This window comes from Halalkalibacillus halophilus DSM 18494, from assembly GCF_000423105.1.
Lineage (GTDB): Bacteria > Bacillota > Bacilli > Bacillales > Alkalibacillaceae > Halalkalibacillus > Halalkalibacillus halophilus.
Map to the genome: position 1 here is coordinate 1 of NZ_AUHI01000017.1, position 54,850 is coordinate 54,850.

A 54,850-nucleotide genomic window follows, 5' to 3' on the forward strand; every position below is an offset into this window, starting at 1 on the left:
CACTCAAGAACCAGGAGGTTCCTGATGTTATCCGGTATTAGCCCCGGTTTCCCGGGGTTATCCCAGTCTTACAGGCAGGTTGCCCACGTGTTACTCACCCGTCCGCCGCTCATTCCACAGACATCACCCCGAAGGGATCCGTCTGCTTCCTGCGCTCGACTTGCATGTATTAGGCACGCCGCCAGCGTTCGTCCTGAGCCAGGATCAAACTCTCCATATAAAGTGTTTGATTAGCTCTTTGCTAGCTTGTTTCTTTTTGTTGCCAATGTTTTCTCCTATTTAATAGAAAGAAAACGAATTGACGACAGGCTATTTTGTTTAGTTTTCAAGGTTCAAAATCATATGTCGTTTTTTCGCGACAAAGACTAATTTATCACAACTCTAAGAAGGTGTCAACTGCCATTTAAGGTGTTTTTTTATTCTTTTAAATGGTTGTGTTTTAACCGCCAATCTTTTGACGACAAAAATAAATATACCACATCCATTTTACACGTTCAATAACTTTTTTATATTTTTTATTTCACACTCAATAAATTTTGGTTTGGAGTATACCGAATGCAATCTGTACGATCCGCAAATCGTTTATATAGATTGAATAATAGTTGATAACGGACTTTAATCGCTTCTTTTACATGCGAATCATAATGGTGATTATGAAAATCATAAATTAATTCATCCATCTCTCTTCGCAACAAGTAATCTAACTCCATCTTTTCATCATCTGACACAAGCAAACCAATCATTACATCACTTCCAATTCATTTGATTAATTTAAGCATTTCCATAAAACCTCTTTATATGTATATTTTTCATTCTATTCATACTTGAACTAGACGAATCATACATTTTAATAAATGGCGTGTGGTTGGAGGGTTAAGTATGTTTGTCATTCTTAAATGGACAAGAGTCAAAGAAATTACTGCATTATTCCTTATTTTATTGTTACTATTTCTAGCAATGCCTTTGAAGCATGAATTTGCTATTATTCCTGCCCAGGACAACCATGCCTATCAAACATTTTCTAAAAAAGTAACAGAGAAAAAAGAAATTTCATTAACCTTTAATGTGATGTGGGGAGATGAAGTGATCCTCGATGTATTAGAGGAGTTGGAGCAGGCGAATCTTCATGCTAGCTTTTTTTTAAACGGAAAATGGATGTTGCGTAATGAGGATTTAGCTGAATTGATTATTGATCGTAATCACGAGATAGGATTACTTGGTTATGATGATCAAGCATACTCCACTTTGACGGAGACAGAAATAGTAGAAGATATTAAAAATGGTGAGGAGTTATTGGATTCCATTGGCTACGAGCCGCTGCTATTTGTAAGACCACCTGAATATGAATACAATAATTCCGTAGCAACAATAATTGAACAAGCAGGTTATCATCCGACTTACTGGAGTTTATTTGCACCTATCCAAGCATCTCAAGATTCAGAGAAAGCTTTAGAACATTTAAATAATCACGTTAGTCCAGGGGATGTAGTTCTGTTTCCCATTTCGGATGACTTAAAAGAAACTCCTAATGTTCTTCGGGATTTTATAAAAAGCAAAAAGCAAGACGATTTTGACTTTCCTACGCTCTCTCAGTTATTTTATCCAGCAGATGTAGAATTAAGGCAAATTCAATAAATTATAAATAAAGCCTAAACTATCTTCATAGTTTAGGCTTTTGCAACTCTTATTCCTTTTTCGCTGTATTCTCTGGATTATTAAAGCCTACAATACGATGTAGTTTTAATAATTGGTACGTATTACACGCTAACAAAGGTACGATCATTAACATGATCCATTCATTAGCCCCGGTTTGAAGGGCAGGAATCCATTCAACTACAGTAACAACCACCATAAAGAAAACTGCCGGCAAGAAAGCACGCTGATGAGTTTCTTGCGCTTTCACATAGGCCACACCTAGACCGTACACTAAAATCACTAAAGCAACGACTAGATATGGAATAATGTTTCCACCTGAATACCTTAAATATACTAATTCGAATAATACGAATACAATTAGAATTATTTGTGCATGCTTCCAAAAGTAGCCGAAAAATCCTTTTCCAAATTGATGGACGGTCAAATAAGCAAAGAAGCCCATTTGACTGATTACACTATATACTAACCCTAGTGCTGTAAACCATACTAATGCACCGAATATTTCCCACCAGTTGATTGGGTTTAAATATGGTTCATACGCATCGGGTTGTACAAAAAAGCTAGTCACAACTGTCGTGACAGCTCCTATAAATAATAAAGTGGTAAAAAACTTTAGCCACGCTCTAATCGTCACGTTTTTTCCTCCTCAATCCATGTTTCTCTTATCTTTTATATGAAATTAATCATTCCAACTCGTATTTTATCATGCTTTGGTTATTTTTGCTGTGTGTATTCGTGTATATTTTTTTACAACCGCTGGATATTATGACTATATGGACAAACGATGAGGAGCAGAATTATGGCTATAAGATTAATCATATTAATAATCACATTGCCGCTTCTGTTAATAGCATGTAACCAAGGCGAACAGGAAGCAAAAAGCCCTGATTATGAAACAACCAAGAAAATGGTTGTTGATATATTAAAGACAGATGATGGTAAAACAGCACTTCAAGAGGTGTTAACGGAAGAAGAATTGAAACAACAATTAGTCATGCAATCAGACGAAGTACAACAAGGAATCGAACGTGTCGTCGCTGGCGAAGAAGGTAAGGAGTTTTGGAAGACTTTATTTGAAGATCCTTCCTTTGTTCAGACTTTCATTACCGCAACGATGGACCAAGATAAGGAATTAATAAAAGGTTTAATGCATGATTCGGAATACCAAGATCAGTTAATAACTATTTTTCAAAATGAGCAGATGCAACAGATGGTGCTTTCTATTTTAAAAAGTCAGGACTTCAAAGCGCATTTAGAACAATCAATCCAGGAAACGCTAAACAGCCCAATGTTTAAGGCGCAAATGACAGAGGCTTTAATTAAAGCTGCCGAGGAAATGGAGCCATCAAGCGAGGAAGGTCAAGTTCAAGAAGATCAGCAACAAGGATCTGGATCTGAAAATGAAGGCGGTAGTGGCGAAAGTAGTGGTAATGGCGAAAGTGGTGGAAGCGAGGGTGAAGGAGAAGGTGGAGGCACGGAAGGCCCTTAATCCTTATGAACGTTGAAAGTTAGACCACAAAAATACTCCCTACAAAGTTTTCTGTCTACTTTGTAGGGAGCATTATTTTACTATTTCGCTCGTTTAATTACCTGATTTGCAATCGATAAGAACTTCTTACCTGTTGGGTGATCTTCTTGATATATGCCAGGTGCGAAAATTTCTTCTTCATCATAAGGTTGTCCGAGTGGCAAACGTCCGAGTACATCGGTATTTAGTACTTCTGCTAGCTTATCGCCGCCACCTTCACCAAAGACGTATTCTTTTTGTCCAGTAATCGCACTTTCGAAGTACGCCATGTTTTCTACAATTCCTAGGATGTCGTGATCTGCTTTAAGTGCCATCTGACCAGCACGGGCTGCAACAAATGCTGCAGTAGGGTGCGGTGTAGTAACAATTAATTGCTTAGAAGTTGGTAATAATTCTTGTACATCAAGGGCAATATCGCCTGTTCCTGGTGGTAGGTCTAATAATAGATAGTCCAGGTCGCCCCACTCTACTTCTTTAAAGAAGCTCGTTAGCATTTTTCCAAGCATTGGACCTCTCCAAATAATTGGAGAATTATCTTCTACAAAGAAGCCCATGGAAATGACTTGTACGTCGAATCGTTCCACTGGGATAATTCTTTTGCCTCTTACTTGTGGACGGTTTTCAATTCCCATCATGTCTGGAACACTGAAACCATAAATATCTGCATCGACAATCCCTACTTTTTTACCTAAACGCGCTAAGGCAATTGCCAAGTTAACTGTAACGGTTGATTTTCCTACTCCGCCTTTACCACTAGCAATCGAAATAAACTGCGTGCCAGTTTGGCCGATCAGGTTTGCTTCTTGTTCTTCATTTGCTTCACTCATATAAGCGTCACGTTTTTCTTCTGGTAATTCGGTGAAACGAAGGCCGACTGTTTTTGCGCCTTCTTTCTTAATCATGCCAACAATCTCTTGTTGTAGTTGCAGCTGTTCCCCTGAATTTGGATTAGCTAATGCAACTTTGACACTAACATGTTCCTTATCCGCCTTTACTTTCACGCTCTCCACCGCTCCGGTTTCTTCAAACGTTCTATGTATATGTGGATCCTTGATTGGATTCAATAGTTCAATAATACGTTCTTCTGTTAACACGTCAAACACCTTCCTCTATATCAAGTTCGATTTGTTGCCATGGCTAGTATAACATATATTAAAAGATCACTCAGCGTTAAGGCATTATTCGTTTTTAGAAGAAGTATATTCAACAATTCCCTCGTATAGTGATGATGCCAATAAACGTTGGTACTCCTCGGTAACAAGAAGCTCTCTTTCCTCCTGATTCGATAGAAAACCTAGTTCGACTAAGGCGCTTGTTACTTGTGAATGTTTTAATAAATAAATTTGTGTAATGGCTAGTGCCTGCCTGTTCGTATTTACCGTATCCACTAGTCTACGTTGGAGTTCTTCTGAGAAACGCTTATTTTCATCATTAGGGTAAAAGAAGGTTTGTGCTCCCTGCCAGGAACTATTCGGCACAGAGTTTAGATGTAAGCTTAAAAATAGATCAGGCTCATGCGTTTCGATTAATTCTTTCCGCATTCTTAGGTCATAAGCCTTCCGATTAGAATAACCTTTTAAATCTGTTGGCGCTAAGTCACGGTCGGCTTCTCTCGTCAAATACACTTGTGCTCCAGCCGCTTGTAAATAATCGCGTAAAAAGAAGGCCGTTGAAAGGGTAATTGTTTTTTCTTGTAGTTCTTCATAATCTGCTCCACCATCGACCCCACCATGACCAGGATCAATGACGATTTTCATTCCCGTTAAAGGCATGATTTTTTGAGCTGATTGTGCAGAAAAGCTAGTCGAATAAAGGACAATGGCAGCCAGCATGCAAATAGTTAAAACCCATATTCCAAGTAGTCCGAACTTTTTCATAAAACAAACCTCCTCGTCCAACTATATGAACAAAGAGGTTTTCACATGTATCTTTCAGTTAATTTTCATCCGAATTGTTCGGAATCGCTCGTTTTCTTAAAGAATACCAATCCGATAAATGATCGGCGTCTTCTAACTCAAACCCACTAACACTTTCATGCCTACCAGCAAAATTATTTAACATCGATATACGGACCGTTGCTAGATTTTGCTTTCGTTGTAAGAAGTGTTGGCGTTTCTCAAAGCTTTGAATTCGTTTATGCTTCACAAGAATCGTATCCTTACTAAAATCACGTGTCACAAAAGTGATTTGTTGCTCAGATATATGCGAACCATGTGTGCGGTGTTTTAAAATTGCAAACAACACTGCCGCGATCGCTAAAATAATCGGAAGATAGATAAAATCGGTCAAGAAAATCCCCACTGCAACCGTAATAATTGCCGGCAAGAACACCATACTAATGATGTAGTATGGAAGCGCCCGCGTTGGCAGTTTGGTAAACTCGGTTGGCACTTCTTGATACTCTGGTAATATTTCATGTAAAAATTGTTCTACGTTTGCCTTCTTAATAATTGGAAAAAGAAGTGTTCGACTCCCTGCTTTCACTTCGCCTCCCGCAATTTCCACATAAACCGATGCAAATCCGAGTGGCTGTCTGATCAAGCTTTCTTTAATCCCTACAGCTTGAATTCGTTTAAGCGGGATTGTCATTTGTTTCTTTTCAAGCAAGCCTCTCGTAATAAATAGCTCGTCTTCATAGCGCGTAATTGTAAACCTACCATATTTAATCACGGTACCTAAAATTCCAAGTCCCCAAAGGATAACTAAAAAGAAAATGACAAGTCCCAGAATTGCTTCAATAGCGAGAGCTAAAATCCATCGAGTCGCCTCATCATATGCTGATTCAGGTATAAACCTTTCTACTTCACTGAACCCAAGCAACATCAGTCCTAAGATTACCCCGATACTACCTGAGGTCGAACCAGCAATCACTAATTCTTTATTTGTCACGCTTTTTTTCGGGTAATCGGGTTCTTCTTGTTGCTCTTCTTCTGTTTCCACTACTGGACCTTTTGACTTCAATGCATCTTGGACAGCTTTTCCCTCTTCAAAAGTAACAGAAGATAAAGCTGCATCGACACCTTGATTACTTCCGGCAGTTTCAATAGAGACTTTTGTTAATTTAAAAATCCGGTGAAGCACTCCTTGGGTAAGATCAATCGACTGGATACGGTGTTTGGAAATCGACCGCTTATTTCGAATAAATATCCCTTGGTGAATCCGTAATTCATCGTCCACCACTGCATATGTAAATCGAAGCCAATCGACCACACTATAGAGCACAAACAATAAGAACAGCACGCCCACTCCGATAATTACCCAGAAGAAAAAGTCATTACCAAATGAAGCGATTAACGGTGGAATCGCTACATAAATGGCATTCTTTATCGAATACATTAATTTAAATATGATTGCGGTCGGGTGTAAACGTTTGCCATTAGACATCGTCCTCGTCCACCCTTGCTAAAACAGATATTTGATCACGCAACTCCTCTGCCTCCGCTTCTGGTAAAGCAGGTATTTCATGCGTGGTTGCGGCTGTTGATATGGTTAAACTCGCTAAGCGGTATTTTTTTAAAATCGGACCTTGTTTCGTATCGACGTGCTGTACTCTAATCATTGGTACAAGCACACGGGAAACGATTAAAATACCATGTTGTATATAGATTTCTTGATCAAACACTTCATAGCGCCAGCGTCTCCAGCGAATTTTTGGTATTAAAAAGACAGTTACATAAGTTAGGATCGCTACTCCAGCAGCGATAAAACTAATCACCCAATACGACCAATCCATAAAATACACAAGTACAAACCCTCCAATGGTAAGGGCCCAGAAGACTGACATTACAATGATCGCCGTTAATTTCCAAGCTTTTAATGCGTCTTTTGCAATTCTATTTTTAGGTGCTTCTCGCATCGTTTCCCCTCCAATCACCTATTCATGTATTACTCGCGTATCACCGATCATATCGTGTACGCCGCGTTTTTCATCGTCAAAAGCCACTACTAAATAAAGTGCATTCGTAATTCCCAACACACGATGAAGAAATCTACCGACTACTTCTCTAAATAGTAAATCACTCCACGTAAGAGGTAGGCCATCTTCTCGAATCACCTTCAATCCGAAGATTCTTTTACCGATCGTTTGTGAGAAATATTTCGTTAGTAAAACAAAATATCCATAAATGATAATCGTGTGAATAATTGCTGCTACCGTCCAAAATCCAATTTCGTACGTTGCTCCATCCGTTAAAATTCGATAAGGTGCGATTAATAAGCCATTAATGCTAAATACGATTATTAAATCAACGATATATGCCCAAAATCGCATCCAAAAACCGGCATATTTTACCGGAAGCGGTTTGGATATCGCTTGTTCTTGGTCAATCATTTGTTCAGTAGACATCCTCGCACCTCCTTATCTCGTATATAAATACATGGCACGCGGCGCATTAGCGTCACGTACTAAGTCTTGTAGTCCACTAAGTTGAAACTCTCTAGAGAACATTTTCTGAGCTGCGCCTCCGAATAACGAACCAAATCCTAATTCATATTCATACTCCACTACTTGCGCTCCGTCTAAATCATGATCGGACTTCATTGCCGAAATAACATCATTCAAGTCGCCAACTTCATCGACTAGTCCGTTTTCCTGAGCTTGTGTGCCTGTGTATACTCTACCGTCAGCAAGTTCACGGACTTGATTTTCATCCATATCTCTACCATTCACAATGACACTAACAAACTCATCGTACATTTCATCAATCATGGACTGCAAAATCGCTTCATCTTCTTCTGTCATTTCACCTGTTGCAGACATAATATCCTTGAACTCACCGCTCTTAATCGTGTTCACTTCAATCCCAAGGTTATCAGCAAGTTCAGCAACATTAATAGATTCCATAATTACACCAATCGAACCTGTAACTGTCGCTGCATGCGCATAAATCTTTTCAGCAGGTGCTGATACATAGTAACCACCAGAAGCAGCGGTGTTCCCCATGGATACGTAAACAGGTTTGCCCGCTTCCTCTTGAATCTCTAAAATCCGGTCATGGATCTCTTCACTCTCTACAACGCCACCACCAGGAGTATTTACTCTTACGACTACTCCTTCAACCTCATCATCATCCGCCGCATACTCCAACATCTCTAGTAATACGCGGTGATTATAGGAGCCTGTATTTAATACGCCCCCTACATCATCACTTGAAATCACACCGTTCAAATGAACAACTGCAATCTTCCCATCAAGAGATGCACCTTCTTCGACCGTCTCTTCTGAAAAACTTCGATCCGAGTCACTAAACATTTGCGTCCAATTAGTAGTTGCAACTGCCGTTGAGAACTGCGCTATTAAAGAAACGATAAACAATCCAACTGCAATCCCTAAAGCAATCCATCTTTTTTTATTCATCCGTAAACCTCCATTTGTTCACATTTATACATCACATACAAACTGTCCCGCCCTTAGGCGAGACAGACTTTACATACGATCATCCATTATTTTCTTGTTTTTCTCCCGGTACACAACACGCGTATTACAAATCATATCATGCAACGCTTTTTTCTCTTTATTCCAACCAGCCATCATAAAACCAATGAAGAAAATTACTGTTGAAATAGTTTGTGAGAAATATCTAGCTATAGAACGTAAAATACTTATCTTATTCATATCACGGTCTAGAACTTCAATTCTTAATAGTAATTTTCCTGGTGACCCTTTTAATTGACTGGCAGTGAATAAAATTATGAAAATAACAATATAAGTTATGCTACCTATTGCTTCTGCAGCAGAGGTGACTGTTTCAGTAGTTTGAAGATTTTGAAAATACTGTTCATCCCCTATTAGTACAGCAACTACCCAACTTAAAGTAAGAATTGCGATTCCATCAACAATAAGTGCTATAAATCGAATCCAAAACCCCGCTGGCTTTCGATCATTCATCAAACAACCCCCTAATTTTGACAAAATTTTATGTACAAATTAATAAGCTAATTATATCACTATTCTATTTATATCCAAATGGGTTCATGAAAAAACTACCCTCGAAATTTCGAAGGTAGTTTAAGTTTAAAATTATGCACTTTGTTTATGAATTCTTGTATTACGAGTTAGGAATTGGAAAGCAAACAATGCTGCCAATATCACAATTCCTGAAATATCTGTTATTACATCATTGTGAACTAACAATAATGCAGAAATTAACGCTATAATTCGCTCAATCCAATTATATTTACTAAATAACCAGCTTTGAATGAATGATGCGAATGCGATTATTCCGATCGTAGCAGTAATAATTGCAAAAATGACTTCTAACCAATTTGCATCTGTTAAGAACAAAATGGTTGGATTCAGAGTAAACACAAATGGTAATAATAGTGCCGCTGAATCATATTTGAAACCTTGGACTCCGGTTCGCACCGGCCCCGCATTCGCTATACCAGCTGTCGCGTATGCTGGTAAGTTAATCGGAGGTGTATCATCCGCAAGTACCCCGTAATAAAGTACGAATAAGTGAGCGACTAATACATGTACTCCAAAGTCCGTTAGAATTGGTGCGACAATTGCTGCTAGAACAACGTATGTTGCAGTTGTCGGCAAACCGAGTCCTAACAATAGACACGCAAATACGGTTAAAATTAACGCAAAGTATAACTCTGTATTATCCGTCGTTAGAATAGCAGGCATAAGCGCTGTTAGATCCTCTGAAAAACCTACTACAATCCGCGTGAATTTTGTTGATAATCCTGAAGTCGTAATTACTCCGATTAAGATACCAGCAGTCGCACAGGCTACGATAATCGATAACGCATTACGCGCTGCTGTTTCAAGGCCTGATACAAATTGCACAAACCCATATCTAACCGGTGCAGCTTCAACCTTCAACTTCTTCTGGCCCGCAGCAAATCCTAAGGCAATGATCACACCGAGTATAACCATCATTACAATCTCTGTTCTCCAACGAATGGTTTCAGAGCTAAAGAAACTTATATTAAATATGCCATTCAAGCTTTGAAGCCCAGAATTGATCGGACCAACTAAGAACTGCAAACTAAAAACAAGAGCAATTAATGCTGCTGCATACAATAACGTTCTTGCTAAACTTTCTTTAAATCGATGGGCAAACACAGCAATAACAATCAAAATAATGATCGAGTAGAATGCCGAGTTGTTTACCGAGACCCTTTCCCACACGAGGTAGTACAAGAGTACGGCGATTGGGATCAGTAGATAACCTTGTTGTAAAAGAAGCTTACGACCAGATTCCATCTCATCCTTCTTCATACCAGTAATTCCATGTTTTGATGCTTCAAAGTGCACCATAAATAAAATACCTACATAACAAAGTAAAGCAGGGATTATTGCACTTTGGATAATTTCATAATACGGAATTCCCGTGAACTCAACCATGATAAATGCTGCTGCACCCATAATCGGTGGTAAGAACTGACCACTAGAAGATGCAGCCACCTCAATCCCGCCGGCAATATGAGGTTTAAAGCCAACTTTTTTCATTAGCGGTATAGTGAATGTACCAGTCGTAACAGCATTTGCTGTGGAACTACCTGAGATACTTCCCATCATACCACTAGAGATTACACTCGCCTTCGCGGGTCCACCTTTATATTTACCGAAAGCTCTTAAGGCGAGGTCGATAAACATTTTGCCGGCCCCTGTAGACTCAAGGAGTGCCCCAAATAGGATAAAGATGAATACGAACTGCGCAGAAGCATAAATAGGAGTACCAAAGATCCCATTACTTCTCCATGATGTTTCATATACAAAACGTTCAAAATCACCACGAGAATGATAGAACTGACCTGGCATAAATTCCCCTAAGAAGAAATAGCCAATGAACACTAAAGCGATGATTACCAATGGGTAACCTACCACACGCCGAGTTGCTTCAAGGACTAAAATAATTAAAGCAAACCCTATGAAAATATCAAGGTCAGTAGGTCTAGCACCCATAATCGCAGATGAATTCTGATTGTCTATCAAATGATAACCAACATATGCCGTGAATAAAGCCAAAATGATGTCATACCAAGGAATCGTTGTTTGGCCTAACCCTTTTTTGATCGGAAATATTAAATAGACTAATATTAAACCTAATGTTAAGTGAAGAATTAGAAATGTACGTGAACCAATTCCTGGCAAACCAAAACCTGCTACGTACAAGTGAAATAGTGATAAAAAGATACAAACAAGCAGAACTGGAGCAGCCCATTTGTTTCTTAAATTTCGGTCACTACCTTCTAATTCTTGCACCATCTTTTTCTGTTGTTCATCCATAGTTCATTTCCTCTCTTAAAAAGATTGACTGGAACTTATCGATTTATCATTCGTTCCACCCAGTTTTGGTCTTGCACTTCTATTGTAATTACCTTTCCTACAAACGGAGGCTCTGATAGTGTAATCGTCTCCTCTTTAAAAGAAAACGTATGAAGACGTATGTCCGATGGTTTCATCTGCAACGATTCACCTCTTAAAGGACGATCTAAGTTTTTCATAACATAGTATCCATCCGTAATTTCAACATCGCCTTCAGCCGTATGAGGAAGCCCTGCTCCAAAAGATTTGGTCCAACTCTCTTGAGTATGAATTTCTCCATTCTCCATTAATTGAAATTTTTCAATTACGGGAGACTGCTCCACGGAATGTATGTATTCATGTTCAAACCAGTCACCTAATTCAATTGGTTCTTGCCAAAGGATATCATTATTTTCTGTTTCGCTAATCACTAACACCCTTGTAGTGGAAATATATAAGAATAAAAGTATGATTGCAATGATTATACTACAAATAAGTGTCCACTTCATAGCCGATTGGTGAAAAAAGGCATTGCTATTAAGCAATGCCTTTCCTTTTTCCAATCGATTCACAAAATTAGTTTTCGTCATAGTAACGCTCTGCACCTGGGTGTAAGTCAATAGACATACCATCTTGAGCAGAATCTAGTGTTAGATCTGAACCACGATCGTGAGCATTTTCCATATCATCTAAGTTATCAAAAATAGAAGCTACTAATTCATAAACTTGATCTTCTGGCATGTCATCACGAACGATGAACATCGCTTGAACTGCAACAGTAGAAGCTTCGCTGTCAAAGTTTTCGTAGTCATCATTGCTAATGTCTTGACGCGTGTAGTAAGGGTATTCCTCTTCTAACGCTTCAATCATATCATCAGAGATACTTACTAATTTTACATCTGCACTTGCACTTAGTTCCTGGATACTACCTGTAGGCGTACCAGAAGTTACAAATGCTGCATCGATGTTACCATCTTGCAAGTTAGATGAAGCATCACCGAAGTCCATATACTCTTCGTTAAGATCATCGTAAGTTAGGTCATGTACACCAAGAATCTGATTAGCATTTGCTTCCGTACCAGAACCAACGTCACCTACTGCAACACGCATACCTTCAAGATCTTCTACCGTTTCAATTCCACTGTCTGCTAGAGTTACAATTTGAATTGTTTCAGGATACATAGTAAATACACCACTGAAACCTTCTCTTGCACCCTCTTCTTCAAACATTTCTGTTCCTTCTTGTGCATAGTAAGCGATATCATTTTGTACTAAAGCAAATTCTGCTTCACCATCTGAAATATCGTTAATGTTTACAACAGAAGCACCAGTCGTTATACCCGTAGCGTTTACATCGTCAACATTTTCGCTCATTATTTCTCCCATTGCAAGACCTAATGGATAGTAAACACCCGCCTCTCCACCAGTAAGTATAGTGACGTTCTCAACCCATTCATCATCATTTTCTGATTCTTCATCGCCCCCGCCACAAGCAGCAAGAACAAGCATAGAAACTAAAATAACTGCTAATAACCAACTAAATTTTTTCAAAATTAAATCCCCCTACCTTTTTTAAATGAAGTATTCAGCGAGCACTTACCCAGAATACTTAATTCATATCATACACTAATATTACATTAAAAGGAATAGATATGTCATTCATGTTACAAATTTAATTTTTGTTTAAATTTGACGAAGAAGCTTGTTTATTCTATAGTAAAATTAATACAAGGGGAGTAGCGACCGCATAATGCGGTTGGTGAGTCGTCATGACGGCAGATTGAGTTTTGCCCGGTTCATCATCTTATACGCAAGACCTTGGCTCTATTAAACTATGGAGCCAGGGTCTTTTTTTGTTGACCCTGGCAGAAAAGGGGAATTAATCGATGGTCTACATCACATTTACACTCGCAGCAATTTTAGTCGTTTTAGCAGCAGTAAAGTTAAATAAATACGGAGATCTCATTAGCCAAAAATCTACCTTAAGCGGGGCAATGGTCGGTACCGTCTTAATCGCAGGGGCAACCTCCTTACCAGAATTAACTACAAGCATAACCGCCGTCTATATTGATAATGTCGATATAGCTGTTGGAAACATGCTAGGCAGTAATGTTTTTAATCTATTAATCTTAGCCGCAGTTGACTTTGTATATCGCCGGCGCCAAGCTTTCAATCTAGTCGTTTCCAAGCAGCATCTTCCCTCGATTTGGGCGGGCTTCATTTTAACCGGCCTAGTAATTGCCGCTTTATTTTGGGAAAACAATTGGGAACTATTCAACGTCGGTGTGGAAATGTTCGTACTCGTCGCAATATATATCGTCTTTGTAAAAACCTTTGACCGCTCGGAAGAAGTAGAAGATGAAGAAATTTTGGCAGAAAACAGTTCGTTAACACTTAAGAAATCCATCCAGCGATTCTCACTGGCATCGTTTGTCGTTTTAGTTGCTGGTACTGCCCTAGCAGTATCCGGAGATATGCTTGCTGAGATGACGGGCATGAATTCAAGCTTTGTAGGAAGCGTGTTGATCGCCGCATCGACTTCGTTACCTGAGTTGGTCGCAGTTGCCGCTGCTTACCAAGTAGCTAATTACGCAATTGCTGTTGGCTCTATCTTAGGAAGTAACTTATTTAATCTAATGCTACTAGCAATCACTGATGTGTTCTATCAAAAAGGAGCAATCTTACAAGTCGCAAGCAGCTCGAATATGTTGGTCGGGTTACTCAGCTTCGCAATGATGGCCGTTACGGTTTATATTTTGAAACGTGGTCGTACGGAACGTGTGTGGACTTATGCTTTGCCGTCCGTCGTCATAATAGTGATGTACTTTGTTGTTTCTTATATGTTGTTTTAGATGATATAGCTCCCGCCATGGTGCGGGAGCTTTTTAATTTATCTATGGAGATAAGGGCGGAAGCTGAAGTTTCGTTGATAAGGGAAGATTTTTGAACTAACCAAGGGACTTTCGAACATAATTTCAAGACTTTCGAGCTTAACTGCTTAAGTTTTGTCGTTATTATTAAATTTTCACACATAACTGGGGAAATCTGAGCATAAGATGGAAATTTAGTGCATATTTTATATAAATTTTTATTAGAAAGTTACTCCTTCAAGTAGAAATAATTTTAATTTTTTTCGAGTAATAAATTCGCGATATATATGCATAACAATCGCTACTTATCAAAAACTCAGAATTAATTGCTGTTTCTTTTTAAACTAAGATTTTCGAGAGGCTTTTCTCCCCTTACAATTCAGGGTATAATTTTAAAAAAACTAAAGAAGGTGAGTACTATTGACATTATACCACTTGTAAAACCTCCTGATCTTGTTGCACTTCAACTATTATTGCGCAGGCTCTCCACACAAAATCCACATCATTATGAACTAACAAATAAACTAAGACGTGAATTGGCCGGCCACTATGGGGAATCGACTTTAGGTTATTATTTAAAACTCGGCAACCATGATGATGTTCCTACCTTATATGGACTTCGACTTAGAGGACGACATAATTACTTTCAAATTGATACGCTTATGCTATTCCAGAACTTCATCCTTTTAATCGAAGTAAAGCATATCAAAGGACTAATTACACTTGGAAACCAGAAAGGAAAGATGGTCCGTTTTCATAAGGAACGAACAGAAACCTTCGACCACCCCTTATTGCAAGCAAAGATACAATCCAATCACTTAAAAGAGTGGCTGCTTCCCCAAAACTTGCATCAACTTCCGATACATTGTTTATCCGTTTTCACAAATCCACATAGTATTTTACAATTAGAAAACCCCAATGAGGACATATTAGTCAACATACAAATTCCTAGTAGAATTGAAGAGTTAAAAGAACTTTATCCCAAAAGTCACATGGATCAATCCATACTCATCAAAGCTGCTAAAGAATTAAAATCTGCCCACACACCTCGCCATATTCCATTCATAGAAAAGCTGGGTATACCTCAAGAGCACTTAGTGAAGGGGGTCTATTGTAGGCAATGCCTGGACGGAATTACAAGGAGAGAAAAAGGAACATGGATTTGTGGGAAATGCGGTCATCACGATAAGTCAGCCCATCTAACAGCCTTACAAGAGTATAGAATTTTATACGGAGAAAGGCTTACCATGGGAGAGGCGAAAAAATTCTTAAACATAAATAGCCGATCAACTCTTTACCACCTATTCAAAAAGATAGATTTTACTTTCCAAGGCACTAAGCGTGGAAGGGTATACATTATTCCGGAACAAAAACAGTTCGTACCACAAAAACTGTAATAATAACTTGATTGGGAGTTTCCGCAAACAATTGCGGAAACTTTTATTCGTTATAGCTTTTCTCCTTTAAAAAGATTCGTCGATAAAGATTGAATTTAGTTCTTCTTAGGTGATTTTCGAACATAACTTGTTGACTTTCGAGCTTAACTCATTAGGTTCTGTCGTTATTTTAAAATTTTCGAGCATAAATAAATAGATATGTGCATAACCCGTAAGTTTAGTCTTTATCACGCTTCTCAAACCATTACACTACTCTGATTCTCCTGTGTCGATACCGACGTAACCATTTCCCCTCGCAAAAAACATCTTCTCCACAAGGGAAAAGGTGTTTCCATAATAAATATTAACGTTTTGGTAATTGAGGAATCCTTTAAATAAAGGGTTTATTGAGTATTTTGTATATTACGTGTATATTATTTGTAAAAACTTATAGAATTTCATATGGCTGTAACGGAGTTTCGTGTTATTTCCTGAATAAATATTTTTCCATACGGTAGTCCAATGGAAGAATTTGTTCATTTGTATATTCAATGAAATTAACGAACTGTCAAAGCATTGATTTGACAACCTTTTAATGACTTGGAATAGTCATAGAAAATCTTTAAAGGTATCTAAAGTGACTAAAATATCATACGTTGGTCACTTTTTAGTCACTTTAGTCACCAATTTTAGCAGCTGAACCTTCCATTTCAAATTTGATTAAATCGCATTATCAGACTGTTTCAAAATATACAGAAAACCCTATATAATAGGAAGTTTCTATTTCTGTGTTGCAAAGTTTATTTAACTCTTTCATTCTTAATCGGCACAAAACCGGCACGTTATAAAATTAGTATTGGTTGTATTCCAAAGGTGAAATATTTCTAATTATAGAGAATGAAGGATTTCCCAAAAGTTCTCTTGAATAATGACTATACAACACTTTTGGGAGGGATTCAGTAACTTTTGTAGATTTATTTACTGGTATAGTGATCATTGCAGCTATTTATTATTTCTTCAAATTTAGAAAAAAAGCAAGCTAAAAAGGACGCTCAATCATTGCCAACCAATAAACCAGATTACTATCAACTTAGACGCTCTTCAAAACCATCCAAACCAGAATTCCCCTTTGAAAGAAATTGCTTTGTAAAAAAACTGGATGTGAAATCAACTTTACTCTAACATTGCCTACATGTAAATAAATAGCAAGAATATCATTTAATCCACTTCAATTTTTAGTAAAATGTCACTATTTAGTTATGAAACTTTCACTCTCAAATAGTATATTTCAGGATCTCTCAAGCCCTAGATTACACCCCTTTTTTTGCAATTTTTTCATGTTATACTAGCTAGGGCATGACTTGTTTTAACATATTACATATTTATAAAATAATAAGAATTTAATTCTGTATACATAGTTGACTCGTGTATTTTGCTGGGGGTTATTTTTATGAAAATTAAAGGGATGGTTTTAGTAATAATTGGGGCTGCCAGCTTTGGATTTACACCTATTTTCGTTAAAAAAGGGTTTGAGTACGGTTATTCACTTGGGCAAATAAACATCATTCAGATGTTAATAGCTTTTTTGTTACTATGGAGCGTTACTCTAGTTAAAAAAATAAAAATTTCAAGTACTTCAAAGTTAAGTGTTTTGAAAATACTTGCCACTGGAACAACTGTCGGATTGACAAGCATATTTTATTATGGAGCATTACAATACCTAACGGCTTCTCTTGCTATAATTCTATTGTTTCAATTCGTGTGGATTGGAATGATATATGAGAGGATTTTCAATGGAACTAAACCTAATAAGATTAATTTCATCTCATTACTGGTTACTTTTTCAGGGGTCTTCTTCGCCTCAGGTATCTTAGAAGGAGAAATATTAGATATATCTTCTACAGGATTGATTCTAGGTTTACTATCAGGGGTTTCTTATTCAGGTTTTATTTTTTTTAGTGGACAAATAGCTATTGGTCACCCCCCTCTTCTCAAAAGTACTTGGATGGTAACAGGATCATTCTTACTTGTTTGTTTAGTTTTCTTTGAAGATATTTTTTCCATCAATCCTACAGATAACCGTTTATGGTTAATAGGAGGAGGAGTTGCATTAGTTGGTGCTGTTATTCCATCTATATTTTTTGCAGGAGGCGCCCCTCTCATATCTGGTAGGCTTGCTAATGTTCTGAGCTCTATAGAATTACCTGTAGCCATTATTTCAGCCATGATTATACTTTCTGAGTCTGTTACTCTAATGCAATGGTTAGGTGTATTATTAATTGTTTTAGCTATTTTTATAAATGAACTTAAAAGTCCTGTAAGTCAGTAAAAATCAACATTTCAGATATTAGACATAAAAATTGTTGATATGTTTTTATTTACAGGATTTTGAGGCGCGAGTTGTGGGCTCTATAATTTTAGTCGACTTCCACAAAAACAAAAGCCTTTGAACCATTACGGCTCAAAGGGTCTAACTAATTAATAACTACTTAAATACTGTTCGCGCTCCCATGGGTGTACTTGTGTGCGGAACATGTTAAAGGTGAATCAACTCAAATCAAATGCATTCAGGTGACTGATATACCAGCATTTATAAAAATAGGTACATCAATTCGAATAAAATAAATTCAAAATGTGGGGGTGTTTTGGGGGATGAATTGGGGGTGAAATATTTCTAATTATAGAGAATGAAGGATTTCCCAAAAGTTCTGTCGAATGATGACTATACAATACTTTTGGGAGGGGTTCCTTGACTTTTGAAGATTTCTTTACAGGAATAGTGATCATTGCAGCCATTTATTATTTCATTAAGTTTAGAAAAAAGAAGAAAGACAAAAATGATACCCAATCAGACTCAAGTACCACCCAACCAGTATCAACCAATAAACCAGATTACTATCAACCTAGACGCTCATCAAAATTGTCCAAACCAGAGCACATGAAATATACGAAAGCGAAAAAGCTTTCGGAAGATTACACTGTTATCGATTTCGAAACTAAAGGATTTGATCCAGAGCGCAATAAAATCATTCAGATCGCTGCAGTCAAATATCGCAATCATGAAAAAGTTGAAGAGTTCACTACAAACGTCAATCCACAATCGCCACTATCACCAAAGATTAAACGAATCACTGGTCTTACTGATGAAGATGTGAAAAGCGCTCCATTAATTCAAGAGGCACTCCCAAACCTATTAGATTTTATCAAGAGTGATACACTTATAGCTCATAATGCTTCCTTTGATATGAAATTTTTATTACATAAAATGCATGAACAATCGGTCCACCAAAATCGAGTTTATCTAAGTCGCTCAAAGGACCTTCCTTAGCTGGGGAAAAAGGTAAGAAATTACGCACCTTATCTGCTAATCCTTTAACGGCTTCATTAGCTTTATCCGCAGCGCCCCGTATCCCTTTAACCATCTGATCAATGAGACCTCGACCAGCTGACAGAAATGAGCCTCCTAGACCTTTGGTGAAGTTGAGAATTCCTCGGAACTTACTGCGAATCGAAGTGACCATTCCAGATATTTTATTGATTGTTCCAGAACGTAATCGAGTGAAAATAGAAATAACGAAACTTTGCAAGCTGCTTACAATTGACTTGGCGTTGTTACCTATGCTTCTGAAGAAATTCACAATACTAGAACCAAAGTTTCTAATAAGTGAAATTCCCATTTTCGCAAAAGAACGAATAATGGCAACCACACGTCCCATAATCATGAGATTAAATAAGTTCCAAACGGCTTGTAGAGCGCCAGAAAAAATGCCCTTAATTCCTTCCATCAATTTGGACATATCGCCTGTAAAAATTCCTGCGAAAACTTGAATAATGCCCATAATGACCTTTAAAGCTCCATCAAAAACGCCTTTCAAAGAATTTAGGACCATCTTTACAATGGCAAGTACAGCAGGCATCACATATTTAATGACCGATTGTATGAACGAAAAAGCATTTTGAACGGCTTCCATAATTTGCGAGCCATTTTCGTCCCAAAACTTTTGAATTTGTTTAAGTTTTTCACGTACAAAAGGAACCAAAATACTCAATATTTCTTTAATGATTTCTAATGCTGCTTTCATTAAAGTTTGTACGGTTTCTTGAATACTGGTGAAAATTTCAGCAGCTGAAGTAAGTAAAGCTTGACCGTTTTCCCTCCAGAATGTCTTAATTCGGGTGAGTATTTGTTGAATGATCGTCCAAATCATCGTGAATCGTTCCTGGAAGATCTCTTTCAACCTTGTGAGTGTTTGTTCGTTATTGGTTACCCAAGATTGAATCGTGGAAACTATACCTTTGATTCCACCAATGAAGCTCGTGACTTTCTCACCAATGAAGGTGAATACGGAACGAAAAGTTTCTCTTATAACGGGTATGTATTCTTGAACCCAGCCAAAGAACACCTGTAGGATGGGAATCACTTTCATTCCCATTTCCATCATAAAGAAAGTAGCTCGTTCTTTGAGATCATCCCACATCATACGAAAATCATTGGCTTTTTTTAGATCTTCTTCACTGAATACGTTAGCCGATTTCTTAGCATTGTCCATCGCTTCTTGTCAACTTGGAGGAAGCGTTAGCTACAGCATCCACATCGGTTCCGGCTTGCTCCGTTACTTTTCGCCATTCTTGGATCGCATCTGTACTCATCCCAGTAGCTGCGGAAATATCTAAGGTTTCATCGGCTGTTCGTCCGACTTTTAACGCTAATTTTGTCATACCAGCCATAGCGATTCCTGCACCAGCTACAAGAGCAGCACCAAATTTAGCAGCCGTTTTAATTCCACCACGCAGACGGTCACCTAATGACTTGGTTTTCTTATCCGTTTTGGAAAGGCTGTTCTGGGCTTCCTTATCATCGATTAGAATCGACCCAAACAGTTTAAATACTTGCAAAGGTTCTCACCCTCTTCCTAAAAAAGGCATAAAAATAGCACCCGTTTAGGTGCTATTCATCTTCTATAAATCCTTTATCTCTTAAATAGTGCGTTTCGGCGACCAATACAGCTTGAACATTTTCATAAGTTAAATGTTGGCCAGTGGTGTTTCGCATGATATAGCCAATCAATTCATCCTCGTTTAATTCACCTGTCGGCTCTTCAGGTTCAGGGTCTCGCATGCCATCATGTTGAGTTGTTTTCATCCTTTGAACCTCCTCCTGCTTCTTTTTTAAACCGGTTGTATAAATCTTTGACGGTTTCACCTGTATGCTCACTCGTGACTTCTTTCTGTTGTTGAGCATCCGCTTTAAAATCATCAAAGCTAATGTAATTTTCTTCTGTCATATTAGGGAATCTCGCAATCCATACTTCCCAAGCAATTCGCTCTTCTTTTTTCGCGAAGGCATTGTGAAGTAACCTGTTTAAGTTAGCTGGTGATAGCGTACGAACATAGCTGAAATCATAGAAGCTATGCAATAGGTGAAGCGTTTCTTCATATCCACCTACTGCATAGCTTCTTTGAAAAAATCAACCAGATCAGGGTCAGAGAAAATTCTTTTAATGGAACGCATGGTTTTGATGTACGATTGCTTTTTAACTTCTTCGACTTTTCTCTCTTCAGCAATGGCAACAATATTAAAGAACTCATCTTTGACTTTGTTGGAATTCTTTAAGATAAATCTGACCGCATCAATTGCTGGGTCAAGACTATCAACATTCTTTTTTCCTTGGTATTTTTTACGAATTTCTTTTCGGTAAGAATCAAATCCGGATTTTTCATACAAATCCGCTACATACGGAAGCATATCAAATACTTGTTCACTGTTAATGGCTTGCTCTTGATCTTGCACTTGCTCTTTTTCCTTTGTCGACAATGGTCATCCCTCCATACAATAAAAAGAGGAGCATATAGCCCCACTTTATACTGATGTTTCTCCGTCATAATGAATGATGTAGGTTGGCACTTCATTCATGTTTGCAGGATCAAAGTGAGCTGTGAGTGTCGTCTCACTGACCACTTCTTCTTTATCCCCAAATGCTGCTGATAAAGCCCCATCAACTAACGCATTCTCAATGACGTAGGCTACCAGTGCTCCTGAATGAGTTCTCGTAATATACGCTAAGTTCATAAGGACGTAAACCAATTAGTAAAGGCGATCGATTTAATTTGATCGCTTTTTAATTTGTATATTATGTGTATATTACCGGTGTATCACCTACAAAATTTCAGATATTTTTGTAGCTTTTCGCACATTGAAAAACCCCCGAAACATAAGCGTTTCGAGGGTGAATGATAAGTGTCTTTTTCGTTTTGAGAACTGAGGGAGGTAGTAAAATCAAGGCTTGCAGGCACTTTTGTATGCTACTTGTATGTTACGTGGAATTATCCACTGGTTTTATAAAACGGTTAAATGGATAACTAATTATTGGATTCTCTCATTTATCATACATAACATCATTGGCCGGCGTCTTGTGTTGTCTTTTGTGCTTTTCTAAATTGCGAAATGGTGTTAATTCAATGGTGTTGTGGGTTCCTAATGGATTGTATATTTGTTAATTATTGTTACTTTCCTTAAATAGAATCTCTACATCTTCCTGAACCTCTCATCTAACCCTAGAGGGATAAAATACATATGCTTAACAAGCAGCTTAAATAGAAGTTTAAATTTATTTATATTTCTTTTTCAATTTAGAAACAATTTCTGGTAATTCTTTCGATAAGGCTATGTTGTGTTCGAGTAAGTTACTAGTCTTAGGATCCTCAATCGATGCAAAGTCGATACTATTTGTTAAATCATCAATATACGGAATCTCATCTGGTTTTGCAACAGAATATGCCTCAACTGCTTTTTCCAGTATGACATCATTAATACCCCACTCAGATGAAACTTGATAAATCTCATTGTGCAACTGTTTCTTTTTCCAGTTTTCAAAAGCCTCATCAAAGTTAATATTACTGGACACATTTCCTGGTTCTAATTCTTCTGAAACAAATCGTTTTAATAATTCAGCTTGTTCATAATCACCCAAATTACTCAATTCTTCAATGTTTTGATAGATTAAACGCAATGTTTCTGCATCTACTGTCTGTACCCCTTCTGTAGATGTTGCTTTTTCCCCCATTAATTGAATAATATAATATGCATCAATGGTTTGAGAGCCTGCTAGTTTTGCTTTTCCAAGTGGTAAAATAGGTATATCGTCTTCAGGATTATCTTTATCGTCTCTTGTTAAGTTACGAAATGCCCCGACATACTGCATCCACTCATGTTCCGTAACACCAAACGCTTCATCCACCCAGCTAAACTCATAATATTGCTGGATTTTATTTAATTGGCCATTTGCTTTTTTAAATACTTTCTCAAACGCCTTTTTAGCTTCTTCATTGGTTTCTAGTGCTTGCCAGTCAGTCGGATCGTTCAATATTTCCATTACTTCCTGGGAGTAATCAACGAATTCATCGACTGCTTCAGGATAGGGCTTGACAATCGCTTGACTGCTTTCTCCACCACTTCCATACAAAATCAGTGCTTCATTAACGGTTTCTTCGGTAATTCGTGGATACTGGAAATTTACAATGGAACCAAATTCTTTTTCCTTACCATAAATACGATTCGTTCGTGAATAAGCTTGAATTAATCCTTGTAATGCCAATGCACGATCAACATATAACGTATTAATAAATTTAGAATCATACCCTGTGAGTAGCTGATCTGCAACAATCACAAGGTCAATATTTTTAGGGTTTCGCCCACTGCCACCACGAGTTGCTCTTTCCACAACATCGTCATAATAAGCATCTTCCCCTCGACGGTTATCACCGTAAGCATATTCAATCCCTGTAAATGATGCATAATCTTTAAACATTGCTTGGATGATTTCTGGGTCTGTTGGATTTGTATCGGCATCTGTTCCAAAACTAAAGGTCATAGCTACATTAATTTCGATATCATCTCTTGCAGCTAACTGTTTTTGAAACTCTTCATAGTATTCTATTACACGATGTTTAAAAGCGACGGTTAAAATCGCATTGAATACCTTTTGTTGCGATTGCTCCTCCCAATTATTTAAGATTTCTTCAACTACTCTTGGGATGTGTGTTTCATCCTGATAAAAGAGCAATTTACTCTTCTTAGCTTCTTTTTCCACTTCTAAATCAGACATTTCCATGACTTGACGTTCGATTTTCCTTTTTGGTATATCAGGTTGTTCTTCTAATTTATAATCCGTAATATTTTCTCTTAGTGCGTCATAGCTTTCAAATTCTCCTGTATTGATATAATCGACGTGGAAACCTAAGACGTTTTTATCTGCAATGGCTTCATCGATTGTGTATTGATGTAATAATGGCCCAAACAGTTTCTCCGTTGTGTTAATCAGTTCACTTTTTTCATTGACCATACCTGAGATATTATTCTCATCGAATAGCGGGGTTCCTGTAAAACCATAAAACAACCCATTTTTGCGGAAATAGTCTCTAATTATGACCATCATCTCACCCATTGTTGTCCGGTGTGCTTCATCGATAATAAAGACAAACTTCTTATCAGCTAAGCTATCGTCTTTCCCGTCTTTTAAATCTTTGACAAGGTTATTTAATTTGAAAGTGGTTGTCACAACAATATTAGACATGGCAGATGTTAATAATTTACGCAGTTGATAAGTATGTGCCGTATCATCGACTTCTACCGATTCATATTCTGCGTAGGCTTTGAAATTATCACTTGTCCGACTATCTAACTCTTTACGGTCAACTAAAAATACGACTTTATCAAAACCTGCCCTTGTCGAGAGAAATAACGCCGTTTTAAAACTAGTGATGGTTTTCCCAGAACCTGTCGTATGCCAAACAAATCCGCCATGTGGAATTTTATCATCATTGTCCCAACCTAATGCAGACCCTTCAATAGATTGAAGTGCATGCACTTGATAAGGACGCAGTAGCATGTGCTTCTGATTTTCTGCATCTTTTGCTTCCTCAATCACTAAATAATCGCCAACCATTTGATGTGCCATGGGAATCATCAAAAATTGCCCAATGACATCTTCCCAGTGATTAATCGGTTTATTATTTTTATTTGCCCAATGGAATACAAAACTCGGATTAAAAGCTTGAATCGACTTTGGCGTTGCAAAATAACGTGTTGCGACTTCAGATGTCATCACCATCATTTGTGAAAATGCCATAAAATTATTTATATACTCGCCATCTGCGTAATATCGTTTAAACTGATTAAACGCTTCTTCTAGCGATTTATCTGTGCGTTTTTGTTCAATATTAATCAGCGGTAAACCATTAATAAGCAAAACAAGATCAAAACGATTCCCATTTGCAGATTCTACTTCACGTGCAACCTTATAACTTGAGTCTCCACCACGCACTTGTGCCTTTTTGAAAATCGTTAGCGTTATTTGTTCACGGGTGATATCTGGATGGCTATCTCGATAAATACCATCAATCTTTCCAGTGGACTGTTCCATCGCTAACAGCTTTGCAGCTTCATAGCTATTATCAATTTGCGAAACCTTTGCCATCACTTGAGCAAATTCATTATCTGTCAGTGGTATACCTTCTAAAACATCTGCGTTGATACGGTTGAGTTCACCACGCCAATGGTGAACGAGATCTTTTACGGTTACTTTTTGTTTATTCCCATCTAAAGAGGTTGGTGCTTTCCATTTATACTTTTGTAGTTCTTTTACAAAATTGTCTTGAAAGTTTTTCTCCGACACACTTTTAGTATGATTACTCATATGAATCCTCCTTCCTACACAAACATTTCTTCCAAATAAGCCTCTTTCATCTTTTGAAGCTTGTCTAATTTCTTTTCTTCCATTTCAATTTGATCATCGATATTTTTGAAAAACTGACCTATTTTTTGTTGTTCTGCATAGATAGGTATACTAGAAACTATAGCCATCATAGCATCAGAATTTAACTTTGCTCGTCCCCCACCTACCAAATAGGGGGTCATATCTATTGATTTCAATAAATAACTTAAAAATAAGTTATTTAATAAGTCACTTTTACCTTTTAATACATGAGCATGATTATTTACCCAAATCTGACCTTTACAATAATGCACTGGATAGTTCTTTAAATCATTAGCCCCATCTTCTGCAAGTAATATATTTTCACCTTCATGAGTATATCCTTCAACATAATCTTGTATCCCATTTGCCCCATAATATGGTGTATTGCCGCTTACTCGTTGTGATTCAGTTACAGGTATTCTAGCATTATCATGCCTATCAGCTATTTCATGTATTTGTTTAATTTGCCATTCCCCTTCAAACCCTTTAAATCTTCTTTTCGGGACGGTTTCGCCTTCTTGTGGGAACATTTCGGTTAAATAAGCAGCTTTTAAGGCTTTGACTTTAGCAATCTTCCGTTCTTGATTTGCTATGCGTTCATCTATAACCTTAAAAAACTCACCAATTTTTTGTTGTTCTTCTATATTTGGCATAAAAAGCTTAAAGGTAGAATATTCTTGAGCATTAATTCCTGGTTGACCAGAACGTTGAGATGTTATATAGACAAAATTTCTATAGTTTTTTGTTAGGGTATTTTGAAAGACAAATTCTGAGTCATATTCATTTTTGATTCTTGCTTTAATTAAAAAACCAGCATAATAAACTTTCCCATCTAACCTATCATATCTATATGTCTTACCCACACTCGCACCAGTTCGAGCAAATAATATGTCTCCTTCACATAAAATATAATCATTTGACACTTCATAGTCAATGTTAGGAGAAGTTAGATTACTTTTATCAAACATTCTCGTATCGTCATTAATATCAGTAATTCTAATGTATTTATTCTTTCCATCATATTCTTTAGATTCTGCATTCAACCCATACGAGAAAGATTCACTAAGTTCATTTAAACACATTTCTATCCATTCATTTTCGAAATCTTGAAACCTTCTCTTGGGCACCAAATCTTTTTCTCCCATCACTCTGTCACCACCAATTCTGAAAGCATATCTTCAAACTGTGCTTCAAGTGATTGATTTTCCCTCTCAATTGTTTCTAAAGTATCTGCATATCTTGCTTGTAACTCTTTCAAGGTGTCCAATTCATTTTTGAGTGGAATCTCTATGAGTTGTGTCATATTGTCTGTTAAACCACCAAACCACTTTTGATACGTCAAATGATCTATTTCTTCATTTGTTAAGTCTTCAATTTTATCTTCTACTTGTTCATTTAATACTTTTTCTTTTTGTTTAATATCTTTGTTTAACTCAGATCTTTCATCTAGCAATCTTTTCACTTTGTCCAATAGTTCATATTCACTTGATTCTTTTGTAACATTTTTCATTTCTGCTTTAACAGCCGTAAGAGTGAAATCATCTTCTCTTGCATTTAAAGTATCGCCTAATGCCAATTCTTCCTCGCTTTCTTCTACTTTTGCCGCTTCGACCAGTTCGTTGATTTCATCGGTAATGAATGTTAAAGATTCTTCTTTCCCTTCCACTTCCGCTAGTTCCTCCGCATAAAGTTCTTTTAAAATAATTTCATTCGGTACAATCGCGCCAATCCACCCATCTTGTTCTGTCCGCTTTGTTTTACCCGAACCTTTTATCACCATATTGGCTTCACGTGTTCTTCCAACGGTGTAAAAATCGCTGATAGCAATTTTCTCCGTATCTTCTGCAAGCATATCTTCCCATAACTCTGCAATGATCTGATAGCCAGCATATGTGCTTACGTGTTTGAATTGTTTTAACAACTGTTTTATTTCCGTTAACATTTCATCTTTCAGTGGCTCGATGTCATTAACATCATGTACTGTTTTTAATTTCTCCCAGTACGTATTCATGTAAATGTGTAAAGCTTCTTTTAAGGCTTGCGTTTGTTTCTGCACTGTTTTATCAGCCAGAACACCTTCAGTCAGAGTATCTATGGACGCTGTTAATTCTACATAACCTGGACGTACTTCATGGAGAGAATCATAAAGCACATCTTTTGTCATATTATGCAACACCGTTAATTGTTCAATTTGGTGTAGAGGTATTCCACCATATAAATGCGCATCGACATCTTGTGCAATTTCTTCATCTATAGCCTCAATATAACGCGGAATATTTAAATTATATTCGTTTTCTTTAATTTCTTTTTGTGATGCCTTGTGACTGTAGCCTTTTTCATTCGTTCGTTCGATATAGGTATCAACGATTTTAGCAATGTCTTTTTCTTGAAGCACATGTTGCTTTCCTTCTTTGACAAACGATTTTGAGGCATCAATCATCAAGACAGGTTCATTTAAGGCTCGGTTTTTCTTTAAAATAATGACTGTGACAGGAATTCCTGTATTCGTGAATAGCTTATCAGGTAAACCAATCACCGCATCAATATGGTTTTTATCTAATAAACGTTTACGAATTTCACCTTCAGCACCACCACGGAATAACACCCCATGTGGAAGAACAATCGCCATTGTTCCCTCTTGACCTAAGTGAAATAGTCCGTGCAGGAGAAAAGCATAATCTCCTTTTGAATCAGGTGGTAATACACCAGCAATTTCAAAACGAGGATCCGTCACTTTTAATCCTTCTTGATTCCAATTTTTAACAGAGTAAGGAGGATTCATGACGACTGCATCGAATTGAACACCTTCATTTGGACGCTCAGGATCTTCAGGCCAATCCTGCGCCAATGTATCTCCATTATTTACTGTCATTTTATCAGGACGAACCCCATGTAATAATAAGTTCATGCGTGTTAAATTGTAAGTTGCTGTGTTTTTCTCTTGTCCATAATAGTGAAGGCTTTTTTTTCCTTCTTCATTTAAATGTTTTCCTACTGTTAATAACAAAGAACCCGAACCAACGGCAGGGTCATAGATGGACTCAACCGGCGTTGTCTTAGCAACAATTTGTGCCATGACTTCACTCACTTGACGTGGAGTGTAGAACTCACCTGCTTTCTTTCCTGACTCCATCGCAAACTGACCAATTAAATATTCATATGCATCTCCAAGTACATCTCCTTTTTGAAGTGCAACCATATTTAAATCAGCAAATAATTCAATTAAGTGACGAATGTTCTTACTACGGGCATTTAAATTACTCCCTAATGCAGAGTCTGTTAAATCAATTGTTGAGCTTGAAAACAGGCCTTTGAAATCATCAATATCTCCAGTTGTTGCAACTGTTCTTTCAAAGCTTTGTAAGCTCTCTGTTACTTTTTCGAGTTCAAATGTACCTTCACGAATATCCTTTAACCATGTTTGATATAAGTGTTGCGGCAGAACGTAATAGCCAAGCACATTTTGAATCATTTTTATTAAACTATCGCCATAACTTTCATAAGCTTCTTCATAGGCTTGAACAACTTCTGCTTCCGTTCCCTTCGCACCACTCGTATTTACAAATGTTTCCAGTGTTTTATCGCTTAAGAATTTGTAGAACATTAATCCAAGCATATAGTCTTTGTATCGGCTTGCATCCATAGAACCTCTTAAATTATTTGCACCATCCCATAAACGTCTTTTTATCTCTTCTGATGTAATCATCACTTTTCCTCCATTTGTATGTTTGCTCGTTCGTCGAAATTTATATTAATTTCATTTTACCACTCTGTTGCTTTTATGCATTACTCCACTTTCATATTCCTGAATGTCGTTTTACCAACTAATCTATTAGACTCATTTTCGGAATAAATGCTTCATCACGACTGACTCCCCTTCCATAAACTCGAAGTTGGCAATTTTTCTTTTTCACTACACTTATATATGGATATTCGCCATTCCATCCATCCCCAATACATTTTAAAAATTCTTCTTCATTTAAAATAACTAGTTCTCCACCAATATTATTGGCATTTTTAGAAATTAAAGCAACATGTGACCTTTCGGAATCCTTCATATACCCTCTAACTTTATCAACCTCAGCATTTGTAAATGTATAAGACCATGTTGATGATTTATTCTTTCCCTTTGATGAAGGTCGCGATGAGTATTTGGAATATATGATAAATTCCTCGTAATATATTATATTCACAAAAAATGTGTATTATAAAAAAAGACGGGGGACTTGAGGACAACAACTTTCTATGACCGCTAAACTAAGCTGGACAGTTCCTGCTCGATAGAACTGAACACTTTATTATTACTAAACATTCAAAAACACACACGACGAAGGATCATGTGCGCGAAAAATAAATTTTTTTCTTACCTGTCCACTTGGCAGGGGCAGTTCAAAAATCTAAGAGTCTTTTTAAAAACTGACTTAATGGTTCAACAACTTCTAGAGTCATTGGGATTTTATTTTACCTGGATATTTTCGATGTAACAATGAAAGTACTCAGTTAAATAATTTATAACTGTTAAAAATTGAAATAAATTGTTCCGTAATTAATTCATGAGTATTTCCGAATATTTTCTATCAAGCAGGGAATAATGTAAAAACAATCAATTTAAAGGAGTGAATCAAATGTTCGATCTGACCGATAATATTGCAATGGTTACAGGTGGAGCCAAAGGGATCGGCAAAGGGATTGCACAAACGTTGACCAAATCCGGTGCAAAGGTCATGATCTGTGACATCGATGAAGAAGCGGGTCAGCAGACGGCAGATGAAGTGAATGGTGAGTTTTTCAAATTGGATGTCACAAATTCAGAAAAAGCTAATCAGGTGGTCCAGGAAATTCTCAGTAAACATGGACGTATTGACATTCTGGCAGCGAACACGGGAATATACCCTGAAGTGATGATTGAAGACATGACCGAAGCAGACTGGGATCAAATCCAGAATATCAACTTAAAAGGATTGTTCTTTACAGCTAAACCTGTATTAAAAGTGATGAAAGAACAGAACTATGGAAGATTGATTCTTACATCGTCTATTACGGGAGATATAACCGGATATCCGGGCGGATCGATATACGGGGCCACAAAGGCAGCCATATTAGGGTACATGAGAAATGCTGCAGTCGAATATGCGCAATATGGAATTACTGTCAATGCGATTCAGCCTGGTATGATTGGTACAGAGACTTTGAAAAAAGAACTCGGGGTCCTGTACGACAAAGGCGCTGAAGCGGTACCGATGAAGAGACTTGGAGAGCCTGAAGATATTGGTGCAGCAGTGAACTTTTTTTCATCAAAAGAAGCAGCCTACATCACTGCGCAGTCACTTGTAGTCGATGGCGGTCAGATTCTACCTGAAACACCGGATGTCATTCAATAACGAATTAAACACAGGAGACTATATGAATTTTCACCGTCTGAAAATCAGATTGGAAGACATATAATAGATTTATAGTTACAATGGGATACGATATATTTACAGAAGACCATGGCAAAACTGGATATTTTCAACGATTGATTTAAGTTCCACTGCTCCTGTAAAAGTTTAAACTTTTACAGGAGTTTTCTGATATTCTATATTAGTACTCTTTCAAATGACAACATGTGCTCAAAAAATATTATTACTCTGGGAGGAAGTATTGTGGTTGAACATCAAAAGCTGGAAAGAAAAAACCTGTCTATAATCGGTATATTGCTGATGGGGCATTTCTTGGGATTGCTCAGTGAAACGATTATGAATGTTGCCCTCCCGAATATCATGGGCGACTTCGGCGTCAATACCAATATCGCCCAGTGGCTGACGACCGGGTATATGCTTGTCATCGGTATTTCGATTCCGGTATCGGCATATCTGATGGAGAAGTTCACTGTCAGGCAACTCTACATTACGGCGTTGACCGTCTATGTCATCGGGTCGCTTCTTGCTTTCACAGCTCCGGAGTTTTATGTTCTGCTGATCGGCAGACTGGTACAGGCGACCGGAACCGGCATCATCATGCCCCTTGCCATGAATGTCATCATGACAGTGACACCGGTCCGTATCATGGGTACCATGATCGGTGTATATAATCTTGTCCTGCTGTTCGCACCATCCATTGGTCCTGTTTTTTCCGGACTGGTCATTGAATTTTACTCCTGGCGTATGATCTTTCTGATTATAGTGATACTGTCAGTGCTGGTGCTGATTCCGGCAGTTCTGTTTTTACGCAATGTCACTGAACAGACCAATCCGAAGATTGATGTCTGGTCAGTGGCACTCTCCACTGCCGGATTTGGGCTGACTGTTGTCGCATTCAGCGGATTTGGTGCAGAAGGTGGGCTGACAAACCCGTCAGTGTGGCTGATGTTGGCTATCGGACTTTCCAGTATCCTGATATTTGCCAGACGGCAGACCAGAATATCAAACCCTCTGCTCATCATGAAGCCTTTTAGATCATCGATATTTGCAAAATCGATGGTGATGATATTGCTTCTGATGATGTTACAGTTCTCGATGATGCTGATTCTGCCTGTATACTTTCAGACAGTCGCGGATTTGTCAGCACTTGAAACGGGAATACTCATGCTCCCGGGCGGCATAGTACTGGCGATTACAACGATGGCCGCTGGGCGGCTGTTCGATAAAATCGGGCACAAGCCGCTTCTTCTCACGGGGATTGTGATCATGCTGGGGGTACTCACCGTGTTCACGACGATCTCTCCGGAAACCGGGTTGTTGACGGCAATGATTATGTATGCTCTGTTTACGCTCGGTCTTGGGCTGAATCTGTCACCCGTCACTTCACTCGCACTCAATCAGGTGGAACGTTCAATCTCCGCACATGGTTCTGCCATTACGAATACCATCAATCAGATTTCAGGCGCGATTGGTCCGGCGCTGTTCACCAGCATCATGACGATGACCTCACAAATATATTCGAATAATAATGCCGGTGCTTCGGAAATGGATGCCATGACACAAGGTGTGCATATGGTGTATTATGTGGCGATCGGATTTGCATTGATAGCATTGGTGATAATATTGAGCATCAGGAAGACCCCTGTCAAAACTGACTAAACTGAACACTTTTATTACTAAAAATTAAAACACGCACACGACGAAGTGTCATGTGCGTGAAAAATACATTTTTTCTTATCTGTCCACTTGACAGGGGCAGTTCGAAAGTCTAAATGAAAATCCTCAGTTAAATAATTTATAACTGTTAAAAATTGAAATAAATTGTTCCTTGGATAAATCATTTTGTTGGTTACAATAAACTGATTTTCAAGAGTTCATCATAACCATTTATTTTAATCTGGTTGATAATGAACTTTTTCATCAAAAGAAGCAGCCTGCATGCCCTTCGGGTACCGCCCCATCTCTCCGCAGTCTGTCAACATCCGTTGTTTTCTGTAATCCTCGTGAATCGTTAACCTCCATTCTATACTTCGTAACACATTGTATTATACATTTTATGATAAAGATTATAGTATAACATCTCTTGCCAATAAATGAGTTGAACATTACCCGTGTTAAAGTTACCATTTAATTAATAAATTCTTATGCAGACGGGGGTAGTGTATGAGCAATTGGATGATATATCTACTCGGCATCATCTTATTCATCATTGGGGCTTATCTGCTTTTAGGCCGAATCAGCTGGTTCAGCCGTTCCGAGATCTACAAGACCATAAAGCCGAAGGATGCTGAAACAGAAAAAACACCCGGAGATTTGTTTGATTTTTATACTCAACACTCAAATACGGCAATCACCTATGAACCATGGAATACTCCAGAGGGTGATGCAAAAGTGAGTGCAGCATTTTTTGATACGGATCATGCAGATGCCCTTCCGGTATCAATCTTCAATGCAGATGCAGAATATTACAGACAAAAATCATTACGCAGCCTTACACAGAGTTTAAAATTTCTCGGTTTTACCGGAAGTATGAGTCACTCGAGTCGCCTGGTCAGCATTGCAAGACATGTTGTTTATAACGTACTTAAACCGCTAATGCTGTACTTGTTGGTGATTTTTATCATTTTATTCGGCTTTATATTCATTATTATAGATCGGGATATTGGGATTTTCATCGAATTTCTCCCCTTTTTCCTGCTCATCGGTATATTCTTGTACAGCTTCCACCTTATAAAGGAATTCATCGTCTATATTTTTCAAAACCTGCGCTCCCTTAGACTTGCCAAAGCATTTGGATTAGCCGGAGATAAATACAAAGCCGTATCCGGATATTTATGGAAATCATATCTTCTTTATATTATCTTTCAAGTGGTCAAGATTTTTCTCATCATAGTCTGTTCTTTTCTGATTCTCGGCATGACGCTGTAAATCATACTGAAACCAGAGGAACATGAGACGGCTATAGTTTATAAATATCTTTTCGATGTCCGATATTAATAATAGTGGGTCGAGAACTATAAAGACGATGGGACGGATGCATTCTTCGGCAGCGGCTACTTGAGTCCAGAGCATCAGAGAGAGCGGGACTTACAAAAGCAATTACGAGATCTGGAGGAAGAGAATAAGATATTAAAAAAGCAATGCACATCTTTACCAACGACCCGAAGTGATTTATAGCTTCATCGCAGACCACCGGCACAAATTTCGTGTATCAAAGATGTGCAGCACCCTCGCATCATCAAGAAAGAACTGATCCACCACAAAAATTATGCCACTTCAATAGACTCTGTCTCAGTATACCGAAAAGTGATTTCTAGTTTGTAAACTGTTGTGTCTTATTTGGAGAGAACTGTTGAGTCTTAATTGTGGAAAACTGTTGAGTTCTACTTGACGGTTACACGTTGCACTTTCATTTTGCCATACACAGGCTGCAGTCTAAAATAAAAAGTATATCACCTGAACTAATAAAGCAACCGGAATAATAAAAATCCATAAAAACTCCCTGGAAAATCCAGGGAGTTTTTTATATAAGCATATATTAACGTTTTGAGAACTACGATGATTTACGTGCTTTCTCAACCGGGTCAGTATAATGGCACAATAATATAAACACCACATGTATAAATAGTAATCAAAGTCACTAATATAACTATATATATGAATGATATTTTCATCTTATTTTCTTTATTGTCTCTCAGATAGAAACGCATCATTCCTAAAGAGCCTGCGAGATATACGACAAGAGATGATAAAAACAATAACACACCTGCAAAGGCAAATAATTCGTAATTATTTATTAATGCGTGACCATTCGTAAATGATGCAACACCAAGAAAAAATAAGATAAGGGACTGCGTGAACACATTCGTGTGGTCACTGAATACCTTGCTTAAACTATTCGGTACATTACTCGCTTTCTTATTGATTAAATAAATTAATAACATGTTGATCAGCAGTAATGGCAAAGCATACACTGATACATTCATAATGAATAAGAAAATAATTAGTCCAAGCACTGATGCGAGTCCTATTTCATCAGTCGAAGCTGAAAAATTGATTTGCAAAACAATCATAACAAATACTGGAACTGTAATCGCTGTAAATATCACATTCCACAACCAAAAGACATAGGTGTTACTTCTAATATTAGACGTCGGCTTTACTATTATATTCAATAAATAAGTGAAGAAATTTATCCGTTTTTCAGAATTTTTCGTCATATAATCCCCTTGAATTTTATGTCATCAAGTAATTACTCATATATCATCTATAACCACTATCCCCTACTTTTTTGTTTCATTATGAACCCAATAATAATCATGATCACCCCGGATGGAATGACCGCTACAGCACTGGATAGTGATACCAGAGCAATATCCTCTCTCAATACTGAACCTCTGGCAAAACCACCTGAAAACGAGATATTGATTGCTAAAATGAACAAGCCGCCCAGTATAAGTAAAGCGACACCGGAGTATATGATTTTCAACGGTTCAGATCGGTTGACGATTGCGTATATGATTGCAATAACCACAAGAAAGATTCCCAGTGCCATTATCGTCACCTCTTTTTAATTGATATGTTATGTATCATATTTTAGTCACTTCAAGTATTATTAATTCGATATTATTTACCCTAAATGTTCCAAAATTAAAGTATATCATCTGAACCAATAAACCAACCGGTAATAATAAAAAATCCATAAAAAAACACTCCCTGGATTTTCCAGGGAGTATTTCAATATATAAGCATTTATTAACGTTTTGAGAACTGTGGTGCACGACGAGCGCCTTTAAGACCGTATTTCTTACGTTCTTTTTCACGAGCGTCACGCGTTAGGTATCCAGCGCGTTTTAGTGTTGCGCGGTATTCTGGGTCCGCTTCTAGTAATGCACGTGCAACGCCAAGGCGAATTGCACCAGCTTGACCAGTGAATCCTCCACCGTTTACGTTTACTAGGATATCGTAGTTACCTACGTTTTCAGTTGCTTCTAATGGTTGATTGATTACAAGACGTAGTGTCTCGTGTGGGAAGTATTGCTCTCCATCCACGTCGTTTACAACGATTTTACCGTTACCAGGTACTAGTCGTACACGCGCTACAGAGCTTTTACGACGGCCTGTGCCGTAATATTGTACTTGTGCCATGTGATTACCCTCCTTTTTCGATTACCCGCGAAGTTCGTAAACTTCTGGTTGTTGTGCTTCATGCTTGTGGTCTGCACCGCGATAAACGTGAAGCTTCTTGCCCATTTTGTTTCCTAGACGGTTCTTAGGAAGCATACCTTTGATCGCTTGCTCTAGCATTTTTTCTGGGAATTTAGAACGCATTTCTTGTGCTGTACGCTCTTTTAGACCACCTGGGTGGTTTGTGTGACGGTAATAAATTTTATCAGTCATTTTCTTTCCAGTTAATTCAATTTTATCAGCGTTGATGATGATGACATTGTCTCCAGTGTCAACATGTGGTGTGTAGCTTGGCTTATGCTTTCCACGAAGTAAAGTTGCTACTTCTGTAGATAAACGACCAAGAGTTTGACCTGCTGCGTCTACTACATACCACTTACGCTCAACATTGCTTTCGTTTGCCATGAAAGTTGTGCGCATAGTGTTTCCCTCCTGTATTTTCCGAGTTCATTATAGTTTTATTTCTTCACGAATAACTTTCCGGGGCTATTGCGTGGGAATAATAAAATGCCATAGAATATATTATAATATCTATGGCATGGATGTCAAGCTTTATTGGTTGATTGCTGAAAAAACTTATACATATTTATGGGCTGGGTTTATTAGTTTCTCTTTCGCCGCATAAACCGTGTTTCGAAGGAGTGTCGCAATCGTTACGGGACCAATTCCGCCTGGTACCGGAGTGATCGCGGAAGCTACTGGTTCACATGATTCGAATTCACAATCGCCAATGTTCCCTTCATTATACCCTGCATCTATGACCACTGCACCTTTTTTCAGCCAATCTCCTTTAACAAAATTTGGACGACCGACTGCTGCTACGACGATGTCTGCTTGCTTCACAATCGCTTCTAAATTTTCTGTTTTAGAGTGGCTAATCGTTACTGTTGCATTACGATTCAAAAGCATCATCGAAACTGGCTTCCCTAGGATCGGACTTCTTCCGATAACAACAGCATGCTTCCCTTCTACGTCTATATTATAAAAGTCAATCACTTCTAGGATCGCAGCTGGTGTGCAACATGGATATGCCTGTAGCTGAAAGGCGGTCGAGCCAAATCCGTGACTTGTTACACCATCAACATCCTTTGCAAGTGAGATCGCATCAAAAGCTTTTCGTTCATCGATTTGTTTCGGTACTGGATGTTGAAGTAAAATTCCATGGACTTCCTCATCCTCATTTAATTTCTTGATTTGCGAAAGAAGTTCTTCCGTCGTCGTTTCTTCTGGCAAATATAACCGTTCTGATTCCATCCCTAACTTATGACACGCGTTTGCTTTCATTTTGACATACGTGTGCGAAGATGGATTATCTCCTACTAAAATTGTCGTTAGCTTAGGTGTAATACCTTTTGCTTTCAACTCTTTGATCGTACCTTCTAAAGCTTCTTTCATAGAGCGTGCTACCGCTTTTCCGTCTAAAAGTAATGTTTCATCCATTTACAGGACCTCCTATAGAATAAAGGAATTTTTCCCCTGCCCAGACGACCGACATGAATCGCATACAGCTCCACTGTGGTAATCTCCACTCTTGTCGTCAGTTACTGTATGCAAGTCTTTCTAATGATAATAACGAACAGCTTTTGATGCAATATCTTTACGATAAAATAAATGTTCTGTAGAAATTTTACTTACTTGATCATAGGCTTGTTTGATCGCATCCTCAAGTCTTTGTTCCTTCGAAGCTACTAAAAGCACTCTTCCCCCATTGGTAAGCCATTGATCCTTTTTACAAACCGTCCCGGCGTGAAAGACGAGCGCTTCCTCACTAACATTCTCTAGTCCGTGGATAGGCTTAAACTTCTCATACTCTCCAGGGTAGCCTTTCGACGCAAGTACTACTCCTACAACCGCCTCATCAGACCAAACTAAATCAACCGGTTCTTCGTGGAGGACATTCATGATCACTTCTACTAAATCACTTTCTAATCTTGGCAAAACAACCTGTGCTTCAGGGTCTCCGAAACGTGCATTAAATTCAATCACTTTCGGCCCTTCTTCTGTTGCGATCAACCCTGCATACAATATCCCTGAAAAAGATCGCCCTTCTTTTACAAGTGCTCGTGCTGTTGGTTTTAAAATATGGTGAAGTGCCTGATGGAAAATTCGTTTAGAAATCTGAGGCACAGGAGAATATGCACCCATTCCACCCGTATTCGGCCCAAAGTCATCATCAAACGCTCGCTTATGATCTTGAGAAAGGACCATTGGATAAACGGTATCCCCATGTACGAAGGCCATTAAGGAAAACTCTTCTCCTTCTAAAAACTCCTCAATCACAATTCGTTCTCCTGCTTTTCCAAACTGTTGGTCATCTAGCATATATTCGATTGCAGCAAAGGCTTCTTCTTTTGTTTCCGCTACTGTTACACCTTTCCCTGCTGCTAACCCGTCTGCTTTAATGACAATCGGGGCACCTTTTTCCATCACATATGCTTTCGCTTGTTCGACGTCTTCAAACACTTGAGCTTCAGCTGTTGGGATGTGGTAGTCCTTCATTAATTGCTTGGCATATTGCTTACTTCCTTCAATAATGGCAGCACTTTGATTTGGTCCAAAGACTCGAATGCCCTTATCTTCTAGTGCATCAACCAACCCATCCATCAACGGAGCTTCTGGGCCAACAATCACAAGATCAATTTGATTCGATTTGACGAAATTTACAATGGCTTGATGTTGGTCTTCTTTTATATCTACAAGGGTTGCTACTTTAGCCATGCCATCGTTTCCTGGTGCAACATACACACGATGTGCCCGCGGGCTTTCACTAACTTTCCAAGCGAGCACATGTTCTCGACCACCTCGTCCGACAATCAAAATGTTCATCCGTATCCCCACTTTCTCCCCAAATTAATGTTTAAAGTGACGCATGCCTGTGAAAACCATTGCTATTCCATATTCGTCACACTTTTTGATGGAATCTTCATCGCGGATCGAGCCACCAGGCTGAATAATCGCTTTGATACCTGCCTGATGCGCCGCTTCTACCGTATCATCCATCGGGAAGAAAGCATCTGATGCCATCACACCACCTTGAGCTTTCTCTCCAGCTTGCTCGATCGCAATTTTTGCTGCACCGACGCGATTCATCTGTCCTGCACCGACACCGATCGTCTTTTGATCTTTCGCAAGTAAAATCGCGTTTGATTTCACATGCTTCACTATTTGCCAAGCAAACTTCAAATCTTTCATTTCTTGAGTAGAAGGTTCACGAGTGGTAGCGACAGTTAACTCCACGTCTGATAGTGGAAACTGATCCTCGTCTTGGATTAATACACCACCGTTTACTGTGTGTAGTTTCTCTTCTTGATTCCCTTGATGAATAGGCACTTCTAATAACCGTATATTCTTTTTCTGCATTAATATTTCTTTTGCTTGCTCTGAAAAGCTCGGGGCGATAACGATTTCTAGAAAAATTTCACGAAGCTTTTCTGCTACATCTGTATCTATTTCTCGATTCACTGCTACAATACCACCAAAGATTGAAACGGGATCAGCTTCATACGCACGTTCATATGCCTCTAAAGCCGATTCACCAACCCCAACGCCACAAGGGTTCGTATGCTTCACTGCTACAGCTGCTGGCTGGTCAAATTCTTTCACAATCGCTAAAGCTGCATCGCCATCTTGAATATTATTATAAGATAAAGCCTTTCCATGTAACTGGTGTGCTTGCGCTAATGATGACTCATTTGCAAACGCTGAACGATAAAAGGCTGCACTTTGATGCGGATTCTCGCCATAGCGTAGCGTTTCTTGGTGTTCAAAAGTAAATGTTCTCGTTTCAGGGTATTTCTCTTCCGCTTGTTCTGTTAAGTAATTAGCTACTAAAGCGTCATAATGTGCTGTATGACGAAATACTTTTGCTGCTAAACGTTTCTGCAATTCTTTCGAGGACGCCCCGGACTTTAACGTATTCTTCAATTCATCGTAGTCTTTCGGGTCGACAACGACGGTTACATCGTTATGATTTTTCGCAGCTGCCCTTAACATTGCCGGGCCACCAATATCGATGTTTTCTATTGCATCATCAAAAGCTACATCAGGCTTTGAGATTGTTTCTTTAAAGGGATACAGATTAACAATTACATAATCAATCAAGTGGATGTCGTTTTCCTGAAGCGCCTCCATATGAGCTGACTCCTCTCGTTTCGCTAAAAGACCTGCATGCACATTCGGATGAAGTGTTTTCACACGTCCGTCTAGGATTTCAGGAAAATGAGTGACGTCAGAAACAGAAAGGACTTCGATTCCAGCTTCTTCGATTGCCTTTTTCGTCCCACCTGTTGAAATAATCTCGACTCCCGCTTCTTGAAATGCTTTAGCAAGTTCTACAATCCCTGTTTTATCTGAAACACTGATTAATGCTCGTTTATTGGTCATGCTGCTCACCCTTTCTAATCACATCTGCTAATGTCTGTGGATATAGTTGATGCTCGATTCGCTGAATTTTTTCTTGTAAGGAGGACACGGTTTCCCCAGGTACAATTTCTACACTTTCTTGTGTAATCACGGGCCCTGTATCCATCCCTTCATCAATAATATGTACCGTTGCGCCTGTCTGTTTCTCTCCTGCATCAAGGGCCTGCTCGATTGCGTTTTTCCCAGGGAATTTCGGTAGTAAGGAAGGGTGCAGATTTAACATGCGATTGGCATAGGCTTCTAATAATGTTGGCCCTACTAGTCGCATATAACCTGCAAGTGCCACCCAGTCCACTTCATACTCGGACAGGACGCTTTTTATAGCTAACTCATATTCCCGCTTCGATTCATAATCGCGAATGGAGAAGACGTGCACAGGTATGTTGAACGCTTCTGCTCGTTTAATCGCATAGGCATCTTGCCGATCACAAATTAACACGACTACTTGATATACTTGATAGCTTTCTTCTGCTTCTTTGATTGCTTGAAAATTGGAGCCTGACCCAGATGCAAACACTGCAACACGTTTCATTTATTCTTCTCCTTTAATAAGCGATAACTCTCCAGATTGATTGACTTCTCCAATCAAGACAGCCGCTTCTCCTAGCTCTTCTAACGTTTTGACCGCTAACTCTGCTTCTTGAGGCGATACGGCAATTACCATACCAATTCCCATATTAAATACTTGATACATATCTTCATCTGTTAGTTGTCCATGTTCATGAATGAAGTCAAAAATAGCTGGTGTCTCGATTAAACTTACATTAACAGTCGCACCCAATCCATTCGTTAGCATACGAGGGATATTTTCATAGAATCCTCCGCCTGTTATATGGGCAATGCTTTTCATCTTAACGACTTGCTTTAAAGCAGTAATTTGTTTGGCGTAAATGCGAGTAGGTGTTAAGAGAATTTCTCCAAGTGGCAGTTGAAAAGGTTCATAGACTTTTGCCAAATCTAATTGGTGATCGTCTAATAAAACTTTTCTAACAAGTGAGAAACCATTGCTGTGAATACCACTAGAAGGAAGTCCGATTAAGACATCTCCGTTTGCTAGATCTGCTCCGGTAATGAGATCTGCTTTTTCACTTGCTCCGACTGAAAATCCTGCCAAATCATACTCGTCCGCGTCATAGATACCAGGCATCTCAGCTGTTTCTCCCCCGATTAGCGCACAGCCCGCTTGTTCACAACCATCTGCTACACCTTTGACAATTGCTTCAATCTTTTCAGGGTCTGCTTTCCCTACCGCTAGATAATCAAGGAAATATAGCGGGTCTGCACCTTGTGCAACAATATCATTCACACACATCGCCACCGCGTCTATTCCGATCGTATCATGTTTGTTCATAGAGAAGGCTAGTTTAATCTTTGTACCAACCCCATCTGTCCCGCTTACAAGCACGGGCTGATGGTAGTTTAACTCAGATAAATCAAACATGCCGCCAAACCCACCAAGTGCACCCATCACTCCGGTACGTTCGGTGCGTTTCACATGAGATTTCATCCGCTCTACTGCATCATAACCGGCTTCTATATTTACACCCGCTTGCTTATACGCTTTTGACATTATAAGTTCGCTCCTTGCTTCTCCGCTTCTAGTTTCCCCTCATCTTTTTCGTGAGGAAGAACAGAATCATCATAGATCTCTGTAGGATATTTCCCTGTAAAACATGCTAAGCAGTGTCCACAATTCGGGCTGTTGTCTTTTCGATCCACTGCTTCTACCATCGCGACAATCGGTAAAAAGGTTAGCGAGTCCGCTCCAATTTGCTGACGAATTTCCTCGACAGAATAATTCGATGCAATTAGTTCTGACGAAGTGGACGTATCAATACCGTAAAAACATGGATGTTTGATCGGAGGGGAACTAATTCGTACATGCACTTCTTTTGCACCTGCATCTTTTAACATTGACACAATGCGTCTACACGTTGTTCCTCTTACGATGGAATCATCCACCATCACAACACGCTTGCCTTCTACGATTTTTCTCACTGGTGACAATTTCATCCTCACACCACGTTCACGTAATTCTTGCGAAGGCTGGATAAAGGTCCGACCTACATATCTATTTTTTATTAAACCGAGTTCATAAGGAATACCAGATTGTTCGGCATAACCAATTGCAGCAGAAATACTAGAGTCTGGCACCCCTGTCACGACATCCGCATCAACTGGAGCTGTTTTTGCTAGTTGTTTACCAAGACGTTTTCTCACACTATGAATATTATCGCCATCCACATTGCTATCTGGACGAGCAAAATATACATATTCCATCGTACAAATTTTACGGTCTTCTTCTGTAGTAAAGGTGCTTGAATGAAGACCATCATCATTAATTACTAAAAATTCTCCCGGTTGGATTTCTCTTACGTATTCCGCTCCAACCACATCAAATGCACATGTCTCTGAAGCTACGACATATGCGTCCCCAACTTTTCCAAGGGATAATGGACGCATCCCACGTGGGTCTAATGCTGCAACAAGTTCATTTTCTAGTAACATCACAATTGCAAACGCACCTTCTAATTGTCTTAACGCTTCTTTCATGCGGTCGTGCGCCGGTGACTCGCCACCTTTACGGATGAGATGCGCAATCACTTCTGTATCAGATGTCGTTTGAAAGATACTTCCTTGATCCTCTAATTTCGCTCGTAACCTAGTGGCATTAGTGAGATTCCCATTATGTGCAACGGATAAAGACCCTCTATGAGAATGAAAAAGTAACGGCTGGATATTTTCATATGATTTCTCCCCAGCTGTAGAATAACGCACATGCCCAATCGAGCTGTTTCCGATCATCTCTACTAAATCACTTTCATCAAATACTTCCGTTACTAGTCCATGGCCCTTCTTCTGTTGAAGAAATTCTCCATTTGATACGGTAACGCCTGCTCCTTCTTGGCCACGATGTTGTAAACTGTGCAACCCATAATAAGTCATATGAGCTGCTTGGCTATGTCCATAGACGCCAAAGATGCCACATTCTTCATTTAAGCCTTTGATTTCAGCAAGCATGGAATTGCTCCTTTCCAGGCAGATGTCAATTCTTCTACCTTTTCATGGATCAGTTCTTGATCATTCCATTCAATTACGAATAGTTGATCCGACGTTACTTCCCCAATATGATTAGCTTCTGGTACATGTTTTTCAAAAGCTTCTTGATTTTCTTTTCGAACAGTAAAAATGTAACGTGATTGTGTTTCGCTGAACACTTGCGCTGGATTGTCCCCAGTTACATTCACATGAAGACCTAAATCAGTACCCATCACTTTTTCAGCTAACCCTACTGCTAGCCCCCCTTCTGCTAAGTCGTGAGCAGATGAAATGGTACCAGCTTGAATCGCTTTTAGGACTGTTTGCTGTCTTGCTTGTTCGGTTTGTAAGTCGAATGTAGGTGCCTTTCCTTCATACGAACCGTTTAATAATTTTTGTAGTTCACTTCCACCGAAGTCTTCGTGCGTTTCTCCTAGTACATAGACAAAGTCCCCTGCTTGTTTCGCTTGTTGCGTGGTAATATGGTTTAAATCATGAATTAAGCCGACCATACCGATTACAGGTGTAGGGAAAATACTTTCTCCGTTTGTGTCGTTATATAAAGAGACGTTTCCACTTACTACCGGTGTATTTAAAAGCTCACCTGCCTCTGCCATCCCATCTGTTGCTTGTTCCATCTCCCAGAAATTCTCTTCTTTTTCAGGGTTCCCGAAGTTTAAGCAATCGGTTAATGCTAACGGTTCGCCACCTGAACAAATGATATTTCGAGCCGCTTCTGCAACAGCAATCTGACCACCCGTTTTCGGGTCTAATCGAATATAACGAGAGTTACAGTCGGCTGATAAGGCAATCGCTTTATTGTGATTGCGAATGCGAATAACTGCCGCATCTGAGCCAGGAGTTACTGCTGTATTTGTTTGGACCATGTAATCATATTGCTGGTAGACCCATTCTTTACTTGCGATCGTTGGTGCTTGTAAAAGTTGTTTCAATACTTTTCCGAAATCTTCTATGAGCGGAAGTTGGACGGATAACTCTTGATTCTTGATAAATGATTCTGGCATTTTTGAAGGTAAATGATAAACAGGCGCATCTTCAGCTAGTGCATCTACTGGCATATCGGCTACAACTTCTCCTCCAAACAATAAGCGCAATTGCTTTTCTTCGATTACAGAACCAACTGCAACAGCATCGAGATCATATTTTTCAACGATCTGTTCTATCTCTTGTTCGCGACCTTTTTCCACAACGATTAACATACGCTCCTGTGATTCTGACAACATCATTTCGTAAGGAGTCATGTTTGGTTCACGTTGCGGTACTAAATCAAGGTTCATCTCGATTCCTGTTCCTGCTTTACTCGCCATTTCACTCGCAGAAGACGTTAATCCGGCTGCTCCCATGTCTTGAATGCCAACTAAAGCATCACACTTTGTAATTTCTAAACACGCTTCAATTAATAATTTTTCCATAAACGGATCGCCTACTTGGACAGCTGGACGGTCTTCTGATGATTCATCCGTTAATTCTTCCGAAGCAAACGTTGCACCATGGATCCCGTCTTTCCCCGTTTTCGAACCGATATACATCACCGTATTGCCGATTCCTTTTGCTTGCCCGACTTGAAGGTCATCATGGTCGATTAAACCGACACACATGGCATTCACTAACGGATTCCCTTTATAACAATCATCTACTTGGATTTCCCCTCCAACTGTTGGAACACCTACACAGTTACCGTAACCAGCAATGCCAGCTACTACTTCTTCAAACAAATACTTCGTTCGTGGCGTCGTCAATTCTCCAAATCGTAGCGAGTTTAATAAAGCTACTGGACGCGCCCCCATCGAAAAGATATCACGAATAATTCCACCAACACCGGTCGCCGCTCCTTGATAAGGTTCAATAGCTGACGGGTGGTTATGGCTTTCCATTTTAAAAACAACAGCCTGACCATCACCAATATCTACAACACCAGCTCCTTCTCCTGGTCCTTGTAGAACATGTTCGCCTGATGTTGGGAACTTCTTCAAGAGTGGTCGAGATTTCTTATAACTACAATGTTCACTCCACATAACCGAAAAAATCCCGGTCTCCGTGTAATTCGGAGTGCGATCTAAGATCTTTTCAATTAATTGAAACTCTTCGTCCGTTAATCCCATTTCTTGATATAGTTTCTTCGTTTTAATCTCGTTTGTATTTGGTTCAAGAACTAACTGCATGCTGTTCCCTCCAGTTTGCTAGTATCGATTGAAACAGTCGTAATCCGTCGGTAGACCCTAATAATCTGTCTACTGCCCGTTCTGGATGGGGCATCATGCCAAGTACGTTCCCTGTTTCATTCACAATTCCAGCGATGTTGTTTTTCGATCCATTAATCGAATCAAGATAACGAAAGACGACTTGATTATTTTTCTCTAATTGCTCTAAAGTCACGTCATCACATTCGTAATTTCCTTCTGCATGAGCGACGGGAACCTGAATGATTTCTCCCTGATCATACTGTGAAGTGAAGCTTGTTTCCGGATTAACAACTTCTAATCCTGTTGTTTGGCATATAAACTTTAACTCTTCATTTCGTTTCATTGCACCCGGTAATAATCCCGCTTCTAAAAGCACTTGAAATCCGTTGCAAACACCTAAGACTGGTTTACCTTGGCTTGCGAAATCCTTTACCGCTTTCATAATTTTCGAGTAGCTTGCAATCGATCCTGAACGTAAATAATCTCCGTAAGAAAACCCACCTGGTAAAAGAACAGCATCATATCCTACTAACGTCGTCTCGTAGTGAGGGACCATTTCGACCTCTTCGCCCAAACCTTCTTGGATGGCATGAAACATATCTGTATCACAATTAGAACCTGGAAACACGATCACCGCGAATTTCATGAAGGAACGACCTCCTCCGTTTCATAACTATAATCCTCAATAACAGGATTCGATAACAGCTTTTCACACATCATTTCAATTTGACCTTGGTCTGGATTTTTTTCCTCCATGTAAAACTCCATGTACTTCCCAACACGCATGCCACTTACATTATGAATCTCCATCGCACCTAAAGCATGTTCAATCGCTTTTCCCTGTGGGTCTAAAACTCCTGATTTTAACGTTATATACACTTTTACTTTAACCACGGTTTCCAACTCCTTTTTGATCGGCTTCTTTTAACCTGTGAAGAATAGTTTCATACGCTGTTTCTACGTCGCCTATGGACTGACGAAAGACATCTTTATCAAACTTTTCTTTAGAATAGGCATCCCATAACCTGCACGTATCTGGAGAAACTTCATCCGCTAATAAAATCTCCCCTTGCTCGTCTAGACCGAACTCTAACTTGAAATCTATCAATAACACATCACAAATTCTAAATTGTTTTTGCAAGACTTCATTAACTTCTAATGCGATTTCTCTCATCGCTTTTAGTTGTTCCTTTGTTGCAAGTTCTAATAAAGCGATATGATCTTCGTTAATGAGAGGATCCCCTAGCGCATCGTCCTTGAAATAAAACTCAACAACGGTTCGATTTAGTGGCTCCCCTTCCGGAAGACCAACACGTTTCGCCAAACTACCTGCCGCAACGTTCCTGACGACAACTTCAATCGGAACAATTGTAGTTGCCTTTACCAGCTGTTCGGTTTCGGAAAGGCGCTTCAAGAAATGATTCGCAATTCCAGCTTCCGTAAGCTTTTGGAATAATAGACTTGAAATCTCGTTGTTAAGTCTACCTTTTCCTATTTTCTCTTCCTTCTTCTCTCCATTGAAGGCAGTCAAAGCATCTTTATATTCCACCCACAATTGGTCTTGCCCATCCGTTTTGTAAAGCCTCTTTGCTTTCCCCTCATACAATAACTCTTGTTTTTCCATTGCGCCTTCCTCCTCCCATGCCTTTGAATTAACTTAATCCAACACGTTCAAAAATCATATCTACATTCTTTAAATGGTGTTTCGGGTCAAAACAGGCGTTTAACTGTTGGTCAGATAGAGTCGATTTAATCTTCTCCTCTTGTCTAACTAACTCTTCAAATGAACGTCCTTCTTCCCATGCCTGCATGGCTAAAGGTTGAACTAAATCATACGCTTCTTCTCTAACAAAACCTTCATCGATTAAAGTCAGTAACACGCGCTGGGAATAAATCAACCCGTATGTACGGTCCATATTCGCTGCCATATTATCTTCAAACACCGTTAGTTTTTCGACGATTCCACTAAAGCGATTTAGCATATAATTAAGTGCAATTGTTGCATCCGGTAAAATCACACGCTCTGCACTAGAGTGAGAGATATCACGTTCATGCCATAAGGCTACATTTTCGTATGCTGTACTCATATAACCACGTACAAGTCGAGCTAAGCCGGTCATATTTTCAGATCCGATAGGGTTTCGTTTATGTGGCATAGCAGAGGAACCCTTTTGACCTTTTGCAAAGAACTCTTCCACTTCACGCGTTTCACTCTTTTGAAGTCCTCTAATTTCAACAGCCATCTTCTCAATGGACGTTGCGATTAATGCTAAAGAAGCCATATACTCTGCATGTCGGTCTCGCTGCAGCGTTTGTGTGGAAATCGGTGCTGGAGATAATCCTAACTTCTGACACACATACTGCTCAACGAATGGATCAATATTTGCGTACGTTCCAACTGCACCAGATAATTTCCCGAATGCAATTTGGTCCGTCGCAGCTTCAAAACGTTTCACATTACGTTTCATTTCTTCGTACCAAAGGGCAAGTTTCAACCCAAAAGTCGTCGGCTCTGCATGAACCCCGTGCGTCCGGCCCATCATAATTGTGTATTTATGTTCTTGAGCTTTGTGTTTAAGTACATTCATAAATCGTGTTAAATCATCTAATAAGATTTCATTAGCTTGTTTGATTAAGTAGGATAGAGCTGTATCGACAACGTCCGTTGAAGTGAGTCCGTAATGCACCCATTTCTTCTCATCTCCAAGCGTTTCCGACACCGCTCGCGTGAACGCCACAACATCATGACGGGTTTCCGCCTCGATTTCCTTAATTCGATCAACATCAAAACCGGCATTTGCTCGAATTTTCTCTACATCTTCTTTCGGAATTTCTCCTAGTTCAGCCCACGCTTCACATGCTAAAATCTCTACTTCTAACCAAGCTTTAAATCGATTTTCCTCTGTCCATATTGCTCCCATTTCCTCACGCGTATATCTTTCGATCATGTGATTACCCCCAAATATTCATTTTCTCTATTTCTTTATTAATAGTGGAGAAATTATTTCCCAGGAAATTAACATGCCCCATTTTTCGGTTCTGTTTCGCTTCTGCTTTCCCATACAAATGAACTTTTGCTTTCGGCGAATCGGCAATTCCATTCAATAATGGGTCTATATGTTGACCTAAAATATTCACCATAACTACTTCTGAATACAATTTGGTTTCTCCTAAAGAAAAGCCAGTAATTGCTCGAATATGCTGTTCAAACTGATCAGTTACGCACGCATTTTGCGTAAAATGACCAGAATTGTGTGGTCTTGGCGCCACTTCATTAACATATAATTCGTCCGCTTCGGTTAAAAACATTTCCACACCTAGTGTCCCAACGACATCTAAATGTTCTGCTATACTAACTGCTAGCTTTCTAGCACGTGCTTCTACTATTTCATGAACCTGAGCAGGTACTACAGATTGATGCAAAATATGATTACGGTGGATGTTCCAAGCAACAGGAAATGTCTTCACTTCCCCTAGAACACTTCTTGTAACAATTACGGAGATTTCTTTTGCAAAATTCACCATTTGCTCTATAATACATGGTCCTTGTTGTAGAATCGTTGCTGCTTCATCCAAGTCACGGTCATCTGTTAACGTCAGTTGTCCTTTTCCGTCATAACCGAATCTTCTTGTCTTAATAATGCACGGATACCCTATATGTTTAACTGCCTTTTTCAAATCTTCTAGTTCATATACAAGCTCATAGGTAGCAACTCTCGCTCCACTTTCTTCAAGCGCCTTTTTTTCTGTCGCTCTATCTTGAGTCGTTGGAATCACTTTACTTCCTTGTGGGACGTATGCGTTTCTCACAAGCCATTCGAGTGTTTCCGCGTCAATATTTTCAAACTCATAGGTAATCACATCAGAAATTTCTTGTAGTCGTTGCGCAGCTTGTAGATCATCATAAGAAGCTACTATTTCCGTATCTGCCACCTGCCCAGTTGGTGAGTTTTCCGTAGGATCTAATACAGCGATTTTATATCCCATTTCTTTTGCTTTTAATGCGAGCATGCGCCCAAGTTGTCCGCCACCCACAATACCAATTGTTGAACCTGGTAGAATTCTTTTTACCATGTTTGAAGCTCCTCATTACTTTTTTCTACTTTTTCTTGTAGATTGTTTCGATAATCTACTAATTGTTCCGCAAGTTGATGATCAAACATTGCCAGTTGTTGCGCTGCTAATAATCCTGCATTGGTAGCTCCAGCCTTGCCGATCGCAACTGTTGCGACAGGGACACCACCTGGCATTTGAACGATTGATAATAACGAATCCATTCCGTTCAGCGCCTTTGATTGAACTGGTACACCTATGACAGGGACAATGGTTTTTGCAGCTACCATGCCAGGTAAATGGGCCGCCCCACCTGCTCCTGCAATAATGACTTTAATCCCTCGTTCCACCGCTTTTTCTGCGTATTGAAACATTTTTTCAGGTGTTCGATGGGCAGATACTACCTGCTTCTCGTAACTAATTTTTAGTTCATCAAGCACCTCACAACTATGCTTCATTGTCTCCCAGTCAGATGTGCTTCCCATGATTACACCAACTTGCATGTTCATCCCTCTATTCATCTATGTTCACCCTCTATACCATTGATTTACATAAAAAAAGGCAGATAACTACCTCTAGACTGGAGGAAAGTTATCTGCACATGTATGCATAGAAAATCAGAATCACCATGATTCGAGAACTTCCCCCATAGTCCGGTCGTTTACGGTGACCAGGTAGAGACTTTTGGGCCTTATTCCCAAGGTTATATGAGGGTATTCGATTTTAATCTTCGTAATTACATTTCAATTATAACATTTTAAATCAACGAATCAAGAATTTCTTCGATAAATACGAAACTTAACTTCCTTAAATTAGATTAATGTTCGGTTTTTAGTAAATAACACGTTCTAATCGTAATCCATGCCCAGGTGCCGTCATCCCTAAGTGGTTCCGGTTATTCGTTTCAAAAGCCTTTAAAATGTGATGCTGTGTTTTCCGCCCGCGCCCTATTTCAATTAGGGTTCCGACGATTATTCGTACCATATACGTCAGAAACCCATTCCCTTGTACGGAAAAAATGATTCGATTGCCATCTTGTTTTACTTTACAGTGTCTAATTGTTCGCGTTTTGTTACCTTTGACATTCGACTTAGAGGCTGCAAATGCAGTAAAGTCATGTGTTCCCTCAATTAGTTTAGCGGCTTCCTGCATCGCCTGTACATCTAGATTCCCTTTCACATGCCATTCTAAATGTCTTGTAAAAACATCAAATTGTTCTTGGTTTAATACCTGATATTTATACTCTTTTTCCTTTGCATCTTTACGCGCATCGAAGGCTTTATCGACAAATAATACCTCTTTAATTAACATATCATCTGGGACAAGTGTTTGAATTGCACGGATCCACTGCCACGCTTCAATCTCAAGCGCTGTATCGAAATGGACAACTTGTTGATTGGCATGGACATTAGAATCCGTGCGCCCCGAAGCATGAACGCCCACGGGGTACTTATGAATTTTCTCTAAAGCATGTTCAAGTTTAGATTGAACGGTGCGTTTTCCTGGTTGCACCTGATAACCTGCAAAGTTTGTTCCATCATAAGCTATATCTAATCTAATTCTCTTCATTTCTTAACCCCTTACGTCCGCGTTACAAAAAATAATGTCATTACCACTACAAATACTAATGCCACTATTAAATCAAGCGGCTGAAAAGTAAGTGCCCGGTATTTTGTTCGTCCTTCTCCCCCTTGATAGCCTCTTGCTTCCATCGCAAGCGCTAAATCTTCTGCCCGTTTAAACGCCCCAACAAATAATGGGATTAGCAGGGGGATGATTGCTTTCAATCTATCTTTAATTGGTCCAGTCGTAAAATCTAAGCCTCTGGAGGACTGCGCTTTGGCAATTTTATCTGTTTCTTGCATGATCGTTGGAATGAACCGAAGCGAAATGGACATCATCAACGCAAGTTCATGCACTGGAAACCTTACATATTTTAAAGGTTTTAAGAGAGCCTCTACCGCATCTGTAATCGAAATCGGTGTAGTCGTTAATGTAAGTAAAGTGGTCATTAAAATTAGTAATAATAATCTAGCAGAAATGTTTAAGCCTTGCAACAACGCTTGATCATATAAGGAAAAACCCCAAACCGTTATCAGTGGCTCCCCTTCTCTAGTTAAAAGAATATGAAGTAGAAAAGTAAGAGCAATAATAAACCAAACTGGCTTTAGCCCCTTTATGATAAAAGTGGCAGGAACTCTAGATAAAACAGCTGTACTAATTGCAATCGCAAATAAAATCCCATAACTTAATAACGTTTCAGCAGAAAAAATAACTAATACATAAATAAAGATAATTACCAATTTTAAACGAGGGTCAATTCGGTGGATGAGTGACTCCCCCGGGACAAACTGACCAATGATTAGGGATTGATTCATTGGGTGTCACCGCCCTTGAGTTGGTTGCTTAGCAAACCAGCAATAGTTTCAGCAGAAAGTGTAGGCTCATCAAATGTGACACCAAGCTGCCTCTCTATATAATCCATACAATGAAACTGCTCTGGTAAATCAAGACCTAACTTTTGAAGATGTTCCTTTTTTGTATATAATGCTTTGGGATGGTCAATTAAATTCACTTTACCATCTTCTAACACCATAATTTGGTCGGCATATTTAAAGGCATCTTCCATATCATGGGTTACAAGCACGGTCGTTTGATCCCGCTTTTGATGTAAATGGCTGAATAGTTCCATTACTTGCCTTTTGCCATATGGATCTAAACCTGCCGTTGGTTCATCCAATACCAATAGCTCTGGTTCCATCAGCATGACTCCAGCAATTGCAGTCCGGCGCATTTGTCCCCCACTTAATTCAAAAGGAGAACGCTCTAATAAACTTTCATCTAACCCCACATCTTCTAAGATTTTAGGCAGTTTTTTCTCCACCTCGTCCATCTTAAATCCGAAATTTTTCGGACCAAATAGGATGTCTTTTTTTACAGTTTCTTCAAACAGTTGATGCTCCGGATATTGAAACACCATACCTACCTTTTTTCTCAGCTCTTTAATTTGGTTATTTTTCTCATTGGAAAGTGTGAATTCCCCAATTTTGGCTGTACCCTTTGTTGGGCGCAGTAATCCATTGAACTGCTGAATTAAAGTTGATTTTCCTGATCCCGTGTGACCGATTATTGCAGTAAAAGAACCTTTTGGGATATGAAAAGATACCCCTTTCAAAGCTTTATGCTCAAAGGGCGTGTTTGGTTGATATGTATAGTCTACTTCTTTAAATGTAATTTCCATAATTCATCCACCAGCTCTTTATAGTGCAACGGTTCGTGTGTAATCGTAAGTCCGTGCTTTTTAATTTGTTGATGAAGTTCCGTAACAAAAGGTGCCTCTAGACCAATTAGAGGGAGCATCTCATGTTGCTCTAACAGCTTTCTAGGAGTTCCTTCAAAATGAACTTCACCTTGATTCAAAACGATCACTCGATCAGAATAGCTTGCCTCGTTAAGGTCATGCGTAATCGTCACAATCGTTAAATTGCGTTCTTTTCTAAGCTCTTGAATCGTATCGAGTAAATCCTTTTTTCCCCGAGGGTCTAACATCGTGGTTGCTTCATCAAATACAATCACTTCTGGTTGCATGGCTAAAATACCCGCAATCGCAATCCTCTGTTTCTGACCACCAGATAATCGGTGAGGCTCCTGATCCTCATACCCTTTCATGCGAACAGCTTCCAAGCTCTGCTTAAGACGCACTTCCATCTCTGAACGTTCCACCCCGAGGTTTTCCATTCCAAAAGCTACATCATCCGCAACCGTGGTTCCTACAAACTGATTTTCCGGATTTTGAAAAACCATACCAAGTTTCCTACGTATCTCATAAATCGTTTCCTCCGACACGGCCCGCTCGTCTACTACCACTTCACCTTCAGTCGCTATAGCTAATCCATTCATTAACTTAGCCGCTGTCGACTTCCCAGATCCATTATGACCAACAATTGAGACCCATTCTCCTTGTTCTATCTCAAGATTAATATTTTTGAGAACGTAAGGATCCGACTCTTTATATTGAAAGGATACATCCTGAAAACTAATCAAAATATTGCCACCTCTACTGTTATTCATCACTTAAAGTTTTCCTTATTGTATCATACCATAGGCTTTCGACCTCTTTCATAAATAAATTAATATATGGTAGGGAAGGTATGTGAGGTGGTTCGTGGTATCACTGGGAAGCTGATATATTTTCGTGGGTGCTGATATCCTCGCGGGAGGGCTGATATATCGTGGCGGGCGCTGATATATCCTCGCGAGCGATGATATCCTCCCTGGAGTGCTGATATATCCCCGCTGAAGTACTGATATATTCTCGCGAACGCTGATACCCTCCCTGGAGGGCTGATATATCGTCGCGGACGCTGATATCCTCCCTGGAGTGCTGATATATCCTCGCGAGTGCTGATATCCTCCCTGGAGTGCTGATATATCCTCGCGAGTGCTGATATCACCCCTGGAAGGTTGATATATTCTCGCGAACGCTGATATCCTCCCTACAGTACTGATATATTATCAATATACTAGTTTCCTTCCTGTAAAACTCACAAAAAAAGGGCGCAGCATCCATACGTAATGGAACTGAGCACCCTTTTCTACTAATATTCAATTAGTCAACTAATTCAATAATCACTGATTTCGCTCCGTCACCTTTACGCTCACCTAATTTAAGAATGCGCGTGTAACCACCTTGACGTTCTTCATAACGTGGAGCAACATCACTGAATAATTTTTGTACTGCTGTTTGCGTACCTTCTTCATCCGCATCTACTTTGCGCAAGTAAGAAGCTGCTTGTCTGCGGGCATGTAGATCGCCACGCTTACCAAGTGTAATCATTTTTTCAACTACGGGGCGTAATGCTTTTGCCTTCGCTTCTGTTGTCTCAATGCGCTCATGAACAATAAGGTCTGTCGCTAAATTGCGTAGCAAATGCTCACGCTGATCGCTTGGGCGACCTAATTTTGCTTTAGCCATCTTAGAACCTCCTTTTTCTAGGAATTTATCCGATGCATTCTATTATTAATCGTCTTTACGTAAGCCTAAGTTTAAAGCTTCCAACTTATAGCGAACTTCATCCAACGATTTACGTCCTAAGTTACGAAC

At 39.1% G+C, this 54,850-nt stretch carries 54 protein-coding genes, 1 rRNA gene, 2 pseudogenes and 2 riboswitches; of the genes and pseudogenes, 10 read left to right on the forward strand and 47 right to left on the reverse strand.

The features are described 5' to 3' along the window. Both G532_RS0110130 and G532_RS0110135 read right to left on the reverse strand, forming a co-directional pair. Positions 1 to 220: ribosomal RNA gene (locus G532_RS0110130) — 16S ribosomal RNA — on the reverse strand; the annotation flags it as partial. A 295-nt stretch (positions 221 to 515) separates the two neighbouring features. Then, positions 516 to 743 carry a hypothetical protein gene (locus G532_RS0110135; protein ID WP_027964712.1) on the reverse strand — a complete coding sequence of 76 codons (228 nt, stop codon included), beginning with the start codon at positions 741 to 743 and terminating at the stop codon, positions 516 to 518. Positions 744 to 879: 136 nt separating this feature from the next. Between G532_RS0110135 and G532_RS0110140 the strand changes: the two genes are divergently transcribed. Next, on the forward strand, positions 880 to 1,635 hold the full coding sequence (locus tag G532_RS0110140) for a polysaccharide deacetylase family protein (protein ID WP_027964713.1): 756 nt from the start codon (positions 880 to 882) through the stop codon (positions 1,633 to 1,635). A 49-nt stretch (positions 1,636 to 1,684) separates the two neighbouring features. Here the strand turns inward: G532_RS0110140 and G532_RS15155 are convergent, their stop codons facing one another. Next, positions 1,685 to 2,290, reverse strand: coding sequence for a KinB-signaling pathway activation protein (locus G532_RS15155; RefSeq protein ID WP_035512904.1), 606 nt, complete (start codon positions 2,288 to 2,290; stop codon positions 1,685 to 1,687). A 165-nt stretch (positions 2,291 to 2,455) separates the two neighbouring features. Here G532_RS15155 and gerD point away from each other — a divergent pair, with 165 nt between their 5' ends. After that, positions 2,456 to 3,145 (forward strand): spore germination lipoprotein GerD, encoded by a 690-nt coding sequence (gene gerD / locus G532_RS15160; protein WP_051189144.1) that lies wholly within the window; start codon positions 2,456 to 2,458, stop codon positions 3,143 to 3,145. 80 nt (positions 3,146 to 3,225) lie between these two features. Here the strand turns inward: gerD and G532_RS0110155 are convergent, their stop codons facing one another. From G532_RS0110155 to G532_RS0110200, 10 genes are all read right to left on the reverse strand, one after another. Then, a complete protein-coding gene (locus tag G532_RS0110155; RefSeq protein ID WP_027964715.1) occupies positions 3,226 to 4,278 on the reverse strand; it encodes an Mrp/NBP35 family ATP-binding protein in 1,053 nt (350 codons plus the stop codon). Positions 4,279 to 4,362: 84 nt separating this feature from the next. Then, on the reverse strand, positions 4,363 to 5,061 hold the full coding sequence (locus G532_RS0110160; RefSeq protein ID WP_027964716.1) for an N-acetylmuramoyl-L-alanine amidase: 699 nt from the start codon (positions 5,059 to 5,061) through the stop codon (positions 4,363 to 4,365). A 58-nt stretch (positions 5,062 to 5,119) separates the two neighbouring features. Beyond that, on the reverse strand, positions 5,120 to 6,568 hold the full coding sequence (locus G532_RS0110165) for a PH domain-containing protein (protein WP_027964717.1): 1,449 nt from the start codon (positions 6,566 to 6,568) through the stop codon (positions 5,120 to 5,122). Then, entirely contained in the window at positions 6,561 to 7,040 is a 480-nt protein-coding gene (locus G532_RS0110170) for a PH domain-containing protein (protein ID WP_027964718.1), read from the reverse strand. Before G532_RS0110170 ends, G532_RS0110165 begins: the two co-directional genes overlap by 8 nt. A gap of 18 nt (positions 7,041 to 7,058) precedes the next feature. Further along, positions 7,059 to 7,529 (reverse strand): RDD family protein, encoded by a 471-nt coding sequence (locus tag G532_RS0110175; protein ID WP_027964719.1) that lies wholly within the window; start codon positions 7,527 to 7,529, stop codon positions 7,059 to 7,061. Positions 7,530 to 7,541: 12 nt separating this feature from the next. Further along, entirely contained in the window at positions 7,542 to 8,540 is a 999-nt protein-coding gene (gene sppA, locus G532_RS0110180) for a signal peptide peptidase SppA (RefSeq protein ID WP_027964720.1), read from the reverse strand. Positions 8,541 to 8,609: 69 nt separating this feature from the next. Beyond that, positions 8,610 to 9,071 carry an RDD family protein gene (locus G532_RS0110185; protein ID WP_027964721.1) on the reverse strand — a complete coding sequence of 154 codons (462 nt, stop codon included), beginning with the start codon at positions 9,069 to 9,071 and terminating at the stop codon, positions 8,610 to 8,612. Positions 9,072 to 9,203: 132 nt separating this feature from the next. Continuing rightward, the gene (locus tag G532_RS0110190) at positions 9,204 to 11,423 is read right to left on the reverse strand and encodes a TRAP transporter permease (protein WP_027964722.1); all 2,220 of its coding nucleotides are present in this window, start codon (positions 11,421 to 11,423) and stop codon (positions 9,204 to 9,206) included. 35 nt (positions 11,424 to 11,458) lie between these two features. Beyond that, on the reverse strand, positions 11,459 to 12,031 hold the full coding sequence (locus G532_RS0110195; protein WP_027964723.1) for a DUF1850 domain-containing protein: 573 nt from the start codon (positions 12,029 to 12,031) through the stop codon (positions 11,459 to 11,461). Further along, positions 12,018 to 12,992: a TAXI family TRAP transporter solute-binding subunit gene (locus G532_RS0110200; protein WP_027964724.1), complete on the reverse strand. Its 975-nt coding sequence runs from the start codon at positions 12,990 to 12,992 to the stop codon at positions 12,018 to 12,020. Before G532_RS0110200 ends, G532_RS0110195 begins: the two co-directional genes overlap by 14 nt. Positions 12,993 to 13,327: 335 nt before the next feature. On the opposite strand from G532_RS0110200, the gene G532_RS0110205 reads away from it, so the two are divergent. From G532_RS0110205 to G532_RS15885, 4 genes are all read left to right on the forward strand, one after another. Continuing rightward, a complete protein-coding gene (locus G532_RS0110205; RefSeq protein ID WP_027964725.1) occupies positions 13,328 to 14,293 on the forward strand; it encodes a sodium:calcium antiporter in 966 nt (321 codons plus the stop codon). Between the two features lie 428 nt (positions 14,294 to 14,721). Next, positions 14,722 to 15,708, forward strand: coding sequence for a nuclease-related domain-containing protein (locus G532_RS0110210; RefSeq protein WP_027964726.1), 987 nt, complete (start codon positions 14,722 to 14,724; stop codon positions 15,706 to 15,708). Between the two features lie 1,429 nt (positions 15,709 to 17,137). Then, entirely contained in the window at positions 17,138 to 18,016 is an 879-nt protein-coding gene (locus tag G532_RS0110215; RefSeq protein ID WP_027964727.1) for an EamA family transporter, read from the forward strand. 420 nt (positions 18,017 to 18,436) lie between these two features. Next, entirely contained in the window at positions 18,437 to 19,015 is a 579-nt protein-coding gene (locus G532_RS15885; RefSeq protein ID WP_245570136.1) for a 3'-5' exonuclease, read from the forward strand. Here the strand turns inward: G532_RS15885 and G532_RS16075 are convergent. From G532_RS16075 to G532_RS0110275, 10 genes are all read right to left on the reverse strand, one after another. Beyond that, positions 18,906 to 20,237 carry a phage tail protein gene (locus tag G532_RS16075; protein ID WP_035512907.1) on the reverse strand — a complete coding sequence of 444 codons (1,332 nt, stop codon included), beginning with the start codon at positions 20,235 to 20,237 and terminating at the stop codon, positions 18,906 to 18,908. The two genes, G532_RS15885 and G532_RS16075, sit on opposite strands and share 110 nt — an antisense overlap. Next, a complete protein-coding gene (locus G532_RS0110235; protein ID WP_027964730.1) occupies positions 20,224 to 20,583 on the reverse strand; it encodes a hypothetical protein in 360 nt (119 codons plus the stop codon). The genes G532_RS16075 and G532_RS0110235 overlap by 14 nt, the downstream gene beginning before the upstream one ends. A 52-nt stretch (positions 20,584 to 20,635) precedes the next feature. Further along, complete coding sequence (locus G532_RS0110240) at positions 20,636 to 20,830, reverse strand: hypothetical protein (protein ID WP_027964731.1); 195 nt, start codon at positions 20,828 to 20,830, stop codon at positions 20,636 to 20,638. Continuing rightward, entirely contained in the window at positions 20,811 to 21,104 is a 294-nt protein-coding gene (locus G532_RS0110245; RefSeq protein ID WP_027964732.1) for a hypothetical protein, read from the reverse strand. Before G532_RS0110245 ends, G532_RS0110240 begins: the two co-directional genes overlap by 20 nt. Positions 21,105 to 21,130: 26 nt before the next feature. Beyond that, positions 21,131 to 21,502 carry a hypothetical protein gene (locus G532_RS0110250; RefSeq protein WP_051189145.1) on the reverse strand — a complete coding sequence of 124 codons (372 nt, stop codon included), beginning with the start codon at positions 21,500 to 21,502 and terminating at the stop codon, positions 21,131 to 21,133. Between the two features lie 45 nt (positions 21,503 to 21,547). Then, on the reverse strand, positions 21,548 to 21,757 hold the full coding sequence (locus G532_RS0110255; RefSeq protein ID WP_027964734.1) for a hypothetical protein: 210 nt from the start codon (positions 21,755 to 21,757) through the stop codon (positions 21,548 to 21,550). Positions 21,758 to 22,295: 538 nt separating this feature from the next. After that, entirely contained in the window at positions 22,296 to 25,382 is a 3,087-nt protein-coding gene (locus G532_RS0110260) for a type I restriction endonuclease subunit R (RefSeq protein WP_027964735.1), read from the reverse strand. Positions 25,383 to 25,396: 14 nt separating this feature from the next. After that, positions 25,397 to 26,587, reverse strand: a complete 1,191-nt coding sequence (locus tag G532_RS0110265) for a restriction endonuclease subunit S (protein ID WP_035512909.1) — start codon at positions 26,585 to 26,587, stop codon at positions 25,397 to 25,399. Further along, positions 26,587 to 29,148: a type I restriction-modification system subunit M gene (locus tag G532_RS0110270; RefSeq protein WP_027964737.1), complete on the reverse strand. Its 2,562-nt coding sequence runs from the start codon at positions 29,146 to 29,148 to the stop codon at positions 26,587 to 26,589. Before G532_RS0110270 ends, G532_RS0110265 begins: the two co-directional genes overlap by 1 nt. A gap of 118 nt (positions 29,149 to 29,266) precedes the next feature. After that, positions 29,267 to 29,500, reverse strand: coding sequence for a hypothetical protein (locus tag G532_RS0110275; RefSeq protein WP_027964738.1), 234 nt, complete (start codon positions 29,498 to 29,500; stop codon positions 29,267 to 29,269). A gap of 594 nt (positions 29,501 to 30,094) precedes the next feature. Between G532_RS0110275 and G532_RS0110280 the strand changes: the two genes are divergently transcribed. Both G532_RS0110280 and G532_RS0110285 read left to right on the forward strand, forming a co-directional pair. Further along, positions 30,095 to 30,823 (forward strand): SDR family NAD(P)-dependent oxidoreductase, encoded by a 729-nt coding sequence (locus G532_RS0110280; RefSeq protein WP_245570138.1) that lies wholly within the window; start codon positions 30,095 to 30,097, stop codon positions 30,821 to 30,823. Between the two features lie 261 nt (positions 30,824 to 31,084). Then, positions 31,085 to 32,500: a DHA2 family efflux MFS transporter permease subunit gene (locus tag G532_RS0110285; RefSeq protein ID WP_245570137.1), complete on the forward strand. Its 1,416-nt coding sequence runs from the start codon at positions 31,085 to 31,087 to the stop codon at positions 32,498 to 32,500. 233 nt (positions 32,501 to 32,733) lie between these two features. Here G532_RS0110285 and G532_RS16080 read toward each other — a convergent pair whose 3' ends face one another. Next, complete coding sequence (locus G532_RS16080; protein ID WP_156882581.1) at positions 32,734 to 32,880, reverse strand: hypothetical protein; 147 nt, start codon at positions 32,878 to 32,880, stop codon at positions 32,734 to 32,736. A 124-nt stretch (positions 32,881 to 33,004) separates the two neighbouring features. Here G532_RS16080 and G532_RS0110290 point away from each other — a divergent pair, with 124 nt between their 5' ends. Then, the gene (locus tag G532_RS0110290) at positions 33,005 to 33,769 is read left to right on the forward strand and encodes a hypothetical protein (RefSeq protein WP_027964741.1); all 765 of its coding nucleotides are present in this window, start codon (positions 33,005 to 33,007) and stop codon (positions 33,767 to 33,769) included. A 96-nt stretch (positions 33,770 to 33,865) separates the two neighbouring features. Continuing rightward, positions 33,866 to 34,085 (forward strand): annotated as a pseudogene (locus G532_RS16385) (transposase); the annotation flags it as partial. A gap of 340 nt (positions 34,086 to 34,425) precedes the next feature. On the opposite strand, the gene G532_RS0110295 reads toward G532_RS16385, so the two are convergent. From G532_RS0110295 to G532_RS16085, 23 genes and pseudogenes are all read right to left on the reverse strand, one after another. After that, the gene (locus G532_RS0110295; protein WP_027964742.1) at positions 34,426 to 35,061 is read right to left on the reverse strand and encodes a hypothetical protein; all 636 of its coding nucleotides are present in this window, start codon (positions 35,059 to 35,061) and stop codon (positions 34,426 to 34,428) included. A 56-nt stretch (positions 35,062 to 35,117) separates the two neighbouring features. Beyond that, positions 35,118 to 35,396 (reverse strand): hypothetical protein, encoded by a 279-nt coding sequence (locus tag G532_RS0110300; protein WP_027964743.1) that lies wholly within the window; start codon positions 35,394 to 35,396, stop codon positions 35,118 to 35,120. Positions 35,397 to 35,596: 200 nt separating this feature from the next. Beyond that, positions 35,597 to 35,989 (reverse strand): 30S ribosomal protein S9, encoded by a 393-nt coding sequence (rpsI, locus tag G532_RS0110310; protein WP_027964744.1) that lies wholly within the window; start codon positions 35,987 to 35,989, stop codon positions 35,597 to 35,599. Positions 35,990 to 36,010: 21 nt separating this feature from the next. Continuing rightward, positions 36,011 to 36,448, reverse strand: coding sequence for a 50S ribosomal protein L13 (gene rplM, locus G532_RS0110315; protein ID WP_027964745.1), 438 nt, complete (start codon positions 36,446 to 36,448; stop codon positions 36,011 to 36,013). A 156-nt stretch (positions 36,449 to 36,604) separates the two neighbouring features. Further along, entirely contained in the window at positions 36,605 to 37,468 is an 864-nt protein-coding gene (locus tag G532_RS0110320) for a bifunctional 5,10-methylenetetrahydrofolate dehydrogenase/5,10-methenyltetrahydrofolate cyclohydrolase (protein WP_027964746.1), read from the reverse strand. A gap of 31 nt (positions 37,469 to 37,499) precedes the next feature. After that, positions 37,500 to 37,583, reverse strand: a riboswitch (ZMP/ZTP riboswitch). A 5-nt stretch (positions 37,584 to 37,588) separates the two neighbouring features. Then, positions 37,589 to 38,854 carry a phosphoribosylamine--glycine ligase gene (gene purD, locus G532_RS0110325; protein WP_027964747.1) on the reverse strand — a complete coding sequence of 422 codons (1,266 nt, stop codon included), beginning with the start codon at positions 38,852 to 38,854 and terminating at the stop codon, positions 37,589 to 37,591. A 24-nt stretch (positions 38,855 to 38,878) separates the two neighbouring features. Beyond that, positions 38,879 to 40,411: a bifunctional phosphoribosylaminoimidazolecarboxamide formyltransferase/IMP cyclohydrolase gene (purH, locus tag G532_RS0110330; protein WP_027964748.1), complete on the reverse strand. Its 1,533-nt coding sequence runs from the start codon at positions 40,409 to 40,411 to the stop codon at positions 38,879 to 38,881. Next, complete coding sequence (gene purN / locus G532_RS0110335) at positions 40,401 to 40,982, reverse strand: phosphoribosylglycinamide formyltransferase (RefSeq protein ID WP_027964749.1); 582 nt, start codon at positions 40,980 to 40,982, stop codon at positions 40,401 to 40,403. Before purN ends, purH begins: the two co-directional genes overlap by 11 nt. After that, a complete protein-coding gene (purM, locus tag G532_RS0110340) occupies positions 40,983 to 42,020 on the reverse strand; it encodes a phosphoribosylformylglycinamidine cyclo-ligase (protein WP_027964750.1) in 1,038 nt (345 codons plus the stop codon). It lies immediately after the preceding gene. Further along, entirely contained in the window at positions 42,020 to 43,471 is a 1,452-nt protein-coding gene (purF, locus tag G532_RS0110345; RefSeq protein WP_027964751.1) for an amidophosphoribosyltransferase, read from the reverse strand. Before purF ends, purM begins: the two co-directional genes overlap by 1 nt. Continuing rightward, on the reverse strand, positions 43,447 to 45,672 hold the full coding sequence (gene purL, locus G532_RS0110350; protein ID WP_027964752.1) for a phosphoribosylformylglycinamidine synthase subunit PurL: 2,226 nt from the start codon (positions 45,670 to 45,672) through the stop codon (positions 43,447 to 43,449). Before purL ends, purF begins: the two co-directional genes overlap by 25 nt. Beyond that, positions 45,656 to 46,339 (reverse strand): phosphoribosylformylglycinamidine synthase subunit PurQ, encoded by a 684-nt coding sequence (gene purQ / locus G532_RS0110355; protein ID WP_027964753.1) that lies wholly within the window; start codon positions 46,337 to 46,339, stop codon positions 45,656 to 45,658. The genes purL and purQ overlap by 17 nt, the downstream gene beginning before the upstream one ends. After that, positions 46,336 to 46,587: a phosphoribosylformylglycinamidine synthase subunit PurS gene (gene purS, locus G532_RS0110360; protein WP_027964754.1), complete on the reverse strand. Its 252-nt coding sequence runs from the start codon at positions 46,585 to 46,587 to the stop codon at positions 46,336 to 46,338. The genes purQ and purS overlap by 4 nt, the downstream gene beginning before the upstream one ends. Next, positions 46,580 to 47,317, reverse strand: coding sequence for a phosphoribosylaminoimidazolesuccinocarboxamide synthase (purC, locus tag G532_RS0110365; protein ID WP_027964755.1), 738 nt, complete (start codon positions 47,315 to 47,317; stop codon positions 46,580 to 46,582). Before purC ends, purS begins: the two co-directional genes overlap by 8 nt. Before the next feature lie 28 nt (positions 47,318 to 47,345). Further along, positions 47,346 to 48,641, reverse strand: coding sequence for an adenylosuccinate lyase (purB, locus tag G532_RS0110370; RefSeq protein ID WP_027964756.1), 1,296 nt, complete (start codon positions 48,639 to 48,641; stop codon positions 47,346 to 47,348). Between the two features lie 4 nt (positions 48,642 to 48,645). After that, positions 48,646 to 49,767 carry a 5-(carboxyamino)imidazole ribonucleotide synthase gene (purK, locus tag G532_RS0110375; protein ID WP_027964757.1) on the reverse strand — a complete coding sequence of 374 codons (1,122 nt, stop codon included), beginning with the start codon at positions 49,765 to 49,767 and terminating at the stop codon, positions 48,646 to 48,648. Continuing rightward, the gene (gene purE / locus G532_RS0110380; protein ID WP_027964758.1) at positions 49,761 to 50,255 is read right to left on the reverse strand and encodes a 5-(carboxyamino)imidazole ribonucleotide mutase; all 495 of its coding nucleotides are present in this window, start codon (positions 50,253 to 50,255) and stop codon (positions 49,761 to 49,763) included. The genes purK and purE overlap by 7 nt, the downstream gene beginning before the upstream one ends. Positions 50,256 to 50,375: 120 nt before the next feature. Then, positions 50,376 to 50,477, reverse strand: a riboswitch (purine riboswitch). Positions 50,478 to 50,577: 100 nt separating this feature from the next. Continuing rightward, positions 50,578 to 51,315, reverse strand: a complete 738-nt coding sequence (truA, locus tag G532_RS0110385) for a tRNA pseudouridine(38-40) synthase TruA (RefSeq protein ID WP_027964759.1) — start codon at positions 51,313 to 51,315, stop codon at positions 50,578 to 50,580. An 11-nt stretch (positions 51,316 to 51,326) separates the two neighbouring features. Beyond that, positions 51,327 to 52,124: an energy-coupling factor transporter transmembrane component T family protein gene (locus tag G532_RS0110390; protein WP_027964760.1), complete on the reverse strand. Its 798-nt coding sequence runs from the start codon at positions 52,122 to 52,124 to the stop codon at positions 51,327 to 51,329. Further along, positions 52,121 to 52,987 (reverse strand): energy-coupling factor transporter ATPase, encoded by an 867-nt coding sequence (locus G532_RS0110395; RefSeq protein ID WP_027964761.1) that lies wholly within the window; start codon positions 52,985 to 52,987, stop codon positions 52,121 to 52,123. The genes G532_RS0110390 and G532_RS0110395 overlap by 4 nt, the downstream gene beginning before the upstream one ends. After that, positions 52,963 to 53,790 (reverse strand): energy-coupling factor transporter ATPase, encoded by an 828-nt coding sequence (locus tag G532_RS0110400; RefSeq protein ID WP_027964762.1) that lies wholly within the window; start codon positions 53,788 to 53,790, stop codon positions 52,963 to 52,965. The genes G532_RS0110395 and G532_RS0110400 overlap by 25 nt, the downstream gene beginning before the upstream one ends. Positions 53,791 to 54,355: 565 nt before the next feature. Beyond that, positions 54,356 to 54,721: a 50S ribosomal protein L17 gene (gene rplQ / locus G532_RS0110405; RefSeq protein ID WP_027964763.1), complete on the reverse strand. Its 366-nt coding sequence runs from the start codon at positions 54,719 to 54,721 to the stop codon at positions 54,356 to 54,358. A gap of 45 nt (positions 54,722 to 54,766) precedes the next feature. Next, positions 54,767 to 54,850 (reverse strand): annotated as a pseudogene (locus G532_RS16085) (DNA-directed RNA polymerase subunit alpha C-terminal domain-containing protein); the annotation flags it as partial.

What these genes read in the sequence shown, in the direction of transcription:
- G532_RS0110135 (WP_027964712.1), bottom strand. Translation starts at nt 743, where the DNA reads ATGATTGGTTTGCTTGTGTCAGATGATGAAAAGATGGAGTTAGATTAC.
- G532_RS0110140 (WP_027964713.1), top strand. Translation starts at nt 880, where the DNA reads ATGTTTGTCATTCTTAAATGGACAAGAGTCAAAGAAATTACTGCATTA.
- gerD (WP_051189144.1), top strand. Translation starts at nt 2,456, where the DNA reads ATGGCTATAAGATTAATCATATTAATAATCACATTGCCGCTTCTGTTA.
- G532_RS0110160 (WP_027964716.1), bottom strand. Translation starts at nt 5,061, where the DNA reads ATGAAAAAGTTCGGACTACTTGGAATATGGGTTTTAACTATTTGCATG.
- G532_RS0110165 (WP_027964717.1), bottom strand. Translation starts at nt 6,568, where the DNA reads ATGTCTAATGGCAAACGTTTACACCCGACCGCAATCATATTTAAATTA.
- G532_RS0110170 (WP_027964718.1), bottom strand. Translation starts at nt 7,040, where the DNA reads ATGCGAGAAGCACCTAAAAATAGAATTGCAAAAGACGCATTAAAAGCT.
- G532_RS0110175 (WP_027964719.1), bottom strand. Translation starts at nt 7,529, where the DNA reads ATGTCTACTGAACAAATGATTGACCAAGAACAAGCGATATCCAAACCG.
- sppA (WP_027964720.1), bottom strand. Translation starts at nt 8,540, where the DNA reads ATGAATAAAAAAAGATGGATTGCTTTAGGGATTGCAGTTGGATTGTTT.
- G532_RS0110185 (WP_027964721.1), bottom strand. Translation starts at nt 9,071, where the DNA reads ATGAATGATCGAAAGCCAGCGGGGTTTTGGATTCGATTTATAGCACTT.
- G532_RS0110190 (WP_027964722.1), bottom strand. Translation starts at nt 11,423, where the DNA reads ATGGATGAACAACAGAAAAAGATGGTGCAAGAATTAGAAGGTAGTGAC.
- G532_RS0110195 (WP_027964723.1), bottom strand. Translation starts at nt 12,031, where the DNA reads ATGACGAAAACTAATTTTGTGAATCGATTGGAAAAAGGAAAGGCATTG.
- G532_RS0110205 (WP_027964725.1), top strand. Translation starts at nt 13,328, where the DNA reads ATGGTCTACATCACATTTACACTCGCAGCAATTTTAGTCGTTTTAGCA.
- G532_RS0110215 (WP_027964727.1), top strand. Translation starts at nt 17,138, where the DNA reads ATGAAAATTAAAGGGATGGTTTTAGTAATAATTGGGGCTGCCAGCTTT.
- G532_RS16075 (WP_035512907.1), bottom strand. Translation starts at nt 20,237, where the DNA reads ATGGACAATGCTAAGAAATCGGCTAACGTATTCAGTGAAGAAGATCTA.
- G532_RS0110240 (WP_027964731.1), bottom strand. Translation starts at nt 20,830, where the DNA reads ATGAAAACAACTCAACATGATGGCATGCGAGACCCTGAACCTGAAGAG.
- G532_RS0110255 (WP_027964734.1), bottom strand. Translation starts at nt 21,757, where the DNA reads ATGAACTTAGCGTATATTACGAGAACTCATTCAGGAGCACTGGTAGCC.
- G532_RS0110260 (WP_027964735.1), bottom strand. Translation starts at nt 25,382, where the DNA reads ATGAGTAATCATACTAAAAGTGTGTCGGAGAAAAACTTTCAAGACAAT.
- G532_RS0110265 (WP_035512909.1), bottom strand. Translation starts at nt 26,587, where the DNA reads ATGGGAGAAAAAGATTTGGTGCCCAAGAGAAGGTTTCAAGATTTCGAA.
- G532_RS0110270 (WP_027964737.1), bottom strand. Translation starts at nt 29,148, where the DNA reads ATGATTACATCAGAAGAGATAAAAAGACGTTTATGGGATGGTGCAAAT.
- G532_RS0110275 (WP_027964738.1), bottom strand. Translation starts at nt 29,500, where the DNA reads ATGAAGGATTCCGAAAGGTCACATGTTGCTTTAATTTCTAAAAATGCC.
- G532_RS0110280 (WP_245570138.1), top strand. Translation starts at nt 30,095, where the DNA reads ATGGTTACAGGTGGAGCCAAAGGGATCGGCAAAGGGATTGCACAAACG.
- G532_RS0110290 (WP_027964741.1), top strand. Translation starts at nt 33,005, where the DNA reads ATGAGCAATTGGATGATATATCTACTCGGCATCATCTTATTCATCATT.
- G532_RS0110295 (WP_027964742.1), bottom strand. Translation starts at nt 35,061, where the DNA reads ATGACGAAAAATTCTGAAAAACGGATAAATTTCTTCACTTATTTATTG.
- G532_RS0110300 (WP_027964743.1), bottom strand. Translation starts at nt 35,396, where the DNA reads ATGGCACTGGGAATCTTTCTTGTGGTTATTGCAATCATATACGCAATC.
- rpsI (WP_027964744.1), bottom strand. Translation starts at nt 35,989, where the DNA reads ATGGCACAAGTACAATATTACGGCACAGGCCGTCGTAAAAGCTCTGTA.
- rplM (WP_027964745.1), bottom strand. Translation starts at nt 36,448, where the DNA reads ATGCGCACAACTTTCATGGCAAACGAAAGCAATGTTGAGCGTAAGTGG.
- G532_RS0110320 (WP_027964746.1), bottom strand. Translation starts at nt 37,468, where the DNA reads ATGGATGAAACATTACTTTTAGACGGAAAAGCGGTAGCACGCTCTATG.
- purD (WP_027964747.1), bottom strand. Translation starts at nt 38,854, where the DNA reads ATGAACATTTTGATTGTCGGACGAGGTGGTCGAGAACATGTGCTCGCT.
- purH (WP_027964748.1), bottom strand. Translation starts at nt 40,411, where the DNA reads ATGACCAATAAACGAGCATTAATCAGTGTTTCAGATAAAACAGGGATT.
- purN (WP_027964749.1), bottom strand. Translation starts at nt 40,982, where the DNA reads ATGAAACGTGTTGCAGTGTTTGCATCTGGGTCAGGCTCCAATTTTCAA.
- purM (WP_027964750.1), bottom strand. Translation starts at nt 42,020, where the DNA reads ATGTCAAAAGCGTATAAGCAAGCGGGTGTAAATATAGAAGCCGGTTAT.
- purF (WP_027964751.1), bottom strand. Translation starts at nt 43,471, where the DNA reads ATGCTTGCTGAAATCAAAGGCTTAAATGAAGAATGTGGCATCTTTGGC.
- purL (WP_027964752.1), bottom strand. Translation starts at nt 45,672, where the DNA reads ATGCAGTTAGTTCTTGAACCAAATACAAACGAGATTAAAACGAAGAAA.
- purQ (WP_027964753.1), bottom strand. Translation starts at nt 46,339, where the DNA reads ATGAAATTCGCGGTGATCGTGTTTCCAGGTTCTAATTGTGATACAGAT.
- purC (WP_027964755.1), bottom strand. Translation starts at nt 47,317, where the DNA reads ATGGAAAAACAAGAGTTATTGTATGAGGGGAAAGCAAAGAGGCTTTAC.
- purB (WP_027964756.1), bottom strand. Translation starts at nt 48,641, where the DNA reads ATGATCGAAAGATATACGCGTGAGGAAATGGGAGCAATATGGACAGAG.
- purK (WP_027964757.1), bottom strand. Translation starts at nt 49,767, where the DNA reads ATGGTAAAAAGAATTCTACCAGGTTCAACAATTGGTATTGTGGGTGGC.
- purE (WP_027964758.1), bottom strand. Translation starts at nt 50,255, where the DNA reads ATGAACATGCAAGTTGGTGTAATCATGGGAAGCACATCTGACTGGGAG.
- truA (WP_027964759.1), bottom strand. Translation starts at nt 51,315, where the DNA reads ATGAAGAGAATTAGATTAGATATAGCTTATGATGGAACAAACTTTGCA.
- G532_RS0110390 (WP_027964760.1), bottom strand. Translation starts at nt 52,124, where the DNA reads ATGAATCAATCCCTAATCATTGGTCAGTTTGTCCCGGGGGAGTCACTC.
- G532_RS0110395 (WP_027964761.1), bottom strand. Translation starts at nt 52,987, where the DNA reads ATGGAAATTACATTTAAAGAAGTAGACTATACATATCAACCAAACACG.
- rplQ (WP_027964763.1), bottom strand. Translation starts at nt 54,721, where the DNA reads ATGGCTAAAGCAAAATTAGGTCGCCCAAGCGATCAGCGTGAGCATTTG.